General features: G+C 69.1%; 51 protein-coding genes and 2 pseudogenes (2 of these 53 only partly in view). 22 read left to right on the top strand and 31 right to left on the bottom strand.

Annotation, left to right across the window (positions count from 1 at the left end):
* A protein-coding gene (locus AB0H36_RS18195) for a LuxR C-terminal-related transcriptional regulator (protein WP_360523959.1) crosses the window boundary here: on the bottom strand, window positions 1-112 show its 5' end (the start). 2,477 nt of this gene lie to the left of the window's left edge; only the first 112 of its 2,589 coding nucleotides appear in the window; it begins with the start codon at window positions 110-112; its stop codon lies beyond the left edge, outside the window.
* A 112-nt stretch (window positions 113-224) separates the two neighbouring features.
* On the opposite strand from AB0H36_RS18195, the gene AB0H36_RS18200 reads away from it, so the two are divergent.
* Complete coding sequence (locus AB0H36_RS18200) at window positions 225-701, top strand: pyridoxamine 5'-phosphate oxidase family protein (protein ID WP_360523962.1); 477 nt, start codon at window positions 225-227, stop codon at window positions 699-701.
* A gap of 10 nt (window positions 702-711) precedes the next feature.
* Here the strand turns inward: AB0H36_RS18200 and AB0H36_RS18205 are convergent, their stop codons facing one another.
* The 3 genes from AB0H36_RS18205 to AB0H36_RS18215 all read right to left on the bottom strand — a co-directional run bounded on the left by AB0H36_RS18205 (window position 712) and on the right by AB0H36_RS18215 (window position 3,471).
* Window positions 712-1,539 (bottom strand): NAD(P)-dependent oxidoreductase, encoded by an 828-nt coding sequence (locus tag AB0H36_RS18205; protein WP_360523965.1) that lies wholly within the window; start codon window positions 1,537-1,539, stop codon window positions 712-714.
* A 178-nt stretch (window positions 1,540-1,717) separates the two neighbouring features.
* Complete coding sequence (locus AB0H36_RS18210; protein WP_360523968.1) at window positions 1,718-2,674, bottom strand: electron transfer flavoprotein subunit alpha/FixB family protein; 957 nt, start codon at window positions 2,672-2,674, stop codon at window positions 1,718-1,720.
* Between the two features lie 14 nt (window positions 2,675-2,688).
* The gene (locus AB0H36_RS18215; protein ID WP_360523971.1) at window positions 2,689-3,471 is read right to left on the bottom strand and encodes an electron transfer flavoprotein subunit beta/FixA family protein; all 783 of its coding nucleotides are present in this window, start codon (window positions 3,469-3,471) and stop codon (window positions 2,689-2,691) included.
* Between the two features lie 192 nt (window positions 3,472-3,663).
* On the opposite strand from AB0H36_RS18215, the gene AB0H36_RS18220 reads away from it, so the two are divergent.
* Window positions 3,664-4,410, top strand: a complete 747-nt coding sequence (locus AB0H36_RS18220) for a class I SAM-dependent methyltransferase (RefSeq protein ID WP_360523974.1) — start codon at window positions 3,664-3,666, stop codon at window positions 4,408-4,410.
* On the opposite strand, the gene AB0H36_RS18225 is transcribed toward AB0H36_RS18220, so the two are convergent.
* From AB0H36_RS18225 to AB0H36_RS18265, 9 genes are all read right to left on the bottom strand, one after another.
* Window positions 4,385-5,425, bottom strand: coding sequence for a hypothetical protein (locus AB0H36_RS18225; protein ID WP_360523977.1), 1,041 nt, complete (start codon window positions 5,423-5,425; stop codon window positions 4,385-4,387). The genes AB0H36_RS18220 and AB0H36_RS18225 overlap by 26 nt on opposite strands.
* Window positions 5,418-6,278: an acyltransferase gene (locus AB0H36_RS18230; RefSeq protein ID WP_360523980.1), complete on the bottom strand. Its 861-nt coding sequence runs from the start codon at window positions 6,276-6,278 to the stop codon at window positions 5,418-5,420. Before AB0H36_RS18230 ends, AB0H36_RS18225 begins: the two co-directional genes overlap by 8 nt.
* A 9-nt stretch (window positions 6,279-6,287) precedes the next feature.
* Entirely contained in the window at window positions 6,288-7,235 is a 948-nt protein-coding gene (locus AB0H36_RS18235; RefSeq protein WP_360523983.1) for a methyltransferase domain-containing protein, read from the bottom strand.
* Complete coding sequence (locus tag AB0H36_RS18240) at window positions 7,235-8,014, bottom strand: enoyl-CoA hydratase-related protein (RefSeq protein WP_360523986.1); 780 nt, start codon at window positions 8,012-8,014, stop codon at window positions 7,235-7,237. Before AB0H36_RS18240 ends, AB0H36_RS18235 begins: the two co-directional genes overlap by 1 nt.
* 92 nt (window positions 8,015-8,106) lie before the next feature.
* Window positions 8,107-9,144: a Gfo/Idh/MocA family oxidoreductase gene (locus AB0H36_RS18245; protein WP_360523989.1), complete on the bottom strand. Its 1,038-nt coding sequence runs from the start codon at window positions 9,142-9,144 to the stop codon at window positions 8,107-8,109.
* Window positions 9,141-10,163 (bottom strand): Gfo/Idh/MocA family oxidoreductase, encoded by a 1,023-nt coding sequence (locus tag AB0H36_RS18250; RefSeq protein WP_360523992.1) that lies wholly within the window; start codon window positions 10,161-10,163, stop codon window positions 9,141-9,143. The genes AB0H36_RS18245 and AB0H36_RS18250 overlap by 4 nt, the downstream gene beginning before the upstream one ends.
* Before the next feature lie 8 nt (window positions 10,164-10,171).
* Window positions 10,172-11,011, bottom strand: a complete 840-nt coding sequence (locus AB0H36_RS18255) for a carbohydrate ABC transporter permease (RefSeq protein ID WP_360523995.1) — start codon at window positions 11,009-11,011, stop codon at window positions 10,172-10,174.
* Window positions 11,004-11,894: a sugar ABC transporter permease gene (locus AB0H36_RS18260; protein WP_360523998.1), complete on the bottom strand. Its 891-nt coding sequence runs from the start codon at window positions 11,892-11,894 to the stop codon at window positions 11,004-11,006. Before AB0H36_RS18260 ends, AB0H36_RS18255 begins: the two co-directional genes overlap by 8 nt.
* A gap of 53 nt (window positions 11,895-11,947) precedes the next feature.
* Window positions 11,948-13,264 (bottom strand): sugar ABC transporter substrate-binding protein, encoded by a 1,317-nt coding sequence (locus AB0H36_RS18265; RefSeq protein ID WP_360524001.1) that lies wholly within the window; start codon window positions 13,262-13,264, stop codon window positions 11,948-11,950.
* A gap of 248 nt (window positions 13,265-13,512) precedes the next feature.
* On the opposite strand from AB0H36_RS18265, the gene glgX reads away from it, so the two are divergent.
* From glgX to AB0H36_RS18300, 7 genes are all read left to right on the top strand, one after another.
* Window positions 13,513-15,600, top strand: coding sequence for a glycogen debranching protein GlgX (glgX, locus tag AB0H36_RS18270; protein ID WP_360524004.1), 2,088 nt, complete (start codon window positions 13,513-13,515; stop codon window positions 15,598-15,600).
* A 73-nt stretch (window positions 15,601-15,673) separates the two neighbouring features.
* A complete protein-coding gene (locus AB0H36_RS18275; RefSeq protein ID WP_360524008.1) occupies window positions 15,674-16,444 on the top strand; it encodes an SGNH/GDSL hydrolase family protein in 771 nt (256 codons plus the stop codon).
* Between the two features lie 27 nt (window positions 16,445-16,471).
* Window positions 16,472-16,882, top strand: coding sequence for a MarR family transcriptional regulator (locus AB0H36_RS18280; RefSeq protein WP_360524011.1), 411 nt, complete (start codon window positions 16,472-16,474; stop codon window positions 16,880-16,882).
* Window positions 16,879-17,274: a hypothetical protein gene (locus AB0H36_RS18285; protein WP_360524014.1), complete on the top strand. Its 396-nt coding sequence runs from the start codon at window positions 16,879-16,881 to the stop codon at window positions 17,272-17,274. The genes AB0H36_RS18280 and AB0H36_RS18285 overlap by 4 nt, the downstream gene beginning before the upstream one ends.
* Window positions 17,275-17,335: 61 nt before the next feature.
* Window positions 17,336-18,148 (top strand): MerR family transcriptional regulator, encoded by an 813-nt coding sequence (locus tag AB0H36_RS18290; RefSeq protein WP_360524017.1) that lies wholly within the window; start codon window positions 17,336-17,338, stop codon window positions 18,146-18,148.
* 10 nt (window positions 18,149-18,158) lie between these two features.
* A complete protein-coding gene (locus AB0H36_RS18295) occupies window positions 18,159-19,052 on the top strand; it encodes a transglutaminase domain-containing protein (protein ID WP_360524020.1) in 894 nt (297 codons plus the stop codon).
* A 917-nt stretch (window positions 19,053-19,969) separates the two neighbouring features.
* On the top strand, window positions 19,970-20,500 hold the full coding sequence (locus tag AB0H36_RS18300; RefSeq protein WP_360524023.1) for a hypothetical protein: 531 nt from the start codon (window positions 19,970-19,972) through the stop codon (window positions 20,498-20,500).
* A 220-nt stretch (window positions 20,501-20,720) separates the two neighbouring features.
* Here the strand turns inward: AB0H36_RS18300 and glgP are convergent, their stop codons facing one another.
* Window positions 20,721-23,318, bottom strand: a complete 2,598-nt coding sequence (glgP, locus tag AB0H36_RS18305; RefSeq protein WP_360524026.1) for an alpha-glucan family phosphorylase — start codon at window positions 23,316-23,318, stop codon at window positions 20,721-20,723.
* 261 nt (window positions 23,319-23,579) lie between these two features.
* Between glgP and AB0H36_RS18310 the strand changes: the two genes are divergently transcribed.
* Window positions 23,580-25,568 carry an alpha-1,4-glucan--maltose-1-phosphate maltosyltransferase gene (locus AB0H36_RS18310; protein ID WP_360524029.1) on the top strand — a complete coding sequence of 663 codons (1,989 nt, stop codon included), beginning with the start codon at window positions 23,580-23,582 and terminating at the stop codon, window positions 25,566-25,568.
* Between the two features lie 318 nt (window positions 25,569-25,886).
* On the opposite strand, the gene AB0H36_RS18315 is transcribed toward AB0H36_RS18310, so the two are convergent.
* Both AB0H36_RS18315 and AB0H36_RS18320 read right to left on the bottom strand, forming a co-directional pair.
* Complete coding sequence (locus AB0H36_RS18315) at window positions 25,887-27,044, bottom strand: threonine synthase (protein WP_360524032.1); 1,158 nt, start codon at window positions 27,042-27,044, stop codon at window positions 25,887-25,889.
* An 11-nt stretch (window positions 27,045-27,055) separates the two neighbouring features.
* Window positions 27,056-27,661, bottom strand: coding sequence for a winged helix-turn-helix domain-containing protein (locus tag AB0H36_RS18320; protein WP_360524035.1), 606 nt, complete (start codon window positions 27,659-27,661; stop codon window positions 27,056-27,058).
* Window positions 27,662-27,953: 292 nt separating this feature from the next.
* Between AB0H36_RS18320 and AB0H36_RS18325 the strand changes: the two genes are divergently transcribed.
* Window positions 27,954-32,363 (top strand): S8 family serine peptidase, encoded by a 4,410-nt coding sequence (locus tag AB0H36_RS18325; protein WP_360524038.1) that lies wholly within the window; start codon window positions 27,954-27,956, stop codon window positions 32,361-32,363.
* 50 nt (window positions 32,364-32,413) lie between these two features.
* On the opposite strand, the gene AB0H36_RS18330 is transcribed toward AB0H36_RS18325, so the two are convergent.
* The 3 genes and pseudogenes from AB0H36_RS18330 to AB0H36_RS18340 all read right to left on the bottom strand — a co-directional run.
* A complete protein-coding gene (locus tag AB0H36_RS18330) occupies window positions 32,414-32,983 on the bottom strand; it encodes a winged helix-turn-helix domain-containing protein (RefSeq protein ID WP_360524041.1) in 570 nt (189 codons plus the stop codon).
* A 181-nt stretch (window positions 32,984-33,164) separates the two neighbouring features.
* Window positions 33,165-33,569 carry a glycoside hydrolase family 18 protein gene (locus AB0H36_RS18335; RefSeq protein WP_360524145.1) on the bottom strand — a complete coding sequence of 135 codons (405 nt, stop codon included), beginning with the start codon at window positions 33,567-33,569 and terminating at the stop codon, window positions 33,165-33,167.
* A 67-nt stretch (window positions 33,570-33,636) separates the two neighbouring features.
* Window positions 33,637-33,870: pseudogene (locus tag AB0H36_RS18340) on the bottom strand (glycosyl hydrolase family 18 protein); the annotation flags it as partial.
* A 153-nt stretch (window positions 33,871-34,023) separates the two neighbouring features.
* Here AB0H36_RS18340 and AB0H36_RS18345 point away from each other — a divergent pair.
* The 8 genes and pseudogenes from AB0H36_RS18345 to AB0H36_RS18380 all read left to right on the top strand — a co-directional run bounded on the left by AB0H36_RS18345 (window position 34,024) and on the right by AB0H36_RS18380 (window position 43,101).
* Entirely contained in the window at window positions 34,024-35,112 is a 1,089-nt protein-coding gene (locus AB0H36_RS18345; RefSeq protein WP_360524044.1) for an OmpA family protein, read from the top strand.
* A 538-nt stretch (window positions 35,113-35,650) separates the two neighbouring features.
* Window positions 35,651-35,845: pseudogene (rplD, locus tag AB0H36_RS18350) on the top strand (50S ribosomal protein L4); the annotation flags it as partial.
* Entirely contained in the window at window positions 35,842-36,051 is a 210-nt protein-coding gene (locus AB0H36_RS18355) for a hypothetical protein (RefSeq protein WP_360524046.1), read from the top strand. The pseudogene rplD and the gene AB0H36_RS18355, both read left to right, overlap by 4 nt.
* Window positions 36,051-36,431, top strand: coding sequence for a type II toxin-antitoxin system HicA family toxin (locus tag AB0H36_RS18360; RefSeq protein ID WP_360524049.1), 381 nt, complete (start codon window positions 36,051-36,053; stop codon window positions 36,429-36,431). Before AB0H36_RS18355 ends, AB0H36_RS18360 begins: the two co-directional genes overlap by 1 nt.
* Before the next feature lie 298 nt (window positions 36,432-36,729).
* Window positions 36,730-38,430 (top strand): maltose alpha-D-glucosyltransferase, encoded by a 1,701-nt coding sequence (treS, locus tag AB0H36_RS18365; RefSeq protein WP_360524148.1) that lies wholly within the window; start codon window positions 36,730-36,732, stop codon window positions 38,428-38,430.
* Window positions 38,430-39,842, top strand: a complete 1,413-nt coding sequence (locus tag AB0H36_RS18370) for an aminoglycoside phosphotransferase (RefSeq protein ID WP_360524052.1) — start codon at window positions 38,430-38,432, stop codon at window positions 39,840-39,842. Before treS ends, AB0H36_RS18370 begins: the two co-directional genes overlap by 1 nt.
* Before the next feature lie 120 nt (window positions 39,843-39,962).
* Window positions 39,963-42,215, top strand: a complete 2,253-nt coding sequence (glgB, locus tag AB0H36_RS18375; RefSeq protein ID WP_360524055.1) for a 1,4-alpha-glucan branching protein GlgB — start codon at window positions 39,963-39,965, stop codon at window positions 42,213-42,215.
* A gap of 10 nt (window positions 42,216-42,225) precedes the next feature.
* Window positions 42,226-43,101 carry a GNAT family N-acetyltransferase gene (locus AB0H36_RS18380; protein WP_360524058.1) on the top strand — a complete coding sequence of 292 codons (876 nt, stop codon included), beginning with the start codon at window positions 42,226-42,228 and terminating at the stop codon, window positions 43,099-43,101.
* A gap of 7 nt (window positions 43,102-43,108) precedes the next feature.
* On the opposite strand, the gene AB0H36_RS18385 is transcribed toward AB0H36_RS18380, so the two are convergent.
* From AB0H36_RS18385 to AB0H36_RS18395, 3 genes are all read right to left on the bottom strand, one after another.
* Entirely contained in the window at window positions 43,109-43,936 is an 828-nt protein-coding gene (locus AB0H36_RS18385) for an aminoglycoside phosphotransferase family protein (protein WP_360524061.1), read from the bottom strand.
* Between the two features lie 42 nt (window positions 43,937-43,978).
* Window positions 43,979-44,362: a DUF4870 domain-containing protein gene (locus AB0H36_RS18390; RefSeq protein WP_360524064.1), complete on the bottom strand. Its 384-nt coding sequence runs from the start codon at window positions 44,360-44,362 to the stop codon at window positions 43,979-43,981.
* Between the two features lie 274 nt (window positions 44,363-44,636).
* Window positions 44,637-45,614 (bottom strand): MFS transporter, encoded by a 978-nt coding sequence (locus AB0H36_RS18395; RefSeq protein WP_360524067.1) that lies wholly within the window; start codon window positions 45,612-45,614, stop codon window positions 44,637-44,639.
* A 329-nt stretch (window positions 45,615-45,943) separates the two neighbouring features.
* On the opposite strand from AB0H36_RS18395, the gene AB0H36_RS18400 reads away from it, so the two are divergent.
* Window positions 45,944-46,396 carry a MerR family transcriptional regulator gene (locus AB0H36_RS18400; RefSeq protein WP_360524070.1) on the top strand — a complete coding sequence of 151 codons (453 nt, stop codon included), beginning with the start codon at window positions 45,944-45,946 and terminating at the stop codon, window positions 46,394-46,396.
* Here the strand turns inward: AB0H36_RS18400 and AB0H36_RS18405 are convergent.
* The 3 genes from AB0H36_RS18405 to AB0H36_RS18415 form a co-directional block, all read right to left on the bottom strand.
* On the bottom strand, window positions 46,365-47,639 hold the full coding sequence (locus tag AB0H36_RS18405; protein ID WP_360524073.1) for a sigma-70 family RNA polymerase sigma factor: 1,275 nt from the start codon (window positions 47,637-47,639) through the stop codon (window positions 46,365-46,367). The genes AB0H36_RS18400 and AB0H36_RS18405 overlap by 32 nt on opposite strands.
* A 15-nt stretch (window positions 47,640-47,654) precedes the next feature.
* On the bottom strand, window positions 47,655-48,026 hold the full coding sequence (locus tag AB0H36_RS18410) for a YciI family protein (protein WP_360524076.1): 372 nt from the start codon (window positions 48,024-48,026) through the stop codon (window positions 47,655-47,657).
* A 114-nt stretch (window positions 48,027-48,140) separates the two neighbouring features.
* Window positions 48,141-48,533, bottom strand: a complete 393-nt coding sequence (locus AB0H36_RS18415) for an alpha-isopropylmalate synthase regulatory domain-containing protein (protein WP_360524079.1) — start codon at window positions 48,531-48,533, stop codon at window positions 48,141-48,143.
* 88 nt (window positions 48,534-48,621) lie between these two features.
* On the opposite strand from AB0H36_RS18415, the gene AB0H36_RS18420 reads away from it, so the two are divergent.
* Entirely contained in the window at window positions 48,622-50,037 is a 1,416-nt protein-coding gene (locus AB0H36_RS18420; RefSeq protein WP_360524151.1) for an NAD(P)/FAD-dependent oxidoreductase, read from the top strand.
* Here AB0H36_RS18420 and AB0H36_RS18425 read toward each other — a convergent pair.
* On the bottom strand, window positions 50,024-51,169 hold the full coding sequence (locus tag AB0H36_RS18425) for a citrate/2-methylcitrate synthase (protein ID WP_360524082.1): 1,146 nt from the start codon (window positions 51,167-51,169) through the stop codon (window positions 50,024-50,026). The genes AB0H36_RS18420 and AB0H36_RS18425 overlap by 14 nt on opposite strands.
* A gap of 73 nt (window positions 51,170-51,242) precedes the next feature.
* Here AB0H36_RS18425 and AB0H36_RS18430 point away from each other — a divergent pair, with 73 nt between their 5' ends.
* Window positions 51,243-52,421 (top strand): citrate/2-methylcitrate synthase, encoded by a 1,179-nt coding sequence (locus tag AB0H36_RS18430; protein ID WP_360524085.1) that lies wholly within the window; start codon window positions 51,243-51,245, stop codon window positions 52,419-52,421.
* Here the strand turns inward: AB0H36_RS18430 and AB0H36_RS18435 are convergent.
* The 5 genes from AB0H36_RS18435 to AB0H36_RS18455 form a co-directional block, all read right to left on the bottom strand.
* Window positions 52,402-53,775 carry a hypothetical protein gene (locus tag AB0H36_RS18435; RefSeq protein ID WP_360524088.1) on the bottom strand — a complete coding sequence of 458 codons (1,374 nt, stop codon included), beginning with the start codon at window positions 53,773-53,775 and terminating at the stop codon, window positions 52,402-52,404. The genes AB0H36_RS18430 and AB0H36_RS18435 overlap by 20 nt on opposite strands.
* A gap of 31 nt (window positions 53,776-53,806) precedes the next feature.
* Complete coding sequence (locus AB0H36_RS18440) at window positions 53,807-54,691, bottom strand: MurR/RpiR family transcriptional regulator (RefSeq protein WP_360524091.1); 885 nt, start codon at window positions 54,689-54,691, stop codon at window positions 53,807-53,809.
* 119 nt (window positions 54,692-54,810) lie between these two features.
* Window positions 54,811-55,758 (bottom strand): tetratricopeptide repeat protein, encoded by a 948-nt coding sequence (locus tag AB0H36_RS18445; protein ID WP_360524094.1) that lies wholly within the window; start codon window positions 55,756-55,758, stop codon window positions 54,811-54,813.
* 52 nt (window positions 55,759-55,810) lie between these two features.
* Window positions 55,811-57,457, bottom strand: a complete 1,647-nt coding sequence (locus AB0H36_RS18450; RefSeq protein WP_360524097.1) for an NAD-binding protein — start codon at window positions 57,455-57,457, stop codon at window positions 55,811-55,813.
* A gap of 76 nt (window positions 57,458-57,533) precedes the next feature.
* On the bottom strand, window positions 57,534-57,671 hold the final stretch of the coding sequence (locus tag AB0H36_RS18455; RefSeq protein ID WP_360524100.1) for a methylmalonyl-CoA mutase family protein. The gene runs 1,536 nt beyond the window's last position; the window shows 138 of its 1,674 coding nt (coding positions 1,537-1,674); the start codon falls outside the window, past its right edge; it ends in the stop codon at window positions 57,534-57,536.

The raw sequence follows: 57,671 nt of genomic DNA on the forward strand, positions 1-57,671 counted from the left end.
CCGTGCGGACGCTGATGTGGAGCTGCCGCGCGATCTGGGCGTTCGAGCGGCCGCCGGCGAGGGCGGCCAGCACCTCGGCCTCGCGGGCGGACACCTCTGGCGCACCGGTCACGGGCCCATCATGCCCGCTGGCCAGGCCGGTCAGTGGTGGTTCCGTGGCGAGCACGGATGACTTTCGGTGCCGGGGGCTCGCAGGCTGGACGACGTACCCGAAAGGAGCCGACATGGCACAGGAGATCCTCGACCAGCGGGCGACCGCGGTCATCGAGGCGAACAAGTACATGACGCTGGCCACCGTCGACGGCGACGGCCTGCCGTGGGCCACACCGGTCTACTTCACGCCCGATGGGCACGCCGACTTCTACTGGGTCTCGTCACCGGAGGCTGCGCATTCGGTCAACCTCACCCGGACCCCGGACGTCAGCATCGCGATCTTCGACTCCAGCGTCGCCGTCGGCCAGGCCTCGGCCGTCTACCTGCGCGCCCGCGCCGGGCTCGTGCCGGACGACGAGCTCGAACGCTGTGCGGCGTTCTACTCCGCCCGCCTGGCCGGCCTGCGCCACTTCACCGTCGACGAGCTTCGCGCGCCCGCCGACCTCCGCCTCTACCGCGCCCGCGCCACCGAGCACTGGATCCTGGTCCGCGGCCGCGACCCCGAATACGGTACCGGCATCGACTCCCGCCGCCCCGTCTGGACCTGAACCCTGCCAGCTACTCGCGCCAGCGACTGCGGTGCGTCCAGCCGATCACATCGGCGGCCCGGCGGCAGTCGTAGAGGGAGGTGGTGGCGGGGAGGTCGGTGCGGATGTCGGTGTCAGGGAGGTACTGGGCGAGGAGCTCGTTGGTGGGTTGGAGCATGCCGGTGTCCTCGGCTGCGATCAGGAGCGTGGCATAGCGGTCGGACTCCGGCCGTGGGTTGAGGGACAGCACGCAGGCACGGGCCGCCTCGGCGAGGTCGACGTACCCCCAGAGGTTGCGGCGGTTGTCCTCGGGTGGCGCCTCGGTGATGTAGCGGCGTACTTCGCCGGGCGTGAGGATCCAGTGGAAGCGCAAGGCGGTGACCTGCATGCCGCGGCGTGCGTACATCTCGCCGGTCCGCTCCAGGACGTCCTTCGTCAGCGCGTAAGGATCGACGTACCGCAGCGGGGTCTCCTCGTCGATCGGCACCTCTGGTACGGCGAGCTCCTCCGGCGACCAGGCCGTCCCGTAGATCGACCCGCTGGACGCAAGCACCGCGGTCCGAATCCCCTGCTTCCACGCCTCCTCGAGCGCGTTGAACGTCGTCATCGAGTTGATGTGCACGAGGTCCGCCGGCGCAATGTTCTCCGGACTGGGAATCGCAGCACAATGCACAATCGCCTCCACCCCACGCAACGACCCAGCCACCGCCTCCCGATCCAGCAGATCAATCGAGTCCCCGACGCCACCAGGCGCCGAGGAGACGAGGTCGGCCTCAACTACGTCGTGTCCGGCGGCTGACAGTTGGCGGCAGACCTCGCTGCCGAGTTTGCCTCGTGCACCACTCACCCAGATCCGCATCCAGCGGATGCTAGAGGACGCGGCGCCGAGAAATGCGGCGGCCCGGCTCGGGAGGGGACCGGGCCGGGCCGTCGCGGGGGGTCGGAGGTCGAGGGGTTACCTCCGGTGTGACCGGCTCCCAGGAGGAAGGCTCCGGTCGGGGTGGCTGGGTCCCGGGGCGGGGACCCAGCGCGGGGGGTCAGGACTTGCGGGTGGTGATCTCCTGGGTGGCGGCCGGGAGGACCTTGTGGAGATCGCCGACCACGCCGAAGTCGACCAGCTCGAAGATCGGGGCTTCCTCGTCCTTGTTGACGGCGACGATGGTCTTCGAGGTCTGCATGCCGGCCCGGTGCTGGATGGCGCCGGAGATGCCGGCCGCGACGTACAGCTGCGGCGACACCGTCTTGCCGGTCTGGCCGACCTGGTAGGCGTGCGGGTACCAGCCGGAGTCGACGGCGGCGCGGGAGGCGCCGACGGCGGCGCCGAGGGAGTCGGCGAACGCCTCGACCGGGCCGAAGTCACCGCCGGTGCCACGGCCGCCGGACACGATGATCGCGGCCTCGGTCAGCTCCGGGCGGCCGGTCGCCTCGCGCGGCTTGGAGTCGGTGACGCGGGCAGTTTTCGCCACGTCGGAGACCGACACGTCGAACTCCTCCACCTCCGGCGAGGTCTCGGCCGCCTCCGGGGTGGCGGCGTTCGGCTTGACGGTGATGATCGGCGTGCCGTGGGTGACCTTGGCCTGGACCGTGTAGTTGCCGGCGAACACCGACTGCGTGGTGACCGGGCCGCCGTCGCCGGCGGTGACGTCGACGGCGTCGGTGATCAGGCCGGACTCCAGCTTGACCGCCAGCCGGGCGGCGATCTCCTTGCCCTCGGCGTTCGACGAGATCAGGATCGCGGACGGCTCGATCTTGGCCGCGACCTGCTGCAGCGCCTCGGCCTTCGGGGCCACCAGGAACTGGGTCAGCTCCGGGTTGGACAGCGCGATCACCTTGGTCGCGCCGTACTGTCCCAGCGCCGGCAGCGCGTCCTGCACGCCGTCGCCGACGAAGACCGCGACCGGCTCGCCGAGGCGGCGGGCGATGGTGAGGAGCTCAGCGGTGGTCTTGCGGACCTTGCCGGCGGTGTGGTCGACGAGAACCAGAACGTTGGACATGAACTGATCGCCCCTCAGAGGAACTTGTTGGTGGACAGGAACTGGACGAGCTGGGTAGCGCCGCTACCGTCCTCGTCGGTGACGATCGTGCCGGCGGTGCGCGGCGGACGGGCGGTCACCTCGACCACCTCGGTCCACGCCGCGGAGCCGCCCACCTGGTCGGCCGAGAGCTCCAGGTCGGCCAGCGACCAGGTCTGCACCGGCTTCTTCTTCGCGGCCATGATGCCCTTGAACGAGGGGTACCGCGGCTCGTTGGCCTGGTCCGAGACCGAAAGGACCAGCGGCAGCGTGCCCTCGATCGTGTCGCTCGCGGTGTCGCCGTCGCGGCGGATCCGCACGGTCTGACCGTCGACGGTGACCTCGGAGCCCAGCGTCACGGCCGCCAGCCCGAGCCGCTCCGACACCATCGCCGGCACCACACCCATCGAACCGTCGGTCGAGCCCATCCCGAACACGACCAGGTCGGCCTCGAGCTTGGCCAGCGCCTTGGACAGGATCAGCGAGGTGGCCACCGCGTCCGAACCGTGGATCGCGTCGTCGAGCACGTGGACACCGGCGTCGGCGCCCATCTGCAGCCCCTTCTTGACCGCGTCGGCGGCCTGCTCCGGCCCGACGGTCAGCACGGTCACCTCGGCGTCGCCGGCCTCTTTCACGGTCAGCGCGGTCTCGACGGCATATTCGTCCAGCTCGGACAGCAGCCCGTCGACACCGGCGCGGTCCACCGTGTTGTCCTCCGGGCGGAAGCGGCGGTCCGCGGTGGCATCCGGCACGAACTTCGCGCAGACGACGATCTTCATAGCGTGTGGGACCCCTTCTGGTTAACGGTCTCTCCCAAGCCTGCCACGGATGTTACTCACGAGAAACATTCTCCCGTGCGAGTCCCATCACACCGTGCTTATCCGAGCCGCGGGGCACAGGACAAGTGGACACGGGTGTGATGTCGGAACACACACCGAACACCCACCGAACCGCGCACTAGGCTGACTCAGGTGACCGAGACGTTACCGCTCACCGGCGAGAGAACAGCGCCCGGGATCTGGCACGAGAACTACTGGTTCGCGCGCCACGACGCCGCCTACCGCTGGATCACGGCCAACCTGTCATCGAACAGGACCGGCCGCGTCCTCGACGCCGGCTGCGGCGAGGGGTACGGCGCGGAGCTGCTCCGCCTGGCGGGCGCGGACTCCGTGACCGGTCTCGACTATGAAGATACGACCCTTCGGCACGTCCGCCGCGTTTATCCACAGATCAATGTGGTGCAGGGCAACCTCGTCCAGACCGGCTTCGCCGACGCGACCTTCGGCTTCATCACGTCACTGCAGACGATCGAGCACCTGTGGGAGCAGCCGCGGTTCATCGCGGAGTGCGCGCGCATCCTCCAGCCGGACGGCGTCCTGGTGCTCAGTACGCCGAATCGCCTGACGTTCCCGAGCGGGAACTGGTACCACACCCGCGAACTGACGGCCGCAGAGTTCACCGAACTGCTCGAGCCGCACTTCGAGATCACGCACGCGCTCGGACTTCACCACGGCGCCACGTTGCGCGAGTGGGAGCAGCAGCACGGCCCGTGCGTCGACGCGCAACTGGCCACCGAGCACGACGACTGGGCACCGGAGCTGCGGCAACTGGTGACCGGCACGCGGCACGAAGACTTCGAGATTCGCCCAGGAGACCTGGACGAATCTCTCGATCTGATCCTCGTCGCGAACCCTAGGGGCGAACGAACCGTTCGATGATCTTGCCGGCGATCAGGTAGACCAGCGCCGCGATCCCCCAGTTCACCAGCAGAGTGTTCTTCGCGGTCTCGAGCCGGAACAGGTCCTTGAACGGGCCCACCAGGTCGTGCCCGCGCTCCAGCACCCAGCGCACGATCTCGTTGCTCTGGTTCGTCTGGTCCAGGGCCGTGAACAGCGCACCGAGCGCCAGTACGGCGGCCGCCAGCACCGCGACCAGCCAGATCAGTGAGGCGATCAGGTTCCGCAGCCTCCGCACTCCGGAGCCCACCGAGCTCAGCGCCTGCTTGCCCTTACCCGAAGGGGAAGCCGCTTTGTTGCCCGCCGCACCGGTCTTGGCCGGAGCCGAAGCAGACGAAGCGGCGGACGTGGCCGGAACCTTCGTCACCGGCTTGGTCACCGCGGTCTCCGCCGGATCGTTGGCCCCGGCATCCTTCTCGGCGGCGGCCGAGGCCGCGGCCTTCTCCCGGGCCCGCTGCTCGGCGACGATCTCCGCCGCGGTCTTCGGCCGGGCCGGCTTGGTCACCGTCGCGGTCGACCCGCGGCCGCTCGCCTCGCCCGCGTCGCCACTGCTGCCCTTTGCGTCCGCCGGCGGCTTCACCGCCTTCTCCGCGTCCGCTGCCTTCTCGTCGTGCGTACCCACGTCGTCCATCTCCTCAGCCGGGGTCGGTTCCTCGTCCGCCGCCGTCGCGGTCGTGGCCGGCGGTCTCCTGCGCCGGCTGACCGGGACCGGGCGGGGCGACAGCCTGCGCCGGGCGCCCGCGAGCGGTGCCGGTGCCGCCGTCCTGCCGTCCACTGCCTGCACCTCCGGGTCCAGCCTTCGGTTCACGCCCACGTCCCGAACCGCCACCGGCGGCTCGGGGCTCTCAAGCGCTTGTTCCAACGTAGCGCTGCCGGGTTCCGTCACGATCGCCATCGGGTCGACCGCGCGGGTGCGCGCCCGGGTGATCGAGTCGTCGGCGGCCGCCTGGTCGAGCAGCGACGGCGCCGGCTGCCCGCTCCGGGTCTGGTCAGCCACGCTGGATCTCCTCTCCGACGGTCAACCGGTCGGCCTCCGGCCGAACGTGGGGGACATAGTGCCCGACTGGTGAGTAACTTGAGAACCCCTCGTCGTCAACTCCCTCACCAGCCGCACTGTCGCCATCACCCTCAGCTTCCCCCGGTACGCCGTTCCTACTCGGCGGCACCGGATCGCCGCCGGCGAGCAACCGGGCCGCGGTGCGGTCGTTCGCCGCGGCCAGCCCGGCCAGGTAGGCCCGGCGGGCCGCGTCGGCGGCGTACCGGGCGGTGCGGTCGGCGACCACCACGGCCGGCACCCCGGCGGCGACGGCGTACGAAGGAATGTTGCCACGGGCAACGCTGTTCGCGCCGATCACCACGCCGCGGCCGATGTCGGTTCCGCGGGTGACGGTGACCTTCGTGGCCAGCCAGCAGTCCGGGCCGATCCGGACCGGCGACTTCACCAGGCCCTGGTCCTTGATCGGCAGGTGCAGGTCCTCGGTCTTGTGGTCGAAGTCGCAGATGTAGGTCCAGTCCGCGATCAGCGTGGAGGCGCCGATCTCGACGTCCAGGTAGCAGTTCACCGTGACGTCGCGGGCGAACACCACCTTGTCGCCGATCCGCAGCGTGCCCTCGTGCGCGCGCAGCCGGGTCTCGTCACCGAGATGCACCCACTTGCCGAGCACGATCCGGCCGTGCCCGGGCCGCGCCACGATCTCCAGCTTCTTGCCCAGGAAGACGAATCCCTCGGTGATCACGCCGGGGTGACGCAGCTTGAACCAGGCGAACCGCCAGTAGCGCTTCAGGTAGTACGGCGTCCAAGCCCGATGGCGCACCACCCAGCGCAGATTCGCCGCGGTCAGCAACCGCATCAGAACACCCTACTGCGCGACACCTGTGATCGAGACGTTGTAGTACAGCTCGTCGGGCACGACGGCCGACAGCGCCTTGTCCACCTTCGACAGCTGCAGCCACGACTTGTAGGCGAACATCCGCCACCCGAACCCGAGCTTCTGCTCCGGTACGGCGGCCTCGAACGTCCGGATCGGCCACCCGACCCAGGCCGCCAACAGCTCCTCGGTGACCGTTCGTACGTCGGCAGCGCCCGCACGGGTCGCCATCCGGGCCAGCGTGTCCGGGTCGAACGTGTGCAGGTCGACCACAGCCTCCAGCGCGGCGGCCCGGGACGACTCGTCGAGCTCCGACTGCGGCCGGCGCCACTCGGCCAGGGCCGGCAGCTTGGTCAGGTTCGTGGTGGCCCACCAGGTGAAGCGTGACAACCGCCGGGCCACGTAGTCGCCGTACCGGGTGGGTTCACCGCAGATGACGAAGCGGCCGCCGGGCTTGAGCACGCGCAGCATCTCGCGGAAGGCGAGCTCGACGTCAGGGATGTGGTGGATGACCGCGTGCCCGATGACGAGGTCGAAGGTGTCGTCGTCGTACGGCAGCTTCTCGGCGTCGGCGACCTTGCCCTCGATCGCGAACCCGAGCGTCTTCGCGTTCTTCTTGGCCGCCTCGACCATGCCCGGGGACAGGTCGGTGACGTGCGCCTCGTCGAGAACGCCCGCCAGCTTGAGGTTCAGCGTGAAGAAGCCGGTGCCGGCGCCGATCTCGAGGGTCTTGCCGTACGGCCAGCCGTCACGTCCGGCGATCGCGACGAACCGGTCGCGGGCGTAGGTGACACAGCGTTCGTCGTACGAGATCGACCACTTCTCGTCGTACGTCGACGCCTCCCAGTCGTGGTAGAGCACCTGGGCGAGCTTGTTGTCGTTCCAGGCCGCCTCCACCTCTTCGGCGGTGGCGGCGGGCTTCTCAGCGGAGGTGGTCATCAGATTCCCTTGAACTCGGCCTTGCCCGGGCCGTTCTCGACGAAGGACTTCATCCCGATGGCGCGGTCCTCGGTCGCGAACAGCGCGGCGAACTGCTGCCGCTCGATCTCCAGCCCGCTGTGCAGATCGACCCCGAGCCCGGCGTCGATCGCCTCCTTGGCGGCCCGCAGTGCGAGCGCGGCGCCCTTGGCGAACTGCGACGCCCAGGCAACCGCCGCGTCGTACACCTCGGCCGCCGGGACGACCTTGTCGACCAGGCCGATCGACAGCGACTCGGCAGCGTCGACGAACCGGCCGGTGTAGATCAGGTCCTTGGCCTTGGACGCGCCGACCAGCCGGGACAGCCGCTGCGTCCCGCCGGCGCCGGGGATGATGCCGAGCAGGATCTCCGGCTGGCCGAGCTTGGCGTCGTCCGCGGCGATCCGGTAGTCCGCGCACAGCGCCAGCTCGCAGCCACCACCCAGGGCGTACCCGGTGATGGCCGCGACCGTCGGCTTCGGGATCGCGGCGACCGCGGACAGCGAGGACTGCAGCGGACCGGAGCGCTTGACCATGTCGGCGTACGACATGTCGGCCATCTCCTTGATGTCCGCGCCGGCCGCGAACACCCGCTCGCCGCCGTAGATCACCACCGCGCGGACCTCGTCGGAGGCCGTCGCCTCCAGCGCGGCGGCCCGGATCTCCTCCTGGACCTGGACGTTCAGCGCGTTCATCTTCGGCCGGTCCAGCCGGATCGTGCCGACACCGTTACTCACGGTGAGGTTGACGAACTCGCCCATCGTCTCGCTCCTAACAGCCTGAGGGGTCCTACCCGCCGGTCACATCCCCGGAACCGTACCGGACCACCATGCGCACTTGTACTGCGGGGAGGCTACAGATCGACCGGTTGACCCGAGACCGCGGACCGCCGCGCCGCGTCCACGATCTGCAGTGTCCGCAGGCCGACCGCACCATCCGGCTGCGGTACGACGGCCGGCGTCGCACCCCGCACTGCCGGGCCCGACTCGCGGACCGCGTGCAGGAACGTGTGCAGCATCGACTCGTCGAGGTTGCCCCCGATCGCCAGGTACACCTCGCCCGACGCGTCTGTCCCGCCGACATGCGGCAGGAAAGGCTCGATCTCCACCGACCCGTTGGTCCCGGTCACCTGCAACGACACGCCACCCCAGGTCGGACCGTTGTCCGGCACGCTCCAGGAGCAGTCGATGGTTGCCAGCAGCCCGTTGTCGTAGGTGATCGTGACCAGGCCACCGGTCTCCACCTTGACGCCCTTGTCCTGGTGCAGGACGTGGTTCGCAGCCGCATAGACCCGCGTGGCGGAGGCACCACCGGTCAGCCCGTCGATCAGGTCGGCACAGTGCACGGTGTGGTCGACCAGCGCTCCCCCACCGGCCAGCTCGGCGTCGGTGAACCACTGCCGCTGGTCGTACGGGATCTTCCCGTTGTTCGTCCCCAGTACGGCGAACACGTCGCCGAGCCTCCCGGCCTCGACCGAAGCCCGCAGCCGCAGGTACGACGGCGCGAAGCGGACCGGGTAGGCGATCATCAGGATCGCCCCGGCCTCGGCGCACGCGGCCAGCATCGCTTCGCCGTCGGCGACATCGGTGGCCAGTGGCTTCTCGCAGAGCACGTGCGCGCCGACGGCCACGGCCCGCTCGACCAGCTCACGGTGGTAGGCGTTCTCGCTGGTCACCACGACGGCATCGGGTCCCCAGTCGAACAGTTCGTCGTACGAGTCGACGTACGCGACACCGTGCTTCTCGGCGAACTCCGCGCCACGTGCTCCGGCGTCCGGTGCGGACGCGCCGTCCGGGTCCGCCGTCAGTACGTCGACGTCCGGCATCGCGCCGAGCAAGGACGCGTACGACGAGGCGTGCGTGTGCGCGAACGAGGCGATCGCGACCTTCATGCCGCTGCTCCCGAGGGGTCGAAGGTGGTCATGTCGATGGTGCGGCCGGTCGCCATGGACGAGCGGGCCGCCTCGGCCAGATAGACCGCGGTTGCGCCGTCGGACGCGAGCACCCGGGGCTCCGGCCCACCGCGCAGCCCCACCGCGAGCTCACGAAGCTGCGTCAGGTACGGGCTCTCCCCCAGCGTCGACGCGGGGATCAGCAGGTCGCCGCCGACGGCGCCGTCCTGCAGTTCCTCGGCGTACCCGGAGTCGGCGTCCGACGAGTACTTCAGCACGCCGGTCGACCCCGCGACCTGGAAGCCGGACTGGAACTTGGTCCCGGTCGCACCCCAGGTCGCGCGACAGTGGCTGATCGCTCCGCTCTCGTGGGTCAGCGTGACGTGCGCGGCCACGTTGACCGGGCTGATCCCGTCCACGGTCGGCGGGTTCTGTACGGCGTACACGCTGGTGACCTCGCCGCACAGCCAACGGGCCTGGTCGAGGTCGTGGACCATCAGGTCCATGATCACGCCGCCGGAGCGGCCCACGTCGCGGTACCACCCGGCACCGGCGGGCGACGACGCCTGGCGGAAGAACCGGGCCACCGCGACGGCACCGATCCGGCCGGCGCCGATCGCGTCGTACGCCGCGCTGTAGGCCGGGAAGTACCGCACGACGTGGGCCGGGTAGACCTTCACGCCGGCCGCAGCGGCGGCAGCGATCACCTCGTGCGAGTCGGCCGCGGTCAGCGTCAGCGGCTTCTCGCAGATCACGTTCCGGCCCGCCTTGATCGCGGCCATCGCGATCTCCTTGTGCGTCGGCGACGGCGTCACGATGTCGACGAAATCGACCTGCTGCAGCACGCTGTCGAGCGACGGCGCCACCTCCAGCCCGTACTGCTCGGCGAGCTCAGCCGCACCGGCCTCGGAGTGCACCAGGACGCGGGCGCCGAGTGCCTTCCAGGCCGACACGTGCACGTGCGCGATGTTGCCCGCGCCGATCAGGCCGACGGTCAGATCGGCCAACTGTTCCGACATGAGGTCCCTTACTTGAGTCCGGAGAATGCGATGCCTTCGACCACGCGACGCTGCAGCAGCACGAAGATGATCAGGACGGGTGCCATCGCCATCAGCGCCGCTGCCATCATCACACCGGGCGAGATGCTGCCCTGGTAGCCGCTGAGCGTAGCCAGGCCGACCGCGAGCGGCATCTCCTCGGGCGCGGAGGTGACCACCAGCGGCCAGAGCAGATCCGCCCACGAGGTCAGCACGGTGATGATCGCCAGTGAGATCAGCCCCGGCTTGGCGACCGGCAGCACGACCTTCCAGAAGGTCTGCCATGGGTTGCAGCCGTCCAGCCGGGCGGCTTCCTCGAGCTCGACCGGGATCGACCGGAAGAACTGCATCATCAGGAACGTGCCGAACGCGCTGAAGATGCCGGGGGCAACGATGCCGTGGATGCTGTTCAGCCAGCCGAGCTGCTGGATGATCTGGTACTGCGGGATCAGGTAGACCTGGCTGGGCACCATCAGGATGGACAGGATCAGCGCCAGCAGCACGCCCTTGCCCGGGAACCGCATCCGGGCGAACGCGTACCCGGCCATCGAGCACAGCACCAGCTGCCCGACGGTCCGGCCGACGGTGACCGCCACCGACACCCAGAACTGGTCCAGGAACGGTAGCCGCTGGAACACCTCGGTGAAGTTGCGCCACTCCAGGCCCTTCGGCAGCAGGTCCGGCGGGATCGCCTGGATCTCGGCCTGCGTGGAGACGGCCATCTTGAGCTGCCACAGGAACGGGAACATCATCACCAGGCTGCCCAGCGCCAGCAGCACGTGCGCGACCTTGTTGTTGCCCAGCCGCTCGTCCTTCACACCCTTAGTCATAGTTCACCCACCGGCGCTGCAGTCGGAACTGGACGACGGTCAGCAGGCCGACGATCGCGAGGATCAGGATCGCGATGGCGGCGCCGTACCCGCGCTCGTTGTCGACGAACGCGGCGTCGTAGAACAGGAAGACCAGCGACTGCGTCTTCGGCATCACCGGGTTCGTCGGGCCGAGCAGCGCGTACAACTGGTCGAACAGCTGGAACCCGGCGATCGTGGTGATCACCGACAGGAAGAAGATCGACGGCGTCAGCAGCGGCACGGTGATCGAGCGGAACTGCTGCACCGAGCCGGCTCCGTCCAGCGACGCCGCCTCGTACAGCTCGCCGGGGATGCCCTTCAGACCGGCCGACAGCACGATCATGTTGAAGCCGATCGACATCCACAGGCCGAGCAGCGCCACCGCGACCAGCGCGAACCACGGCTCGGTGATCCACGACGGGCCGTCGATCCCGATCACGCCGAGCGCCTGGTTCAGGACGCCGTAGTCCTTGTTGTAGATCAGCCGCCAGACCAGCGAGATCGCGGTCGGCATCGCGACGTACGGCAGGAAGAACAGCGTCCGGTAGACCATCGCGCCGCGCAAGCCGGGGCGGTTCAGCAGGCTGGCGAACAGCACCGCGAGCGGGATGCCGAGCAGCACGATCGCGGTGTAGACGACGGTGTTCAGGATCGCCCGGTAGACGTCGCCGTCCCCGACCAGGGTGCTGTAGTTCTCCGCGCCGACCCAGGTGCTGCCACCGAACGGGCCGGTCTCGGTGAAGCTGTCGTACAGCGTCTTCACCAGCGGCCACAGGTAGAAGACCAGCACACCGAGGAACGTCGGCAGCACGAACACCCAGGGCCAGCCACCCTCACCCGACCGGCGCCGCCGCGGGCTCACCGCCGGCTCGGGACTCCTGGTCCCGGGCCGGCGGTCCGTTGTGGTCGCCGAGCTCACTGCTCTTTGCCCAGCGCCTCGTCCATCTTGGTCGCGACGTCCTTGGCGACGTCCGCGATCGGTTTGTCACCGCCGATCGCCGGGGTGAGCTCGTTGATCTCGAGGTTGTTCCAGACCGCGGTGTCCTTGGACACCGGGTACGGCTCGGAGTACTGCTCGGCCGCCTCGATGTAGGTCTTCAGGTTGTACTGCGGCGCCGAGTTCACGAAGTCGGTCTGGGTGCCGGTGAAGGCCGGGTTGGCCGCCCCGAGCTTGGCCTGGACCAGCGCTGCGTCCTTGGTGCCGAGGAAGGCCAGGAACGCGGCCGCCGCCTGCGGGTTCTTCGACTTCGCGCTCATCACGTTGCCGATGCCGTGGATCACCGTCTTGCGCTCGCCGGTCGGCGCCTTCGGGATCGGCACCACAGTGAAGTCGTTCTTGTACGGCGACTTCAGCGCCGCCGACACCACCCAGTTGCCGTTCCACATCATCGCGGCCTTGCCGTCGAAGAACCGGTCCTGGCTCTTGGTCTCGGCGTTCTGCGCGGCCGTCGGGGTGTAGCCGTTCTTCACCATGTCGGACCAGAACTGCAGCGCCTCGACCGACTTCGGGTCGCCGTACCCGGACTTGCCGTCCTTGACCACGAAGCCGCCGTTGCTGAGCATCGCCGGGTAGAAGTCGGCCTGGGTGCCGAGGGTGTCGCCGCTGGCCCAGATGTTCTTCGGGCCGAGCGCGGCCTTCAGCTTGACCGCGGCGGCCTTGTAGTCGTCCCAGGTCCAGTCCGCGGTCGGCGGGGCCACCTTGGCCTCGGCGAACAGGCGCTTGTTGTACCACAGCGCGATCGTGTCGAAGTCCTTCGGAATCCCGTACTGCTTGCCGTCCAGCGAGTACAGCTCGTTCAGCGCCTTCGGGTAGTTGGCCGGGTCGACCTGCTTGGCCCCGTCTTTGTCAGAGGTCAGGCCCTCCAGGGTCGCAAGCTGCTTGTTGGCGGCGAACAGCTGGAAGTTCGGGCCGTTCATCCAGAACACGTCGGGCAGGTTGTCCGAGGAGCCCTGCGTCTTCAGCTTGGTGAAGTACTGGTCGAAGGTGGCCAGCGAGATCGAGACCTTGACGTTCGGGTACTTCTGGTTGAACGCCTTGACGATCTCCTGCATCGCGGGTTGCTGGTTGACGTCCCAGATCGCGTAGGTGATGTCCCCCTTCACCTGCGCCGGGTCGTCGGGGACTTTCGCGTCGGACCCGCCACCGGATCCTCCGTTGTCCCCACAGGCGGCCAGCGAGATGGCCAGTACGGCAGCGGCCAGCACACCGGCCAGCCTGGACGAAAATCGCATTCGGGTGTCTCTCCTCGGCTCCGGCTCGAGAGCGGGAACATGTCGGGGGCAACGACGCCGGCCAGGAGTTGGGCCGGCCACCGAGTCACCTGCAGGGGGTGGGTTCAGGTAACTTAATAACGGTTCGTGCGTTTGTATCATTGCGCAGAGTCGTTCGCAACTACCCTCTCATGAGCACAACCAACATTGTTATCGATAACTCACCCCACACCCGCGCCGTTTTGAGAGGTCTTGTGCAGAATGTGCCGGTGACCGAAGCGACCGCCGCCCCGAGTGCTCTCGACACCGGGCTCCACCTGGGGGCAGTGGTCCAGACCGATGGCACGACCTTCACGCTGTGGGCTCCCGCCGCGGAGCGCGTCGAGCTGGCGCTGATCGCCGACGACGGCAGCCAGCGGAACCTTGATCTGGCCCATACCGGTGAGTTCTGGACCGGCTTCGCGCCCGGAGTGGGCCATGGGCAACGGTACGGCTACCGCGTGCACGGACCGTTCGATCCGTCCCACGGCCTGCGGTTCAACCCGTCCAAGCTGCTGCTCGACCCGTACGCGCGAGCCATCGACGGATCGCTCGACTACTCCAGTCCGCTGATCTACGACTCCTCCGACGGAGACTCCGCCGGCCACGTCCCGGTCGGCGTGGTCGTCGCCGAGTCGGAGCCGCCGCCCCCGATCAGCCGCCCGGTGCACTGGGGCGAGACGGTCATCTACGAACTGCACACCAAGGGGTTCACCAAGCGGCATCCCGACGTACCCGAGCACCAACGCGGGACGTATGCCGGACTCGCGCATCCGTCCGTGATCGCGTACCTCACCGACCTCGGGGTCACCTCGGTCGAGTTGTTGCCGATCCACCACTTCCTCACCGAGCCGGCGATCGCGGCTCGCGGACTGCCGAACTACTGGGGTTACAACAGCCTGGGGTACTTCGCGCCGCACGCGCCGTACGCGTCGTCGGGCTCCCGCGGTGAGCAGGTCGCGGAGTTCAAGGCGATGGTGGCCGCGTTCCATGCCGCGGGCATCGAAGTGATCCTGGACGTGGTCTACAACCACACCGCCGAGGGCGGCTTCGACGGGCCGACGCTGAGCTTCCGCGGGATCGACAACCGGGCGTACTACCGGTTGGGGCACGGCGGGACGACGTACGACGTGACCGGCACCGGCAACTCGGTCGACACCTCGCACCCGCAGGTCCGGCGGCTGATGATGGACTCGCTGCGGTACTGGGTCGAGGAGATGGGCGTCGACGGGTTCCGGTTCGACCTGGCGGTGACCCTGATCCGCAACGAGCGGCACGAGGTGGACACCATCGACCACCCGTTTCTGGCCGAGGTCGCGGCGGATCCGGTGCTCGGCCGGGTCAAGCTGATCTCCGAGCCGTGGGACATCGGACCGTTCGGCTACCAGGTCGGCAACTTCGGCACCCCGTGGTCGGAGTGGAACGGCAAGTTCCGCGACAGCGTGCGCGACGTCTGGCGGAACACCTCCGACGGCGTGAAGGACCTCGCCTACCGGCTGTCCGGGTCCAGCGACCTGTACGGCGACGACGGGCGCTACCCGTACGCGTCGATCAACTTCGTCACCGCCCACGACGGGTTCACGCTGCGCGACCTGGTCAGCTACGACCACAAGCACAACGAGGCCAACCACGAGGACAACCGGGACGGCACCGACGACAACCGGTCCTGGAACTGTGGCGTCGAGGGCGAGACCGCCGACCCGGCCGTGATCGCGTTGCGGAAACGGCAGATGGCGAACCTGATGTCTACGCTGATCCTGTCGACCGGCGTGCCGATGCTCACCGCCGGCGACGAGTGCGGCCGGACGCAGCACGGCAACAACAACGCGTACTGCCAGGACAACGAGCTCTCCTGGTTCGACTGGTCGTTGCCCGAGGCCTGGTCGGACCATCTCGAGCTGACGAAGAAGCTGATCGCGTTGCGGGCGGCGCACCCGGTGCTGCGGCAGTGGCACTACTTCTCCGGGCAGCCGGTGATGGAAGGCGGCGGCCGCAAGGACCTGTCCTGGATCGCACCGCACGGCGGCGAGATGACCGAGGCCGACTGGTACGACGGCAACCTCCGGACGATCGGGATGTTCCTGGCCGGTGATGCCCTCCGCGCCACCGACGCCGCCGGCAACGCGCTGACCGACAGCTCGTTCCTCCTCGCCCTGAACGCGACCCCGGAGACCCGTCAGGTCGTCGTACCGGACGCCTCCTGGGCCCCGGCGTACGAGGTGGTCCTCGACACCAGCAACTCGATGGTGACCGAGGTCGAAGCCGGCGCCACCGTCCCGCTCGCCCCTCGCTGCCTGGTGCTGCTGCGCGCGCTCTAGTACGGGCGCTCAGGTCGTTAACCTTCCTCCAGTACATTCGTTGGTCACCTTCTGTTCATGTCTGGGGGGACCGATGTTTTTTCTGCGACGTGGGCCGGTTCGCGAACGGACGACGCCGATCGGCGTGCTGCACCGAGCCGTGACCCGGTGGGGTGAGGCGGAGCGGACTCGCTCGCGTTATGCGTTTCAGAAGTGGGTCGACGGGGTGGCGCTGCTTGATGTGCAGGCGCGGACCTACGCGGACTTCTGGCGGCGGCAGAACGAGCAGGCGCTCGCGGCCGAAGGGCCGCTCTGGGTCGTGCTTGGGGACTCGACTGCGCAGGGGCTCGGGGCGTCGTCGCCTTTACATGGGTACGTCGGGCAGGTGCTGAACGCACTGCGTCGGACGGGCAGTCCGTGGCGGGTCGTCAATCTGTCGCGGTCGGGTGCGCAGACTCGGCATGTGCTGGAAGACCAACTGCCGCTGATCGAAGGACTCCGGGCCGATCTGGTCACGTGTGGGATCGGGAACAACGACATCCTCGCCACGCCGCCGCGACGCTTCCGGACGCATCTGCGGTCGGTGATCGACCGGCTGCCGTCGTCGTCGGTGATGATGGACCTGACGGTGCCGGACCGGTTCTGGCGGGTGGGTGGCGTCTGCAGCCCGTACGTCACCGGTATCAACCAGTTCATCAGCACGACCGCAACCGGCCGCGGGCTGACCGTTGCGGAGGTGTCCCGGCATGCTCGTCCGCCGTGGCGCGGCATGCTTGCCCCGGACAGCTTCCACCCCAACAACCTCGGCTACCGCCGGCACGCCGACGCCTTGCTCGCTGCTCTGCCGGCAAACACGCTTGGCTGATACTACGGATCCGGATAATCTGGATCCGTGGAAGATGAGTTGTTGCTGGTCTTGCTGCAGCGGGCCACGCATGTGACGTTGCAGGTGCTGGGGACGGAGCTGGCCGACCTGGGGCTGACGGCTTCCGAGACGAACGTGCTGGCGAACCTGGCCGACGGTCGCGGGCGGACCGTGACGGAGCTGGGGGCTGCGGCGGGCGTGCGGCCGACGACGCTGACCGGCGTACTGGATCGGCTGGAGCAGAAGGGGCAGATCAGGCGAGCGCCGCGGCCGGGTGATCGGCGGGCGGTGGAGATCTCGCTGACCCGGGTTGGTGTGGAGAGCGCGGGGCGGGTGCAGCAGGCCTCCGCGGAGTTGGAAGAGCGGGCGCTGGCTGGGGTTCCGGCTGGTTCGGTGAAGCAGGCACGACGGGTGCTGACGGCGTTGGGGGCGGTATGAGCGAGTTCGACGAGTTGATGGGTGAGGTGATGGCCCGCGCGGACCGGTTCGGTCACCGGGAGCACGTGCAGCTGACGTGGCTCGCCGTACGGCGGTGTGGGACTGCTGCCGCGGTCTCGCTGATCAGCGACGGGATCCAGCGGACGGCGCGGTACGCCGGGGCGCCGCAGAAGTACAACGCGACAGTCAGCCGCGCTTGGGTCGAGCTCACGGCGTACCACATGGGCGAGTCCCCCGGTGAGTCCTTCGACGAGTTGTTGACCCGCAACCCGGGGTTACTCGACAAACGCCTCCTGACCCGCTTCTACAACTCCCGCACGCTCGCCTCCCCCGCTGCCCGACACGGCTGGGTAGAGCCGGACCTGCACGCCTTCCCCACCAGACCGCACTAGCCCCATCCCCACGGGTGGGATTTCTTTACTTTGCCCCTGGGGCAGGGGGTTTGATGGGCGCGTGTTGACGATCAGCGAGTTCGGCCGCCGTACCGGGCTGTCTCACAAGGCCTTGCGGTTGTACGACGTGTCCGGGCTGCTGCCACCCGCGCAGGTCGACCCGACCAACGGGTACCGGCTGTACGGCGAGGAGCAGCTCGAGCGGGCGCGCCGGATCAGCGTGTTGCGGCAGCTGGACATGCCACTCACCACGATCGCCGAAGTACTCGCGGGATCGGACGAGGAAGGTCTCATCCGCCTGGACCGGTGGTGGGCGGCCGAGGAGGCGACCACCGCGGCCCGGCGGGCGACGCTCAAGTACCTCCGGGACCGCCTCTCGCGATCGGGTACGCCCGGTCTGTCACCCCGGCCGGTGCTGACACGCGCCGTACCGGAGACGAAGATCGCGACGATCCGGGACGACACCGACCAGCAGTCGCTGATCGGCGTGATCGTGACCTCGACCGACACCATCCGCCGGTACCTCACCGACGCCGGCGCGACGCTGACCGGCGAGTCGTGGGTGATCTACCACGGCCCGGTAACGCCGGAGTCCGAGGCGACCGTCGAGGTGTGCGTGCCGTTCGAGGGGCTGGTGGATCCGTCCGGGCCGATCGCGATCCGGGTCGAGCCGGCGCACCGGGAGGCGTACTGCACGATCACGATGGACGAGTGCGCGTACCCCCGGATCATGCTCGCCTACGACCTGGTCACCGACTGGGTCCGTACGTCGCGCGCCGCAACCGCCGGCCCACCGCGTGAGGTCTATCGGCCCGACTGTCACCTGATTCCACGCGACCAGCCGGCCGTCGACATCGCCCAACCCATTCTCTGAGGGAGCTTTGATGGACTACGCCGTACAGACCCCGTACAGCGACCCGGGTGCGCACGCGCACCTGTACGACGCCTTGCCGGACGACGTCGCCGGGATCGCCGCTGTGGTCCGCAACCTGGTGATCCACTACCGCGGCGGCGGGATCGAGTTCACCGGCGAGCGGCTCGCCGAGATCGACCACCGGTGGGTCTCGTCGATGCTGACCACCGACCAGAACCGCAACGGCACCGCGCTCGCCGAACCCCGCGAACCGTTCGACCGGATCGTCGGCTGCTGCCGCGACTTCACCCTGCTGACCGTGTCGGCCCTTCGGCACAAGGGGATTCCGGCCCGCAGCCGGATCGGGTTCGGCGACTACTTCCGCGACGGCTACCACCACGACCACGTCGTCGCCGAGTACTGGATCGGCGACCGCTGGGTGATGATCGACGCCCAGCTCGACCCGTCCGGCGACCACAAGTTCGACCTGCAGGACATGCCGCGCGGCCCGTTCCTGAAGGCGCCACGCGGGCCGTTCCTGTCGGCGGCAGAGGTCTGGCTCGGGGTGCGCTCCGGCGACCTCGACGAGTCCCTGTTCGGCATCGGGCCCGAGTCGCCGATCGGCGGCGGCTGGTTCATCCGCAACTACGTCCACTACCAACTCGCCCACCTCCAAGGCGACGAGCTCCTGCTCTGGGACAACTGGGGCACGATGACCGACACCCTCGACGGCGCCGACATCCCCCTCACCGACCAGATCGCCACCCTCTTGATTGCCTCCGACAACGAAGACGAAACCGCCACCAAGGAACTGGCCGAGCGCTACCGATCCAACCCGGACCTGCACCCCACCGGCCGCTCCTACATAACCTCCCCCACCGGTGCCCCCCACACGTGGGTAGACCTAGTACGCCCAGCGGCGTAGTCCACACTCGCGACCGCCGAGCGCGGCATGCTCGGCGACCGCCAGGGTCGGGCACTCCGACCACCGGGGCGGCGCACTCCGACCGACCGCACGGGACGGCGCACTCCCACCACCGGCGCCACGCACTCCGGCCAACCGCACGAGACGGCGCACTCGGCCGACCGCACGGGGCGGCGTACTGCGGCGACCACCGGGGGCCGACGTGCCGGGGCCAACGTGGTCCGGGGACGACGTGCTCCAGGGCGGGCCGGAGTGGTGTGCTCGGACCACGGCCGGAGTGGTGTGCTCGGCCCGCAGCCGGGGGTGTGAACACCTTCTGGGGAGCTGGAACAGATGGTGACCTGTTCAAACACCCCAGTTGGTGTTCAATCCCACGCCTGATGGCTGCAACTCCTTCGGCGGTACGACGTCCGTCGTACTGCGGCGACCGTTGGGGTCAACTGCTCCGGCGACTGCCGGAGCGGTGTGCTCGGACCACGGCGGGAGTGGTGTGCTCGGGCGACGGCTGGGAGTGTGCTCGGCCGACGGCCGGGGGTGTGAACACCTCTTCGGGACCTGGAACAGCTGGTGAGTTGTTCAAACACCCCAGTAGGTGTTCAACCCCACGCCCGATGGCTGCAACTCCTTCGGCCGTACGACGTCCGTCGTACTGCGGCGACTGTTGGGGCCAACTGCTCCGGCGACCGCCGGAACGGTGTGCTCGGGCGACGGCCGGGGGTGTGAACACCTTCTGGGGAGCTGGAACAGATGGTGACCTGTTCAAACACTCCGGTTGGTGTTCAATCCCACGTCTGATGACTGCAAGTCTTCGGCAGTACTACGTCCGTCGTACGGCGGGTGTCTCCGTCGGGCCGACGCGTGGGGTGGGCCCGTCGCTCAGGATCTAGGTAAGTGATCCGAGCTGACGGGAGAGGGAGATGAGTAGCGCGGCAATGCAGGGCTCGACCACGGCGGCGCAGCCGTGGCGGCTGGGCGGCAGGACCCGGAAGGCCGTGCTGGTACTGCACATCGCGTCCGTCGGCTCCTGGCTGGGCATCGATGTGGTGATGGCAGTCCTGACCTTCACCGCCCTCGGTACCGACAGCGAGAGCACGAAGATCCTGTGCTTCCGGGTGCTGGAACTGGTGACGGTCTGGCCGATGACGGTGTCCGGCATGACCTGCCTCGTGACCGGGGTGCTGCTGGCAGTTGGCGGCAAGTACGGCCTGACGAAGTATTGGTGGGTCGTGGTGAAGCTGTTCCTCAACCTGCTCCTGAGCAGCCTGGTCCTGCTCTCACTCCGCCCAGGCGTAGCTGAGATCGCCGACCGCGCCGAAGCAGGAGACGTCGGCATCCCCCTCGGCGACATGATCTATCCCCCGATCGTCTCGCCGACGTTGCTGATGTTCGCAATAGTCCTCTCGGTCTTCAAACCCTGGGGCCTACTACGCAAGAAGAACCGCCGGTAACGAGCACACCTAGTACGACGACGGCCCCGAAGCAAACGGCTTCGGGGCCGTGCCTCCTTTGCGACGTACGCGGACGAGCCGGTCCCCCAAGCCGCGCGCCTGCTCGTCACAGTGCAGCAGGCGCGAGCACGCGACGTAGGAGCGGGCGTAGCGGCGCCTGGGAAGGACGTGCGTGGGAAAGTAGTAGGCCCCGCCTGGTGAGGCAGGCGGGGCCTGGGTGTTAGAACTCGGAGCCGGCAGGCAGGTCCGGGGTGGACGGGTCCTCCGGGTCGGAGGGGCCGGCGGCGAGGCCAAGTTCGGCCGGGCTGGCCAGTCCCTTGTGCTTCGGGACGACGCGGACGGTGTAGCCGAAGGGGCCGGTGCGGTCGAGCTTCAGCTCGCCTTCGTAGCGGTGCCGGTTGCCGTCGTACGTCTCCGCCAGCGACAGCGACGCCCGGACCGGCTCCTTGATCTCGTCGTTGGAGTCGACGCGACCGTGCATCACCTCGACGTCGATGTCCGCCGGCGCGAGGTCGCCCAGCGCCGCGAAGGCGCGGATCCCGACGGTCGTTCCAAGCTGCGGTACGTCGCCCAGGCCCTGCAGCTCCACGTGGTCGACGCGGATCTGCGGCCAGGCCGCCCGGACCTTCTTCTTCCACGCGGCCAGCTCGCGCGCACCGTCGTACGTCGCGTTGAGAGAGCGCGAGGACAGCGCGGACGGGACGTACAGCCGCTCGACGTAGTCGCGGACCATCCGGGTGGCGAGCACCTTCGGGCCGAGCTCCTTGATCGTGTGCCGCAGCATCTCGATCCAGCGGCTCGGCACGTCGCCGTCGTAGAACCGCGGCGCGACCTGCTTCTCGATCAGGTCGTACAGCGCGTGCGCCTCGAGGTCGTCACGCCGGTCGGTGTCCTCGATGCCCTCGGCGGACGGGATCGCCCAGCCGAACTCGTCGTCGTACCACTCGTCCCACCACCCGTCGCGAATGGACAGGTTGAGCGCGCCGTTCAGCGCGGCCTTCATGCCGGACGTGCCGCACGCCTCGTACGGGCGGAGCGGGTTGTTCAGCCAGACGTCGCAGCCCGGGTACATCGGCTGCGCCAGCGCGATGTCGTAGTCGGGGACGAACACGATCCGGTGCCGGACCTCCGGGTCGTCGGCGAACCGGACCATCTCCTGGATGAGCTTCTTGCCGCCCTCGTCGTGCGGGTGCGCCTTGCCCGCGATGACGATCTGGATCGGCCGCTCGGGGTGCGTCAGCAGCGCCTTCAGCCGGGCCGGGTCGCTCAGCATCAGCGTCAGCCGCTTGTACGACGGAACGCGCCGGGCGAACCCGACGGTCAGGACGTCCGGGTCGAGGATCGAGTCGACCCAGCCGAGCTCGGCCTCGGAGGCGCCACGGTTCAGCCAGGACTGCCGGACCCGGGCCCGGGTGTCGTCGATGAACCGCTGCCGCAGCAGCCGCTTGGTCTCCCAGATCTGCGCGTCGGTGGTCTTGTCCAGACCGGCGAAGATCCCGTCGGTGTCCGCGGTGTCGGTGGTCGCCAGCGTGAGGTCATTGATCTCCCGCGCCACCCACGTCGGCGCGTGCACGCCGTTCGTGATCGAGGTGATCGGTACGTCGGACGCGTCGAAGCTCGGCCACAGTCCGGCGAACATCCCCCGGCTGACCACGCCGTGGAGCTTGGACACGCCGTTGGCGCGCTGGGCGAGCCGCAGACCCATGATCGCCATGTTGAAGACGCCGGAGTCGCCGCCCTCGAAGTCCTCGGCCCCGAGCTCGAGGATCCGCTCGATCGGGACCCCTTCGCCGAACGCGTCCGGCGAGAAGTGCTGCTGGATCAGCTCGACCGGGAACCTGTCGATCCCGGCCGGCACCGGGGTGTGGGTGGTGAACACGGTGCCGCCGCGGGCCACCTCGAGCGCGGTGTCGAAGTCGAGGCCCTCGTTGGCGGCGAGCTCGCGGATCCGCTCGATGCCGAGGAAGCCGGCGTGGCCCTCGTTGGTGTGGAACACCTCGGGCGCCGGGTGGCCGGAGATCCGGCAGAAGGTGCGGACGGCGCGGACACCGCCGACGCCGAGGAGCAGCTCCTGGAGCAGCCGGTGCTCGGTCGTGCCCCCGTACAGCCGGTCGGTCACCTCGCGCTCGGCGGGCTCGTTCTCCTCCATGTCGGAGTCGAGCATCAGCAGCGGCACGCGGCCGACCTGGGCGACCCAGATCTGCGCGCGGAGCTCACGGTTGCCGGGCAGCGTCAGGGTGACGGTGGCCGGTGCGTCGCCGTCGCGGAGCAGGCTGATCGGCAGCCCGTCCGGGTCGACCAGCGGGTACCGCTCCTGCTGCCAGCCCTCGCGGTTCAGCGACTGGGCGAAGTACCCGTGCCGGTACAGGAGGCCGACACCGATCAGCGGTACGGCGAGGTCGCTGGCCGCCTTGAGGTGGTCACCGGCCAGGATGCCGAGACCGCCGGAGTACTGCGGCAGCACGTGGGTGATGCCGAACTCCGGGGAGAAGTAGGCCACCGAGCTGACCGGGGAGCCGGCTTCGGTCTGGAACCAGCGGTCGTCGGTCACGTAGCCGTTCAGGTCGGCTACGGCCAGCTCCAGCCGGCGCAGGAAGGCGTGGTCGTTGGCCAGCTCGTCGAGCCGGGCCGCCGGGACCTCACCGAGAAGCTTGACCGGGTCACCGCCGGTGCTCCGCCACAGCTGCGGGTCGACGGCCTCGAAGACGTCCTGCGTCTCCGGGTGCCAGGCCCAGCGGAGGTTGTTCACCAGGGTGCCCAACCCGGTCAGCGGCTCGGGCAGGACAGGGCGGACGGAGAATCGTCGTATCGCTCGCACCGGGACACCGTACCGGCCCTTGCGGTGCGAGGCACCCTCGGGATGCATCGATCTTGCAACGCAGGCAAGATTTTGCAGAGACTTTTCCAGCCCTCGGTCACCTGGGGTCCACGCTGTGGACCGAACCGTGACCACGACATGTAACCAGTCGTCGGTGGGAACCGCTAACGTCAGTCCTGAAGTTGTCCAGATATCGTCCGCATCCGCCGAATCCGCAATCCGGCGGATCTTGATTTGAGCCAGGGAAGGTTCGTCTACGCCATGACTGGGCGCATCCCGATCACCGACGTCACCCCGACCGTCGACGCCGGAGCGTATCCGGCCAAGGCAGCGGTCGGCGAGACCTTCACCATCGCGGCAACGGTCTTCCGCGAAGGCCATGACGCGGTGAACGCGAACGTCGTGCTGACCTCGCCGGGTGGGCAGACCAGACGGATGCTGATGACCCCGGTCGGTCAGGGCAGCGACCGCTGGACCGTCGACGTGACGCTGCAGGAGCAGGGCGCGTGGACGTTCGCGGTCGAGGGCTGGAGCGACCCGTACGGGACCTGGCGGCACAACGCCGAGATCAAGGTGCCGGCCGGCCTGGACGTCGACCTGATGTTCGCCGAGGGCGCCGCGTTCTTCGACCGCGCGGCCGCCGGCGTGCCCCCCGCCGTACGTGCCGACCGGGCCACGCTGGGCGACGCCGCGCAGGCGCTGGCCAACGGCGCGTTGCCGCCCGAGGCGCGGCTGGCCGCGGGCATCTCGCCGCAGGTCCGGTCCGCGCTCGGGCGCTACCCGGTGCGTGAGCTGATCACCTCGTCGGAGACTTTCCCGGTGTGGGTCGACCGGCAGCGCGCGCTCTTCGGCAGCTGGTACGAGTTCTTCCCGCGGTCGGAGGGAGCGTCGTACGACGAGGAGACCGGGCAGTGGAAGTCCGGCACGTTCCGGACCGCCGCCAAGCGGTTGGACGCGGTCGCGGGGATGGGCTTCGACATCCTCTACGTGCCGCCGATCCACCCGATCGGCCACTCGTTCCGCAAGGGCCCGAACAACACCCTCGACCCGAAGCCGGGTGACCCCGGCTCGCCGTGGGCGATCGGCTCCGAGGACGGCGGCCACGACGCGATCCACCCCGAGCTCGGCACCTTCGAGGACTTCGCGTACTTCGTCGGCCGGGCCCGCGAGGTCGGGCTCGAGGTCGCCATCGACCTGGCACTGCAGGCGTCACCGGACCACCCGTGGGTGAAGGAGCACCCGAAGTGGTTCAGCGTCCGCGCGGACGGCTCGATCGCGTACGCCGAGAACCCGCCGAAGAAGTACCAGGACATCTACCCGATCAACTTCGACAACGACCCCGAGGGCATCTACGCCGAGGTGCTGCGGATCGTCAAGCTGTGGATCTCGCACGGGGTGACCGTGTTCCGGGTCGACAACCCGCACACCAAGCCGGTCAACTTCTGGGAGTACCTGCTCGGTGAGATCCGCAAGACCGACCCGGACGTGGTGTTCCTGTCCGAGGCGTTCACCCGGCGGCCGATGATGCGCGAGCTGGCCAAGGTCGGCTTCCACCAGTCCTACACCTACTTCACCTGGCGCAACGAGAAGTGGGAGCTGGAGGAGTACCTGCAGGAGCTGACCCAGGAGACCGCGCACTTCCTGCGGCCGAACTTCTTCGTCAACACGCCCGACATCCTCACCGCCTACCTGCAGTACGGCGGCCCGGGCGCGTTCAAGATCCGGGCGGCGATCGCGGCGACCTCGTCACCGACCTGGGGTGTGTACGCCGGGTACGAGCTGTTCGAGCACGTCGCGCTGCGGCCGGGCTCGGAGGAGTACTTGGACACCGAGAAGTTCCAGCTCCGCCCGCGGGACTGGGACGCCGCTGCCGCCGAGGGGCGCACGCTGGCGCCGTACCTGACCCTGCTGAACAACATCCGCCGGCGCCACCCCGCCCTGCAGCAGCTGCGCAACCTGTCGCTGCACACGGTCGAGGACGAGGCGATCATGTGCTACTCGAAGCGGATCACCGCGCCGGACGGGCACAGCGACACACTCATCGTCGTGGTGAACACCGACCCGCACTCGGTCCGCGAGTCGATGGTCCACCTCGACATGGCCGCACTCGGCATGCGCCCCGAGGACACCTTCACCGTGTACGACGAGATCAGCGGAGCCACCTGGCGCTGGGGCCAGCAGAACTACATCAAACTCGACCCCAACGGCGAACCAGCCCACATCCTCGCCGTCCGCCGCGGCCAGGCCTGACCCACGCGGCGAGTTGCGAGCTGTCGCTCGCGCTCGACGGCGCGGCCGGCGCCTTCGCCGAGTCAACTGAACTGACGGGCGCATGGGACTGCGGTGTGCCGCGAGCCGACCTCCCCGCGAGAGCCGACGGACTGCGGAATGAACAGAGGCGCGGCGCGGATCCCAACCTGACCCGCGGCGTGAGATCCTCGCCCCCACAACAAGGGGGCGAGGATGTCGGTTCTGGATCGGATACCCGCGGAGACCCGCCGGAGGACGGGGTGGATCCTGCTCCGGCTCACGCCGGGACGTGGGACCGACCACATGCGCGGGGCTGGATCAGAGCGGGACGGTTTCTGGGTATTTGAGGCCGAGGCCGGTGTTGAGGGCGACTACCTGGTCGTCGGGGTGGATCCAGTTGGAGTCGCGGAGGCGGCGTACGGCGGCGAAGGTGGCAGCGCCTTCGGGGCAGATGAAGGTGCCTTCCAGGCGGGCGAGCAGGTGTTGTTCGGCCAGGATGGATTCGTCGTCGACGGCAACGGCGCAGCCGTCGGTGTCCGCGATCGCTTGCAGGACGAGGAAATCGCCGAGCGCCTTCGGGACCGTGATGCCGAAGGCAATGGTTTGGGCGTCCGGCCACGGCTCGCTCTCGGGCAGGCCCTTCTCGTACGCCTGCACGATCGGCGCACAGCCGGTCGACTGTACGGCGACCAGTCGCGGCAACGGCCCGTCGACCCAGCCGAGCTCGCGAAGCTCGACCAGCGCCTTCCAGATCCCGATGATGCCGACCCCGCCACCGGTCGGGTAAAGGATCACGTCGGGCATCCGCCAGCCGAGCTGCTCGGCGATCTCGAGGCCCATCGTCTTCTTGCCCTCGATCCGGTAGGGCTCCTTCAGCGTCGAGACGTCGAAGTACCCCTCCTGCTCGCGGATGTACGCCGCCGCGTCGCCGATCAGCCCGTCGACCAGGTGCAGCCGCGCGCCGACCACCTTCACCTCGCGCCGGCAGATCTCCGGAGCCGCGACCGGCATCGCGATCAACGCCTCCATCCCGGCGCGGGCGGCGTACGCGGCCCACGACGACCCCGCGTTCCCGTTGGTCGGCATCGCGATCCGCCGTACGCCGACCTCGTACGCGCGAGACACGCCGACCGCCGCGCCACGGGCCTTGAAGGTGCCGGTCGGGATCAGTCCCTCGTCCTTCATCAGCAGCCGGTCGACCCCGACCTCGCGCCCGTACCGCGGCAGCGGCAGCAGCGGCGTCATCCCCTCCCCCAGGGTCACCACGTTCTCCGGCGCCCGCACCGGCAACAGTTCGTGGTACCGCCACAGATCCGGCGGCCGCGCGGCCAGCTCGTCCTTGGTCAGCGTCACCGCACGTACGTCGTACCGCGCCAGCAACGGTGATCCGCACGGGCACAGCCCGATCACCTGATCGGCGTCGCGCACGGTCCCGCACCGCGGGCATTCGAGGTGGCTCAGCGCTGAGAACGTCACAGCTGCTGAAACTACCCCGCCCGCAGGTTGGTGATCGCCGGCCGTTGGTGATCGGTGAGCCGGAACCCGATCCCGCGGACCGCGTCGATGGTGACCGTGGTGCCGAGGTCGTCGAGTTTGCGGCGCAGCCGCTTCACCACCGAGTGGATGTCGGCGGTGCCGCGCAGGTGGCGGTTTCGCCAGACGGTCTGGTGCAGGGCGTCGTACGTCCAGACCCGTAGCGGCGCCGACATCAGCCGGCTGAGCAGGTCGTGCTCGAGCTCGGTGAGCTGGACCTCGCGGTCGCGCCACTGGGCGACCGCGCGCAGCCGGTCGATGGTCAGCACGTCGGCGTCGGGGTCGCCGTCGGTCGCCTTCGCGGACGTCGCGTCGACCTCGACGGGCTCGGGCGGCTCGGGCTGTTCGGGGGCGGGCGGTGGTTGCCGGCCGGGGACCAGCAGCCGGCGCAGTTCGTCCAGGCTGGACACGAGGAGCAGCGGCGCGACGTCGTCGACACGTTCGGCGAGCCGGACACGGTCTTCCGGTGAGGCCGCCACCGCGATCAGCAGTGGGAAAGCCTTCCGGTCGGACGTGGTCAGATCGACGTCCGCTGGGGCGGGGACACGGGCGGTGACCATCTGATCACGATGTCAACCTCTGCCTTGGATCGTCAACGAACTGCCAACCTTTGACTACTTTGCCTGGATCGGTGCGACGGTTAGTCACATCTTGCTTACGAAGTGTGCTTGTTACCACGTTGTTCTGACACATAAGGTCCACGTCAGGCTCGCGGTGTCACATGCCGCGACCTGGGGGGCACGCAGCGTTCGCGCCACGGACCAACCGCCCGTGCGGACCGCGGCCTGCACCTCTGCACCAGATGACTCGGGGGAGTCGACTCGGGGTCGTTACGAGTGAGGGGCTGCAGAGATGTCACATCAACGAAGAAGGGGCCTGGCCAGATCCCTGGTCGGCGCCCTGGCGACGGTGGCCGTCGTCGCGACCGGGATGGCCGCCGCCGGCCAGGCCCAGGCCGCACCGCCCACCAAGCCCGAGCAGGCGGCGAGCAAGATCAAGCCGGACCTGATGGCCAAGCTGGACGGCAAGGACGCGAAGGCCGCGACCGACTACTGGGTCCGGTTCGCCGCCAAGGCCGACCTGACCGCCGCCAGCCGGATCACCGACTGGAACGAGCGCGGCACCGCAGTCGCGGCGGCGCTGAGGAAGACCGCGGCCGACAGCCAGGTCAAGGTGCGCGCCGAACTGGACGCGCAGAAGGTCAAGTACCAGGCGTTCTGGGGCACCAACGCGATCCGGATCAACAGCGGCACGCTCGAGCTGGCCCAGAAGCTGGCCGGCCACGCCGAGGTCGAGGGGCTGTACAACCCGGTCGCGATCGAGGTGCCGCCGGTCACGCCGGGCGAGCAGAACCACGAGATCAACGCGCTCGAGTGGGGTATCGCCAACATCAACGCCGACGACGTCTGGTCGCAGTACGGCGACAAGGGCGCGGGCATCGTCATCGCCAACATCGACACCGGGGTGCAGTACGACCACCCGGCGCTGGTGAACAGCTACCGCGGCAAGAACGCCGACGGGACGTTCGACCACAACTACAACTGGTTCGACGCGGCCGGCACCTCGCCGACCGCACCGTCCGACGGCAACGGCCACGGCACCCACACGATGGGCACCATGGTCGGCGACGACGGCGCGGGCAACCAGATCGGCGTCGCGCCGGCGGTCAAGTGGATCGCCGCGAACGGCTGCTGCCCGAGCGACGCGGCCCTGATCAACTCCGGTCAGTGGATGCTCGAGCCGACCGACCTCAACGGGCAGAACCCGGACGCCAGCAAGCGGCCGGACATCATCAACAACTCGTGGGGTTCGCAGCTGCCCTCCAACGACCCGTTCATGGAGGACATCACCAATGCCTGGAAGGCGTCCGGCATCTTCGGCGCGTGGGCGAACGGCAACAGCGGTTCGCTCGGCTGCCAGAGCAGCGGGTCACCGGGCTCCCTGGCCAGCAACTACTCGGTCGGGGCCTACGACATCAACAACAACATCGCGTCGTTCTCCGGCCGTGGTGTCGGCCAGAACAACACGATCAAGCCGAACATCTCGGCCCCGGGTGTGAACGTCCGGTCCAGCCTGCCGGGCAGCACCTACGGCAACTTCAACGGCACGTCGATGGCCACCCCGCACCTCGCGGGCGCCGTCGCGCTGCTGTGGTCGGCCGCGCCGGCGCTGAAGAGTGACGTCGACGCGACCCGCGCGCTGCTGAACAGCACCGCGATCGACAAGGCCGACGCCCAGTGCGGTGGTACGGCGGAGAACAACAACGTCTACGGCCAGGGCCGTCTGGACGCGCTGGCTCTGCTGAACGGCGCTCCGATCGGTGACACCGGCACCCTGGCCGGCACGGTGACCGCGGCGACCGGCGGCTCCCCGCTGGCCGGCGCGAGCGTGACGGTGAAGGCCGACGGCCAGCCCGACCGCGTCCTCACCACCAGCAGCACCGGCGCCTTCTCGTCGGTCCTGCCGGCCGGCAGCTACAACCTGACCGTGGCGTCGTTCGGGTACGTGACCCAGACCGACACCGCCACGATCACCACCGGCGCCACCACCACGAAGAACTACGCCCTCGCGAGCGCTCCGCAGGTCAACGTCGGCGGCACCATCTCGGACGGCTCCGGCCACGGCTGGCCGCTGTACGCGAAGGTGAGCGTCGAGGGTCCGGGCGGCGTGTTCGACTACACCACCCCGACCAACGGCCGGTTCAGCCTGCAGGTGCCGTCCAGCGCGGCGTACACGCTGAAGGTCGTGGCGCAGTACCCGGGGTACCAGACGGTCAGTGAGCCGATCACGGTCGGCACCGGCAACCTGACCAAGAACATCGCGGTCCCGGTCCGCACCGACGCCTGCAGCACGGCGCCCGGCTACAGGTACGGCTCCGACGGCGTCTACGAGAGGTTCGAGTCCGGCGCCGCGCCGAGTGGCTGGACCGTCGTCGACAACAAGGGCAACGGCCAGGTCTGGAAGTTCGACGACCCGGGCAACCGGGGCAACCTGTCCGGCGGTGGCGGCAAGTTCGCGATCATCGACAGCGACGAGTACGGCGGTGGTGGCCAGCAGGACACCTCGCTGGTCAGCCCGGTCGTGGACCTGACCTCGGTCACCGCTCCGGTGATCCGGTTCAACCAGGACCTGAACTACCTCGGTGGCGAGAAGGCCGACGTCGACCTGTCGATCGACGGCGGCGCCACCTGGACCACCGTGCTCGCGCAGGCCGCGGACGTCCGCGGTGTCAAGGAGATCGCGATCCCGCAGGCGGCCGGCCAGTCCGCCGTACAGGTCCGGTTCCACTACTACAACGCGCAGTACGAGTGGTGGTGGATCGTCGACAACGTGCTGATCGGCAGCCAGGTCACCTGTGAGCCGACCGGCGGCGGCATCGTCGTCGGCAACGTGAAGGACGCCAACACCAACGGCGCCGTGAACGGTGCGGTCGTCACCCGCGACGGCAACGCCGCGGAGACCGCCACCACCGTGGCGACGCCGGAGGACACCGGCCTGGCCGACGGCTTCTACTGGCTGTACTCCTCGGAGTCCGGCGCGCAGGGCTTCACCGCGAAGGCCGGCAACTACGTCAGCTCGCAGCAGAGCGTGAACGTGGAGGCCGACTGGACCACGGCAGCCGACTACACGTTGGCGGCCGGCAAGCTGTCCGTCACCCCGGGCAGCGTCTCCGGCAACCTGAAGCTGCCCACCGGCAAGGTGACCAAGTCGTTCACCGTGACCAACACCGGCGGTGCGCCGGTCGAGGTGAAGTTCGGTGAGCGTGACGGCGGCTTCGTGCTGCAGAACGCGAACGGCACCACCACCAGCAAGACCCAGGTGCTGACCAGCACCGGTGCCCCGCTGCAGCGGCTCGAGGTCCCGACCTCGTTCGGCAGCAAGCTGTCGGGCAAGATGGCCGGCTCGCCGGCCGTCGCGAAGCCGCTCGCGGCTCCGTGGACCGACATCGCCGACTACCCGTCGACCGTGATGGACAACCGGGTGGTCAACCTCGAGGGCAAGATCTACTCGATTGCCGGTGGCAACGGTAGTGCGTCGACCGGGAACAGCTACGTGTACGACCCGGCCACGCTCGCCTGGACCGCGATCGCCCCGCTCCCGGGGGCTCGCAACGCCATCACCGTCGGCGTCGTGGGCGGCAAGATCATCGCCAGCTCCGGCTGGGGCGCCTCCGGTCCGGCCGCGGACACCTGGTCGTACGACCCGGCCGCCAACGCCTGGACCGCAGTTGCCCCGAACCCGGCTCCGCGGGCTGCGGCCGGTCAGGCTGTCGTCGACGGCAAGCTGTACGCCGTCGGTGGCTGCACGACCTCCAGCTGCCTCCCGATGAGCAACAGCGTCGTGCGGTACGACGCGACGGCGAACAGCTGGGAGACGCTGCCGAACTACCCGAAGTCGGTCGCCTTCGCGTCCTGCGGCGCCATCGACGGCAAGCTGTACTGCGCCGGTGGCAACGACGGCTCGACCTCGGAGAAGTCGGCGTACGTCTACGACCCGGGCACCAACGCCTGGTCCCCGATCGCCCAGGCCCCGGCTGACCACTGGGCGGCGTCGTACGCCGTCGCCGGTGGCAAGCTGCTGGTCGTCGGCGGTGTCCAGGCCGGCGCGGTGACCAACGCCGGTATGGCGTACGACCCGGCGGCCGACGCCTGGTCGGCGCTGCCGAACGCCAACCTGCCGCGGTACCGCGGTGGCGCGGCCTGCGGCTTCTACAAGGTCGGCGGTTCCTCCGGTGGCTTCACCGCCACGGTGGACAGCGAGGCCCTGCCGGGTCTCGAGGACTGCGCCGAGTCGTCGGCGGACGTGAGCTGGCTGTCCATCGACAAGACCGAGGCCACGCTGGCCCCGGGCGCGTCGACGACGGTCAAGGTCACGCTCACCGCGAGCGTGGACCAGCCGGGTACCTACAGCGGCTCGGTCACGATCGGCGAGAACACGCCGTACCAGGTCGCCCCGGTGGGCGTGACGATGAACGTCACCCCGCCGACCACCTGGAGCAAGCTGCAGGGCACCGTCACGGGCGTCAGCTCGACCGGTGTCACGGCTCCGCTCCCGGGGGCGATCGTGCAGGTCGACTCGTGGGCCCAGTCCTACACCTTCATCACCGATGACGACGGCAAGTACGCCTACTGGCTGGACCGTCGCAACAACCCGCTCACCCTGATCGCCGCCAAGGACGGCTACAAGCCCCAAACCCGCACCACCCGCCTGCTCGTAGGCGAGCCGGTCACCGAGGACTTCGCACTGAAGTCCATCAGGTAGCCGACGGACCAAGGGCCGGCCCCACTCGGATCTTCCGGGTGGGGCCGGTTCTACGCGGTCGGGAGAAGGTGGAAGCCGACGCCGCGGACGGCGTGGATGGTCACTGTGGCGCCCAGGTTGGCCAGCTTCTGGCGGAGGCGCTTCACGACCGAGTGGATGTGGGAGCCGTGGCCGAGGTGCTCGTTGCCCCAGACGGCGTGGTGCAGGCGCTGGTAGGTCCAGACCCGGCCGGGCTCCTCGACCAGGCAGTGCAGGAAGTCGTGCTCCAGCCGGGTCAGTGGCACCTCGCGGTCCTTCCAGCGCACGACCCGCCGGTCCACGTCCAGGTAGAGCTCGGCGTCGGCCGCCGGCGGGCGCGCTGCCTCGATCTGGGCAAGGGAGGCAGTCACGGTCACCGACTCGGCACCAAGATGCTCAGCACCGGGCAGCACGGCGGGCGTCAGTACGACGGGTCCAGCGGGCGAATCCAGCGCGGTCAGCTCGAGGAACGCCCGCGCCTGGTCCGCGCTGGACACCAGCAACAACGCCTCCGCACCCCCGAGCAGCCGGACGAGTTGCACCCGCTCGGCCGTGGACGTGGCCACCCCGATGATCAACGACGAGTCCGACGACCTCTCCATCAGAGTCCCCTCCTGGTCAAACGCCAGGCACAAGTACCTTTTACGACGCGAAGTAAGTCAAGAGATTCCCCGCACCCTGGGCTGGCACAAATGCGACCTGTCCGAGACAGGACAAACGCAAGAGTGCGCCCGGGCCGCCGCGGGGAACGGCGCGGCGGACCCGGACGCAGTACCGGGAGGGTCAGCCGACGGTCTTGACCGCGGTGATCAGGGTGCCGTTGGATGTGTCACCGGACAGCTCCCAGAAGAAGGCTCCGCCCAGTCCCTGCTGGTTCGCGTACGTCATCTTGCTGCGGATCGTGGCGGGGGTGTCGTAGCCCCACCACTGTCCGTTGCAGAACGCGTACGCCGTACCGCCGACTGTCCCGGTCGACGGGCAGCGGGTCGAGATCAGCTTGTAGTCCTCGATGCCGGCCTCGTACTTCCCCGGCGCCGCGCCGGTCGCCCGGCCGCCCGGCGCCGCCTGGGTGACCCCGGTCCAACCGCGGCCGTAGAACCCGATCCCGAGCAGCAGCTTCGAGGCCGGGATGCCCTTCGACTTCAGCTTCTGGATCGCCGCGTCGCTGTGGAACCCGGCGGTCGGGATCCCGCTGGTCGATCCCGTCGAACACGTCGGCCCAGCGCGGGTCCTCGACCAGGCTGAAGCAGGAGTTCGCGAATGCGGTCGGGTTCTTGGCCGCCTCGGTGAAGCCGCCGGACCAGGTCCAGCCGCCGAACGACCAGACCACCTTGATGTTCGGGAACTCGCGCTTCAGCTTGCGCAGCTGGTTGAAGTTGCCGCGCAGCGCGCCGGTGTCCCAGGTGTCGGCCACGCCGTCGACCGACGACGCCGCGTCGTAGAACATGTGCGTGCCTCCATGGGGGCGGAAGAGGAACTGTCCGCACACTATCGAGCACGTCAGGTTAAGAAAAGAATAAACCTGAATAAAAATGATCCCGTGATCATCGCGACGCTCCCTGGACCAGGCGTGCAGACTGCGCGCCGCGCGGAGTAGTGTCCTCGCGCACGGTCACTCTTGACCGCATCCGACGGAGGAACAGTGCCCGGACTCGTTCGGCGGCCGATCGTCGTCTGGCTGCTCGCGGCCCTCGCCGTACCCGTGTTGCTCACGGCTGTGCTCATTCCGGCCCAGGCGGGCACCACCGAGGACGACCTCCGGGACCGGTCGATCGCGGCGCTGCAGGCGCGCGGGATCAACGGCGCCGAGGTCGACGTGGACGGTCGGGACGCGACCGTCGCCGTACCGGCCGGGGTCGATCCGGCGCTGGTCGAGGAAGTGGTCGCCGGCGTCGAGGGCGTTCGCGCCGTCCGGGTCGAGGGCAGTACGCCGTCCCCCACAGCCACTGAGGCTCCGGCCGAGGAGGCTGCGGTCGCGGCGTTCGAGGTCGGCCGGACCGACAACTCGATCCGGGTCCGGGCCGCGGTCAAGAACCAGGCCGTCAAGGACGCGATCGCCGCGCAGGTCGACAAGGTGCTCGGCGAGGACCGCGAGTTCGACGACCGGACCACGATCGACCCGGCGACCGGCCTGGCCGACGCGACCGCGCTCGGGGCGCTCATCCACGCGCTCGCGATCGGGAACGGCGACGCGTCCGTGCGCTACGACGGCACCACGATCACGCTGACCGGGAAGGTTCCGGACCAGGCCACCAAAGCGACCGTCGCGCGGGCGGCGGCGAAGGCGGTCCCCGGTGCGGTGATCGCGGACCAACTGCAGACGCCGGCGCCGCCGAAGAGCGAGCTCAGCGAGGCGTGCCGGACGTTCCAGAGCCGGCTGTCGGAGTTCGGCCGGCAGCACACGATCATCTTCCTGTCCGGGACGTCGATCGTGAACAGTGCCTCCAGGCCGACCGTGGTCAAGGCCGCGGCGCTGCTGAAGTCGTGCCCGATGGCACGGGTCGAGATCGCCGGACACACCGACAACCTCGGCTCCCCCGCCAGCAGCCTGCCGCTGTCCGAGCGGCGCGCGGCCGCGCTCAAGGCGATGCTCGTGCGGCTGGGGGTAGCCCAGAGCCGGCTGCTCGCGCACGGGTACGGCGAGGCCTTCCCGGTCGCCTCCAACAGCACCCCGGCCGGCCGAATCGCCAACCGCCGGGCCGAGCTACGAGCCTTGCAAGGGACCTCATGAGTTGGCTGATCGCACAGACCTGGATTCTGTTGCTGGGGGCGTTCGTGCTCGGCAGCGCGAGCGCGTGGGTGCTGCACCGCCTGGTCTCGAGAGGGGCGCGCTGATGAGTTGGCTGCTGCGCCACAACTGGCTGTGGTCCCTGCTCGCCTTCCTGCTCGGCGCGGTGATCACCTGGTTCCTGCTGGCACGGCGTGAGCAGGCCCCGCCGGCCGTGGCCGAGGAGCCGGTGCAGGAGAGGGAAGAGGTTCTCGTCGGCGCAAGCGTCGGCGCGGACAGCACGTCGGACACCCGGTCGGATATCAGGCCGGAGACTAGGCCGGACACCAGGCCGGACACCAGGGCGGCTCCGGTGACCGAGGGACGGCGAGAACCGGAGCCCACGTTCAGTCGGCGGATGGACGCCGAGCGGGTGGCCGAGCCGACCCTGTTCGACGACGCGCCCGCGGACGACACAGGCGCGACCGAGCCGCAGGTGCAGGACGTAGTACCTCCCGGACGGTACGGTGAGGGCTCGGCCGACGCGGTGCCGCACCAAGGTCCGCCGGACGGGTTCACCATCAAGGGCAACGCCCAGTCGATGCTGTTCCACACCCCCGACTCGCCGTACTACGGCCGGACCAAACCCGAGGTCTGGTTCCGCTCCGAGTCCGACGCCGAACGCGCCGGCTTCACCAAGTACACCCGCCGCCCCCGCAAGTCGGCGGACCCGCGCCCCAGGAGTAGGCCACAGTGAAGCGCCAGATCCACGTTCCGTACACCGTCGAGCAGGACGAGACCGGAGGCTGGAGCGCAGCAGCGGCCCTGACCCCGGACGCGTTCGCCAACGGCGAGGGCGACACCCGGGAGGAGGCGATCGAGGACCTGCGCGAAGCCGTCGCCGTCCTGGTCGAGGAGGTCGGCGTACCGGAAGAGCTGGTCGTCACCGTCGAGGTGGACTGATGCCGGACGGCTGGAAGCCGAAGCCGTACCGGGAGGTCGCCAAGGACCTCCAGAACGTCGGCTTCGATCCGGTCAGGCAGAAGGGCAGCCACGTGGTGTTCCGCCGGGACCGCCGGACGGTTGTCGTTCCGAACCACGGCGGCAAGGACCTGAAGCCGGGAACGATGCGCAGTATCGCCAAACAAGCCGGCGTCAGCCCCGAGGACCTGTTCGGGACCGGGAAGTCGGGGAAGCGGCTCGAGTTGACGCCGGAGCAGGTGAACGAAGGGGTCGCCAACGCGCAGGGCGCAGTCAGCCCGTTCAAGGCGGGCGGGCGCTCCGGCGGACGCCGCGGGACGAGTCGCCGCGGCCGGGATCGCGACGAGCGATCACGCCGCTGACCGCTCCCCCGGCGGCACCCGGCGATAGGGCGATGAGGCCCCTATTTGCTTGTATTGGTGGGCGGGCGTCACACTGTGCGCAACGCCTGGCCGGACGCCGCCCACCCCATGGCGTCACCACATCACCTGGACGATCAACCGGACATATCGTGCGGTCTTCTTTTACGAACCCCGAGACGGGGTATGGGAGACGAGTGCACGCCCGGGAAAGTCCACCCACGCTGCCGCCACGATCCGTGGCGGCAGGCCGTAGTACCGCTAGGTTTGGAGACACCCGATGGAGGTGAGCGTGACCGACATGCTGCCGGAGCAGCACCACGGACTGACGAAGAGTGACCCGCTGTGGTTCAAGCGGGCCGTCTTCTACGAGGTCCTCGTGCGGTCCTTCAAGGACTCGAACGCCGACGGCATCGGCGACCTGCAGGGCCTGACCGAGAAACTCGACTACCTCGAGTGGCTCGGGGTGGACTGTCTCTGGTTACCCCCGTTCTACCCGTCGCCGCTGCGGGACGGCGGCTACGACATCTCCGACTACACCGGAGTGATGCCCGAGGTCGGCACGATCGCCGACTTCGCCGCGTTCATGGAGGCCGCGCACGCGCGCGGGATCCGGATCATCGTCGACTTCGTGATGAACCACACCTCCGACCAGCACCCCTGGTTCCAGGCGTCCCGGGAGGACCCGGACGGCCCGTACGGCGACTTCTACGTGTGGTCCGACACCGACGACAAGTACTCCGACGCCCGGATCATCTTCGTCGACACCGAGTCGTCGAACTGGACCTGGGACCCGGTCCGCGGCCAGTACTTCTGGCACCGGTTCTACTCCAACCAGCCCGACCTGAACTTCGAGAACCCGGCCGTCGGCGACGCGATGATCGAGGCGCTGAAGTTCTGGCTCGACCTCGGCGTGGACGGTTTCCGGCTGGACGCGGTGCCGTACCTGTTCGAGACCGAGGGCACCAACTGCGAGAACCTGCCGCGCACCCACGAGTTCCTCAAACGGGTCCGCAAGGAGGTGGACGCGAACTACACCGACCGCGTCCTGCTCTGCGAGGCGAACCAGTGGCCGGCCGACGTGGTGGAGTACTTCGGTGACCGGTCGTCCGGCGGTGACGAGTGCCAGATGGCGTTCCACTTCCCGGTGATGCCGCGCATCTTCATGGGAGTGCGGCGCGAGTCGCGGTTCCCGATCTCGGAGATCCTGGCCCAGACCCCGGAGATCCCGGACACCTGCCAGTGGGGCATCTTCCTGCGCAACCACGACGAGCTCACGCTCGAGATGGTCAGCGACGAGGACCGCGACTACATGTGGGGCGAGTACGCGCAGGACCCGCGGATGAAGGCCAACATCGGCATCCGCCGGCGGCTGGCCCCGCTGCTGGACAACGACGTGAACAAGATGGAGCTGTTCACCGCGCTGCTGCTCAGCCTGCCCGGCTCGCCGATCCTGTACTACGGCGACGAGATCGGGATGGGCGACAACATCTGGCTCGGCGACCGCGACGGCGTCCGGACCCCGATGCAGTGGTCGCCGGACCGCAACGCGTCGTTCTCCACCGCGACACCGGGCAAGCTCAGCCTGCCGGTCATCATGGACCCGGTCTACGGCTACCAGGCGGTGAACGTCGAGGCCGAGATGGAGAACGCCTCGTCGCTGCTGCACTGGACCCGGCGGATGATCCAGACCCGCAAGCAGCACCCGTGTTTCGGCATGGGTACCTTCACAGACCTGGGGGGCTCCAACCCCAGCGTGCTGTCGTACGTCCGCGAGTTCGGTGACGACGTGGTGCTGTGCGTGAACAACCTGTCGAGGTTCCCGCAGCCGATCGAGCTGGACCTGCGCCAGTGGCAGGGCGTGGAGCCGGTCGAGCTGCTCGGTGGTGTGCACTTCCCGACCATCGGCGAGTTGCCCTACCTTTTGACGCTCGGAGCGCACGGTTTCTACTGGTTCCGGCTGCCGGTGCACAAGCCGGCTGACCACGAGGAGAGCATGTAGTGACTTCCCATCTGGACCAGGTCCAGTCCTTCTGCGCGAGCCAGCGGTGGTTCGGTGAGAAGGGACACGACGTCCATGTCGACGCGATGGCCGCCTCCGTGTGGCTGTCCGGCGCGGACGCCTGGCCCGCGGTCCGGATCGGATTCGTCTACTGTTCCGGTCCGCCCGGGTCGGACATCCCGATCCGGGTGTACCAGCTGCCGCTCAGCTACCACCGCGAACCGGTCGAGAACCTCGGCCACGCGCTGGTCGGCGAGTGGGTCGAGCAGGACCTCGGCGACACCGAGGTCTGGGTGTACGACGCCCTGCACGACAAGGAGGCCACGCCGTACTGGCTGGACGGCCTCACGCACGGACGGCAGCTGGACGGGCTGGAGTTCCATCCCGTCCACGCTCCGGAGCACGCGACCGTCGTACCGGAGGACTCGCGGTCGCTGGTGCTGACGGTGGAGCAGAGCAACACGTCGCTGGTGTTCGGCGACGTGGCGCTGCTGAAGGTGTTCCGCCGGCTCGAGCCGGGCAGCAACCCCGGCGTCGAGATCGAGTCGGCGCTCACCGAGTCGGGGTCGGAGCTCGTCCCGGAGGTGCTCGGCTCGGCGCGCGGCAGCTGGCCGCGCGCGGGCGGCGGGACCGACTCCGGTGAGTTGGCGATGATGACGGCGTTCCAGAAGAACGCGACCGACGGGTGGTCGTTCGCGATGTCGTCGGTGCGGGACCTGTACGCCGAGGCGGACCTGCACGCCGAGGAGGTCGGCGGTGACTTCGCGGCCGAGTCGCACCGGCTCGGCGCGAGCACGGCGCAGGTGCACTCGGAGCTGGCCAAGGCGCTCGGCACCGACGTCTGGGAGCCCTCCAAGCTGGTCGAGCACGCTGCGGCGATGCGGCGCCGGCTGGACGCGGCGGCCGCGGCGATCCCCCAGCTGGCGCCGTACGCGCCCGGTCTGACCCGGGCGTTCGACGCGCTCGCGGCGTACGACCAGCCGGTCACGGTGCAGCGGATCCACGGTGACTTCCACCTGGGCCAGGTACTGCGCACGATCGACGGCTGGAAGCTGATCGACTTCGAGGGTGAGCCGGCCAAGTCGCTGGTCGAGCGGCGGGCGCTGGACACCCCGATCAAGGACATCTCCGGGATGCTGCGGTCGTTCGACTACGCGGCCCGGTCGCTGCTGGCCGACCACCTGGGCGACCAGCAGATCGCCTACCGGGCAGCCGAGTGGGCGAGCCGGAACCAGCAGGCCTTCTGCGACGGGTACGCCGAGGTCGCGGGCACGGACCCGCGGCAGCAAGGGGTGCTGCTGAGCGCGTTCCTGGCCGACAAACTCGTGTACGAGACGCTGTACGAGGCCCGCAACCGGCCGTCCTGGCTGCCGATCCCGCTGGCCGCGGCCGCGCAGTTGGCCGAACAGTAATCCCCCCAAAATCTGCGCCCCACCGTCCGGACAGCGCTCGCGGGCTGACTGTGTGTACGTCGGGCATCGACGGGTACGGGGGTTCGGTAGATGGCCGAGTGATCGGGCAGGATGGGGTTCATGGGATCGAGTGAGCGGGATGCCGGGCCGGCGGTGGAGGCTTTCGAGCAGCCGGTGGTCGCGGCGGACAAGCCTGTGGTGACAGCGGTTCCGGTCGATCGGACCGCGCTGGAGCGACTGGTCGGCGGGACGTTCCACGATCCTCACCAGGTGCTCGGGCCGCATCTCGGCGAGAGCGGTGTCACGGTCCGGGTGCTGCGCCCGTTCGCTCAGTCCGTGTCGGTGCTGTACGACGACCAGCGGCTGGAGCTCCGGCACGAGTTCGAAGGCGTCTGGGTCGGCGTGCTCGACCTCGACAAGGTGCCCGACTACCGCCTCGAGGTGCGCTACACCGACGGACCGGCGATCGAGCTGGACGACCCGTACCGCTACCTGCCGTCGCTCGGCGAGGTCGACCTGCACCTGATCGGCGAAGGCCGGCACGAGCAGCTGTGGACCGTGCTCGGCGCGCACGTCCGCCGGTACGACGGCCCGTCCGGGACAGTCACCGGGACGTCGTTCGCCGTCTGGGCGCCGAATGCGCAAGGCATCCGGCTCACCGCGGACTTCAACTTCTGGGACGGCCGGGCGCATCCGCTGCGGTCGCTGGGTTCCTCCGGCGTGTGGGAGCTGTTCGTGCCGGGCGTCGGCGCGGGCACGCGGTACAAGTTCGACATCTGCGGGCGCGACGGCGTCTGGCGGCAGAAGGCCGACCCGATGGCGAACCTGGCCGAGACTCCACCGGCGAACGCGTCCGTCGTGCACGAGTCGTCGTACGAGTGGGACGACGCCGCGTGGCTGGAGCGCCGTACGGCATCACACGCCTACGCCGAGCCGATGAGCGTGTACGAGGTGCACCTCGGCTCCTGGCGCAAGGGCAGGTCCTACCGGGAGCTGGCCGACGAGCTCGTTGCCTACGTCAACGACATGGGGTTCACCCACGTCGAGCTGATGCCGGTGATGGAGCACCCGTTCGGCGGTTCGTGGGGCTATCAGGTGACGTCGTACTTCGCCCCGACGTCGCGGTTCGGCGACCCGGACGAGTTCCGCCACCTGGTCGACAAGCTGCACCAGGCCGGGATCGGCGTGATCGTCGACTGGGTGCCGGCACACTTCCCGAAGGACGCCTGGGCGCTGGCGCGCTTCGACGGCACGCCGCTGTACGAACACCCGGACCCGCGGCGCGGCGAGCAGCCGGACTGGGGCACGCTGGTGTTCGACTTCGGCCGGCCGCAGGTGCGCAACTTCCTGGTCGCGAACGCGATCTACTGGGCCGAGGAGTTCCACATCGACGGCCTCCGGGTGGACGCGGTCGCGTCGATGCTCTACCTCGACTACTCCCGCAACGAGGGCGAGTGGGTGCCGAACCAGTACGGCGGCCGCGAGAACCTGGAGGCGGTGTCGTTCCTCCAGGAGATGAACGCGACGCTCTACAAGCGGGTTCCCGGCGTGATCACCGTCGCCGAGGAGTCCACCTCGTGGCCCGGCGTCACCCGGGCGACGCACCTGGGCGGGCTCGGCTTCGGGTTCAAGTGGAACATGGGCTGGATGAACGACTCGCTGCGCTACCTGGAGCACGAGCCGGTCCACCGGCAGTACCACCACCACGAGCTGACGTTCTCGATGATGTACGCCTACTCGGAGAACTTCGTGCTCCCGCTGTCGCACGACGAGGTTGTGCACGGCAAGGGTTCGCTGCTGCGGAAGATGCCCGGCGACCGCTGGCAGCAGCTGGCGAACCTGCGCGCGTACCTGGCGATGATGTGGGCGCACCCGGGCAAGCAGCTGCTGTTCATGGGCTGCGAGTTCGGCCAGGAGTCGGAGTGGTCCGAGAAGGGCGAGCTCGACTGGTGGCTGCTGGACCACGCCGACCACCGCGGCCTGCAGCAGCTGGTCCGCGACCTGAACGGCGTCTACCGCGAGACCGCGGCGCTGTGGCGGACCGACCACGCGCCGGAGAAGTTCACCTGGATCGACGCCAACGACGCCGGCAACAACGTGTTCTCCTTCGTCCGGTACGGCGACGAGGGCGAACCGACGATCGCGTGCATCACGAACCTCTCCGCCATACCGCACTACGGCTACCGCCTGGGTCTCCCGTATGGCGGCCAGTGGCAGGAGGCGGTGAACACCGACGCCGACACGTACGGCGGTTCCGGGGTCGGCAACTTCGGCAGCGTCACCGCCGACGGCCCGAGCTGGCACGGCATGGAGACCAGCACCGAGCTGACCGTCCCACCCCTGGCAACGGTGTACTTGCGCCACACCGGGTAGCGTTCACGGGGTGACCGCCGTTTCCCCGCTGACCGATGGTGAGTTGACGCTGCGCGTGGCGCGGCAGGATCAGCAGGCGGTGACCTTCGACGTCGAGCGCGACGGCCCGGTGGGCACTGTCGAGGTACGGCGGACTACTCCGGGTGTCGGCCTGGTCACCTGGGCGATGGACGGCGGCCCGGAGACCGCGCAACGAGCGGTCCGGCTGGTGTCCGAGTACGCCTTCGACGAGCTCGGCCTGGAGCGGCTGCAGGTCGAGGTGGACCCCGAGATCCACGCGTCGGCCCGGGTCGCGATCCGGTCCGGCTACCGGCGCGAGGGGATCCTGCGTGGCGCCGCCCTGGTCGAGGACGAGCGCCGGGACGTGGCCATCTACGGGATGCGCAGGGACGACCCGCGCCCGGACACGCTGACCGGCTGGACGGCTCTGATGGACTCCGCGCTGCCGAAGAAGCGGGTCATCGCGCACGTCGTCGTACGGGACACCGGTGGCCGGGTGCTGCTGTGCCAGGTCAGCTACAAGAAGGACCTGGAGCTGCCCGGCGGCGTGGTCGAGCCGGACGAGGATCCGGCGGCCGGGGCGTCCCGGGAGATGGAAGAGGAGATCGGGGTCGCCTTGCCGCTGGTCGGCGTACTCGCGATCGACTGGTTGCCGCGGTGGGAGGGCTGGGGCGACGCCGTCGAGATCCTGTACGACGGCGGTGTCCACGACCCGTCGCTGATCGACACCCTGCAGCCGGACGGCTTCGAGATCCGCAGCGTGGCCTGGCACGAGCCGGACGCTCTCGCCGGGCTGGTGTCGCCGCTGAACGCGCGTCGGCTGCCGTCGGTCCTCGCCAAGCCGACGATCCTGCACAACCTGCGCGACGGACTGCCGATCAGCTAGACACGGCCTACGCCAGCCGGTTGAGGTTGCCGACGCACCAGGCGTAGTGACCGTCGCCTGCGTCGGCGTCGTAGATGGTCGCGGTCGTGATGGCGTAGGCCGCCCGGTACAGGTACATCCGCTCGCGGTCGTGCCCGAGCGTCTCGAAGCGGTCGAGCAGCAGGTTGTCGAGGCGCTGCGCGTCCGGGCCGTACATGTCGAAGAAACCGGCGGCCAGCGCGGCGTCGAAGGTGTTGTCACCGGCTGTCGTGTAGAAGCCCCAGTCCAGTACGGCGGCAGTCCGCGGTCCGTCCATCAGCAGGTTCGGCGGGCAGATGTCACCGTGGACGACGCTCAGCCGATCCGGCTCGATCGTCGCCAGGCGGGTGGTCACACTTTCGAGGCGCTCGTCGAAGTCGGGGACGTCGCGCTTGAGGTGATGGTGGGACTCGGCGCCGCGACGCCGTACCAGGGCTGCCAGCGCCTCGCCCCAGGACAGGTCATCGCGCCAGAACGGCTGGTTGAGCACGGGCAGCGCCTTGCTCGCGGGACCGGCTGTCGTCGTGCCGAGCGCCTCGACCACGGCAACGAACGCATCGAGCGCCTGCTCCTCGGTCAGTCCGGCGTCATGGAGCGCCGTACCGGTCAGCTTGTCCTCGACGCTGACGGCCAGGCCCTCGCCGTCCGCGCTGATCTCGCGGATCCGCGGCGTACGGAACGGGAGCGGCGGCAACTCGTCGAGGAACGCCTGCAGCGGGCGTACGTCGTCCGGCCGCCGGTCGAACCAGGTCTTGCGCACCCGGCCGTCACCGAGGTCGTAGACGGCGCCTTCCATCCCCTGGCCGATCAGCTCCACCCGGGGAACTCTGCCAAACCCGGTCCGCCCGGGCCAACCGGATTAGCGCACCAGGCGGATGGTCAGCGGGTAGCGGTACTCGCGGCCGCTGGACGCGGCCATCGTGGCCAGGACGATCACCACCAGCGCCGCGATCGCGCCGATCAGCACCAGCGGGATGATGATCAGCACGCCGAGGCCGAACGTGATCAGGATCAGGATCACCGCCACCGCGGTGTAGATCAGCAACGACAGCTGGAAGTTCAGCGACTCCAGCGCGTGCCGCCGGACGAAGTCGGACCGGTAGCGGTACACCAGCCAGATCACCAGCGGGCACAGGAACCCCATCGCGAACCAGGCCGCGACCAACACCCCGACGTGGGCCACCATCCCCCACGTCCGCTCTTCCGAGGCCGACAACGGCGGCCCGGCTCCAGGCGCACTCATCGGTTTGATGGCGTGGAACCCCGTCCTTCACGGCGGGGAGGAAACGCCATCTCCCTCCCTTCAGGTTTTGTCGGTTCAGCCAGGTAATGTCTCCACCGGTTGCGATAGCCAAGCAACCGGTACTTGCAGGACCAGTAGCAACCGCGGCCGGGCGGGCCGTGGCAGCGCGGGGAGCCTTCTTGCGCAGTAAGGCAGGGCTGTGAACCGCGAACCTCAACCCACAAGGGTTGGAATCCCCCTGCCTTCCAGGTGGTGGGAGGACGTCAAACTCCAGTCAAGCACGCCCAGCACGCCCCGTCACCGATTCCTTTTCGGCGGCGGGGCAGGTTGCATGCCTGAGGAGGGCCAGGGCGAGGATTGCGAGCCCTAGGCCGACGATCGGCCACCAGACTCGGTGCTCGGCCGTCGTGAACGCTCGCGGGCCGGCCGACACGGTGGATCCGATGATCGCGCCGGCGACGGCTACGCCGACGGTGGTGCCGGTCTGGCGGGCCGCCGAGGCGACGGAGGCGGCCAGGCCGGCCATCGAGGTGGGCATGCCGGAGACCGCCGAGTTGGTGATCGGCGGGTTGACCGTGCCGAGGAAGATGCCGAAGAGCAGGTAAACCGCGAGCACGATCGGCAGCGGAGTGGTCGCGTCGATCCAGAGTGATGCGCCGGCTCCCAGGGCGAGCGCCGTACCGGCCACTGCCAGTGGAAGCCGCGGACCTCGGCTGCCAACGATGCGGCCGGTGAAGGGGGAGAGGACCATGATCAGAGCGCCGACCGGAAGCAGGCAGAGCCCGGCGGTGAGTGCCTGCAGGCCGCGGATGTTCTGCAGGTAGAGCGTGGTGACGAACAGGAACGCGCCGAAACCGCACAGCGCGAAGAGCGCGATCAGGATCGCCGAACTGAAGGGGATGCTGCGGAACAGGTGCAACTCCAGCAACGGATCCGCTCGACGCGGTTCGTAGACGAGCAGGCCCACTGCCGCGAGTACGGCGAGGAGCAGCAGGCCGACGATCGCCGGGGACGTCCAGCCCAGACTGCCCGCCTCGATGATCGCGTAGACGACGCTGCCGAGGAGCAGGATCACCAACAGTTGACCGATCGGGTCGACTCGACGTCCGCGGGCAGCCCGGGACTCCGGCACGAACAGAGCCGTGCAGACGATCGCTGCCGCGACGATCGGCAGGTTCACCCAGAACACCGCCCGCCACCCGAACCCGTCGACCAGCGCACCACCCAGAATCGGCCCCAGCGCCAATGCCAACGGACATCGCACCGAACACCCCGATCGCGCGCGCCCGTTCCGCCCGATCCGTGAACGTCGTGGCCACGATCGCCATCGCCACCGGATTCAGCATCGTGCCGCCGACCGCCTGCAGCGCCCGCGCCCCACTCCAGCCCGGAGATCGAGGCGTCGAGGTCACTCCGGATCGACGGCAACGCCACGTTGACGATGGAGATGTCCATCACCACCACGACGATGCTGGCGCAGCAAATCGCCAGCACCCCCTGCCGACGCCGTCGACTCAGCTCACCGGACGCAGCCACTGGGACCGCTGGAGCACTCATGACCACGACGCTAGGATTTAGAGCGTGCTCGAAGTCAACCAACCTGTTCCTGAGGCCGGCGTGAGCATTGCCGAGGCGGCTCGGCGGACCGGGGTGAGCGTGCACACCCTGCGGTACTACGAGCGCGCCGGGCTGGTGGTCACCACGGTGGACCGAACGGCCGGCAACCGCCGTCGCTACCGGCAACTCGACCTGGACTGGATCAACGTCTGCACCCGCCTCCGCGCGACCGGCATGCCGATCCGGACCATCCGTGCGTACGCCGACCTCGTGTCCGCCGGCCGGGGCAACGAGAAGGACCGCCTGGAGCTCCTCGAGACCCACCGCGCCGAGGTCCTCGCGAAACTCGCCGAACTCCAGGACAACCTCGAACTCATCGACCACAAGATCGACGTCTACCGGGGCCGTCTCCAAGCCGGCACCGCCGACAGCCTCTGGGCAGGCGTCAGTCCGGCAGACCAGTCAAGCGATGGCTGAGGAAGCGCCGTTCGGTCTCGTTCGCCGTCAACGTGATCGCCAGGCGGTACGCGTCAGCTGCTTCGGCCGCCCGGCCGAGCCGAGCCAGAACATCGGCGCGGGCCGCGGGCAGGTAGGCGTAGGACTTGAGTGCAGGCTCGTTGCTGAGGGCATCTAGCTCTACCAGGACGCGATCAAGGTCGGCGCCTGGCACGAGACTGCGCGCGGCGGCCCGGTTGAGCGCGACGATGGGCGTCGGCCAGCTGATCATCATCGCGTCGTACATCCGCACGACCTGACCCCAGTCGGTCTTCTCCCACGACGGCGCGGTCACGTGCAGACCTGCCACGGCTGCCTGCAGCGCGAACCTCCCCTGTCCCCGCTCCAGCGCGGCCGTCGCCCGCGACACACCTTCCGCCAGCAGCCGGATGTCCCACCGCGACCGGTCCTGGTCCGCGAGCAGCACCAACTCCCCGTCCTCGCTCACCCGCGCGTCCCCCCGCGCCTCCGTCATCAACAGCAACCCCAGCAACGCCTGCGGCTCTGCCTCGTCCGGCATCAACCGGACCAGCATCCGCGCCAACTCCACAGCCCGCCCGGTCAGATCCGTCCGCGTCAACTCGGACCCGGCCGCCACATGCCCAGCCGTGTAGACCAGATGCACCACCGTCAGTACGGCGTCCAGCCGCGCCGGCAGCTCCTCGTCGGCCGGGATCCGGTACGGGATCGAGGCCGCCGCGATCTTCTTCTTCGCCCGGGTGATCCGCGCCGCCGCCGTCGGCTCGCTGATCAGCAGGACCGCCGCCACCTCACGCGTGGTCAGGCCGCAGATCAGCCGCAACGTCAACGCCACCTGCGAGTCCCGGACCAGTGCCGGGTGGCAGCAGGTGAAGACCAGCCGGAGCGGATCCGTCGGCTGCTCCACGTCGTCCGGCGCGACCGGATCCTCGACCAGCAACGGAAGCTTCCGCCGCAGGTTCGTCTCCCGCCGCATCCGGTCGAGGGCGAGCCGCCGCGCGACTGTGGTCAGCCAGCCACCCGGGTTGGCGGGGATGCCGTCCGGCCAGGTCCGCAACGCCTGGACGAACGCGTCCTGTGTGCAGTCCTCGGCCAGGTCCAGATCCCGCGTCAGCCGCACCACCGACACCAGCACCGTGGACCAGCTCTCCCGGTGCGCCCGGTCCACCACCCGGGCCACCTCGACCGGCGCAGGCGGGTACGCCGACGGCGGGATGTCCGTCGGGGTACCCGGCTGCAGCGCCATGTCGATCCGGCGGTGTCAGGCCGGCGGCTGGGCGTCGCCCGACGTGGGCATCACGGGGCGGACCTCGACGTTCCCCGACGGGCAGATCTTGGCCAGCTCGAGCGCCTGGTCCAGGTCGCGGGCCTCGATCACGTAGAAGCCGCCGAGCGCCTCCTTGGTCTCGATGAACGGCCCGTCGGTGACCAGCGGCTCGGCACCCTCGCGCTGCCGCACCGTGCTCGCGGTGCTCGACCGTTCCAGCGCCTCCCCTCCCAGGATCCGCGCTCCGGCCTTCTCCACGGCCTCGGTGAACGCGCCGTGCAGCTTCATCGACTGCTGCCACTCCTCCGGCGTGATGTTGTCGTACCACTCTTCGCTGTCGAACAGCAGGAACACGTACTGCGCCATCTCCGGCTCCCTCGTGTAGGGCTTGTACTGAACATCTTGCTGACGATCGACAACCAGCGGAATCGACAACACCGGGACAGAACTTTCCCAGCAGATCCCGCTGTCCGGCTGGGCTCAGCCCCGTGGCGGCAGCTCTGCGTTGTACTGGTTCAGGGCCGCGACCAGCGCCAGCCCTGCGGCCTCCACGACATCGGTGGACGACGCCCGGACCGCAACCCTGCGGCGCGGCAGCTCCACCTCGAGCTCGACCTCTCCGACCGCCTCGCTGCCCGGGCCGACCGAGTACGCCCGGAACGCGACTACCCGGGCCTCCACGCCAGTTGCCTGCGAGATCGAACTGCATACCGCGTCGATCAGCCCGGTACCCGCCCCCTCGGCATGCACCGGTTCTCCGGACCGGGAGAGCTGCACGGTGGCGCGCGGCCCGTCCTGCGTGCCCCCGGAGTACGTGATGGCGTCGAGCCGCCAGCTGTTGGACGTCATGCGATCCCCCTCGATGTCCAGCAACGCCAGGGTACTCCTTCCCGTACTGTTGACCAGGTACTCAACACCGCGACTCGGGAGGCTTTTCGTGGAGCACTTGGACGTGCTTGTCGTGGGGGCCGGGTTGTCAGGGATCGGGGCTGGGTATCGGCTTCAGACGCAGAGTCCGGGGCGGTCGTACGCGATTCTGGAGGCTCGGGACAGCATCGGGGGGACCTGGGATCTGTTTCGGTATCCGGGGGTGCGGTCGGACTCGGACATGTTCACGCTCGGATTTCCGTTCCATCCGTGGAAGGCGGCCAAGGCGATCGCGGACGGGCCGGCGATTCTGGAGTATCTGCACGAGACCGCTGCCACCTACGGCATCGACGAGCACATCCGGTTCGGCGAGCGCGTCGTACGGGCGTCGTGGTCGTCGGCGGATGCGCGGTGGACCGTGGAGACGACCAAGGCGTCGTACACGTGCTCGTTCCTCTACGTGTGCAGCGGGTACTACGACTACGAGTCGGGCTATGTGGTCGACTTCCCGGGGCAGAGTGAGTTCCAGGGCCAGGTGGTGCATCCGCAGCACTGGCCGGAGGACCTGGACTACTCGGGCAAGCGAGTGGTGGTGATCGGCAGCGGCGCAACGGCTGTGACGCTCGTGCCGGCCATGGCGAGTACGGCGGAGCACGTGACGATGCTGCAGCGCTCACCGAGCTACATCGCGTCGAGACCGGCCCACGACGCGTTGTCCGACCGGCTGCGCGCCGTACTGCCGGAGAAGCTTGCGCACCGGCTGATCCGGGGCAAGAACGTTGCCTTCAGCTCCGCGGTCTACAGCGCGTTCCGGCGGTGGCCGGAGCATGCCGCGCGGTTCCTGAACAGCACAGTGGCCAAGCAACTGCCGGACTCGATCCCTGCGGACCCACACTTCACCCCGCGCTACAAGCCCTGGGACCAGCGGCTGTGCCTGGTCCCGGACGCCGACCTGTTCAAGGTACTGCGCAAGGGCTCGGCCACTGTGGTCACCGACGAGATCGAGACCTTCACGCCGACCGGTCTGCGGCTGCGGTCCGGCCAGGAGCTGGCGGCCGACGTGGTCGTCACCGCGACCGGACTGCGCATGGTTGCACTGGGCAAGATCCAGATGACGATCGACGGGCGGGCGGTGGACCCACACGACACGTTCGTCTACAAGGGCATGATGCTGAGCGGCGTGCCGAACCTTGCTTGGTGCATCGGCTACACCAACAACTCCTGGACCCTTCGCTCGGACCTGACGTCGCAGTACGTCTGCCGCCTGCTCAACCACCTGACCGCCACCGGCACGAGCATCTGCGTGCCCGAGATCGACCAGTCCGAGTACGACGCCCCACGCCGCCCGGTCGTCGACCTGTCCTCCGGCTACATCCAGCGCGCCGCGTCCATCCTCCCCCGCCAAGGCAGCCACGGCCCGTGGCGCCTCCACCAGAACTATCCCCGCGACCTGGTCCTGCTGCGCTTCGGCCCGATCACCGACGACGCCATCCAGTTCAAGCCTGCATGACTGGGACCGGCGGCTGGGGGCCGACATACGTCGCGATGGGACGGATGATCTTTGGGTCGCTGGACTGCTCGAGGATGTTGGCGGACCAGCCGATGACGCGGCTGACGGCGAAGGTGGGGGTGAACATCGCGCGCGGCAGACCGCAGAGCTCCATCACCACACCGGCGTAGAACTCCACGTTGGCGTAGAGGTTGCGGCCGGGCTTGAGCTCGGCGAGTACGTCGACGATGTGCTGCTCGACCGTGGTGGCGAAGTCCACCAGGTCCCCGCCCAGGCCGCGGGCGATGTCGCGCAGCATCAGCGAGCGCGGGTCCTCGGTCCGGTAGACCGCGTGCCCGAAGCCCATGATCCGGTCCCCCGCCGACACCTTCGCGCGCACCCACGCGTCGATCCGGTCCGGAGTGCCGATCTCGTCCAGGCTGGCCAGCGCCCGGTCCGGTGCGCCGCCGTGCAGCGGACCGGAGAAGGCCCCGATCGCCCCGGCGATCGCGGACACCACGTCGGCACCGGTCGACGCGATCACCCGGGCAGTGAACGTCGACGCGTTGAACCCGTGGTCAACGGTGGCCACGAGGTAGTGCTCGATCGCAGCAGCCTGTACGGCGGTCGGCTCGACACCGCTCACCAGGTAGAGCCAGTTCGCCGCGGCATTCAGGTCGGCGCGCGGCTCCAGCGGCTCCTGTCCCTCCCGGAGGCGGTACAGCGCGGCCAGGATCGTCGGCGTCACTGCGCAGACCAGCATCGCGTCGGCCTTCCGACGTACCGGATCCGCGTCCCACAGCGGCGGGAGACGCCGTACAGCGGCCAAGAGCGACAGGACGGTGCGGAGACCGGCCAGCGGGTTGAACACCGGGCCGGCGGACGCGATCGCGGGCAGTACGGCGCGGACCTCGTCCGGGAGCACCCGCAGTGGCGCCAACTCGGTGACGAAGCGGTCGCGCTCGGCCGCGGTCGGGAGGCGGCCCTCGAACATCAGGAACCAGACGTCTTCGAGCGTCTTCGACTTGGCGAGGTCGATCGCCGAGTACTGGCGGTAGTGGTAGAACCCCTCATCACCGCGGACGTCGCCGAGGGTCGTCTCGGTGACGACGACGTTGCGTAGGCCGGGCGGAACATTGATCGTGGTTGACATATCTTCAGAGTTGACAGGTGATCAATGATTGTCAATATTGATCCAGTCAATGTGAAGCTCGGAGGAGCGCTGGATGGGCCCGCAGAGTGACGAGAATTACCTGACGACGGCGGAGGTCGCCCGGCGGCTGAAGGTGAAGCCGGAGACGATCTATGCGTACGTGAGCCGCGGGGTGCTGACGAGTGTGCGGGCTCGGGGGCGGCGCGGCAGCTTGTTCGCGGCGGCAGACGTCGAGCGGCTGGCGAGCAGGTCGGTGGAGCACTCCGGGGTGGTCGAGCAGATCGAGACTGAGCTGACTTTGTTGAAGGACGACGAGCTGTACTACCGCGGGCATTCGGCGCGCGAGCTCGCAACCAGCCAGACGGTGGAGGCGGTGGCGCACCTGCTGTGGACCGGTGAGCTGACCGATCGGCCGCCGTTCTCCGTGTCGCGGGACTCGGTGCTGCTGGCCAGGTCCGCGATGAACGTGTTGCCGGACTCAGCGCGGCTGACGGACCGGTTGCGGGTCGCGGTCGCCGCGCTGGGGGCTGCTGATCCCCTGCGGTTTGACCTGGCACCACAGTCGGTGGTTGGGGCCGCGGAGCAGCTGATCGGCGTCCTGGTCGCCGCACTCCCTGGGCCAGTCGTAGCCGAGCGCTCGCTCGGCGGCCGGCTATGGCCAAAGCTGTCCCGGCAACCCCCGCCGTCTCCGGAAGGGCCGAAGGTGCTGGACGCTGCGTTGATTTTGCTGGCTGATCATGGGCTGGCGGTGTCGACGGTTGCGGCTCGGGTGGCGGCTAGTGCTCGGGCGAATCTGTATGCCGTGGTGTCGGCTGGGCTCGGTGCGTTGGACGGGCAGTACCACGGTGCGGCGCCGACGTTGGCGTACGAGTTCCTCGCGAAGGCGCAGCGGGATCCGCTGCGGGCGTTGTCCGACCAACTCCGGTCGGGTGAGCCGGTGCCCGGCTTCGGGCACCGGATCTACCAGGACCGCGATCCGCGCGCCGAGGTGTTGCTGACCCTGCTCGGCGACCACCCGATCGTGGAGACGATCCAGGTGCTCAGCGCGCGGCTGCCGGCGTTCCCGAACAGCGATCTGGCCATCGCCGCGATGATGCACGCCTTCGGGTTGCGGGCAGATGCCGGCGACGCGTTGTTCGCGCTCGCGCGGATCGTCGGTTGGACCGCGCACGCGCTGGAGGAGTACGCGGCGCCGGCTCTGCGGTTCCGGGCTCTCGGCGTCTACACCGGGGTCAGCGGGCTTGAAGCTTGAGCAGGGTGGCCGCGCCGGGCGCCAGCTTGAGCGGGATCGGCTTGACGCTGCGCGGGGCATAGGTCTGGGTGCGGGGGTCGAAGACTCCGACCGAAGCGACGCCACCCACGTTCGGCGTGACCGTGGTCCGAGCTTCGAGAGTGTGCGAGCGGTTGGCGACCAGCACCCACCGATCGGCCGAGCCGTCCCGCGCCGCGAACGTCCCCAGCACCGCAGCTGATCCGGAGACCTCGGAGATCAACCCGGTTGGCGTGAACCCGACCGTCCCGTTCGGCAGCGGCGTCTCGTTGGCGTGCACGACGGACTCCGACACGAGCGGCTTGAGCTCCCGCCCGACCTGATGGAGCCAGGTGGTGTTGATCGTGCGCGCAGCGGCGTACCGGGGTGTTCGGCGACCGTCGACGGTGATCAGCGCCGGCCCGAATCCTTCGCCACGCGCCGCCTCCGGAGTCCAGTAGGTGAAGTACTGGATGCCCTTCGCGCCGTAGGCCAGGCTGATGTTGACCTGCCAGAGCAGCTCGGCCGCGGTCGGCTCCCGATGGTTGTCGTAGGCAAGGGTCTGGATGAACACCCAGGACGGGATGTCGCCGTGCAGGGCGGCGTCGCGGACGATCGCCCAGTTGTGGAAGTAGTTCCCGTCCTCGCGCCCCCCGGACAGCAGCGGGTACCGGTCGAACGAGATCAGCGACGGCTTGACCACGTCGACGAAGCTGCGGTAGTACGCCGGGTCGTCGGATGGGAAGAGGTTGATGTACGGCAGCAGCTGCGGAGCCAGCTCACGGGACACCGCGACCGCGCGCGCCAGCGTGCCGAACCAGCCGGCGCCCGGCTCGTCGTACAGGTTGAAACCGGCCAGCGACGAGAACGGGCCGTAGGCGTCCCGGGCGCGGATGTAGAGCGCCTGCGCCTCCGCCGGGGTGACGCTGAGGAAGTCGGCCGGGTTGTCCGAGATCGAGAACCAGCGGGACATGTTCCGGATCTGGATGTCGTCCGAGATCAGCATCTGCAGCCCGGCGGTGCGGGCCAGGCCGAGCTGGTACTGGAAGATGTTGCCGTCGCCGGCGTAGTTGCCGGAGATGACGAAGTCGAAGCCGGCCGCCTTGATCTCGGCGTACCGCTCGGCGGTGCTCGCGTACGGGTGCGGCGGCCAGAACAAGCCGATCGGGAACTCCGGCCCACCGGTCAGCGGCAGGTCGCCGGGCGAAGGAATCGCAGCAACGGCAGCGGCCGCGCCACCAGCGGCGGTGCCGGCAGCTGAAGCGGCGGATGAGGTGGCGGCGGTCAGGGCGCTGGCTCCGGCGCCGAGCAGCAAGGCGCGACGGCTGGGACCAAGGATGCGATGGGGGCTCTGCATGGTTCTCCTCACGGGCGGGTGGGACGAAAGCTCAGGGCCGTTTGCGATGCGACGCGACCGCCTCGGCCGTCGCGTCGAAGGCCTGTTCGGCCAGCGGGTAGTCGCGTTGCGCAACCCCGAGATAGAGGGCGTCGAGCACGAGCATCTGGACATGGCGGGCCGACATCCCGCCGGTCCGGAACGTGACGTCACGAGCAGCAGTCAGCAGTACGACGTCCGCGCACAACGCCAGCGGCGACCGCGGATAGTTGGTCACGGCAACAGTCGTCGCACCGCCACGCCCGGCGCGCTGCAACGGCTCCAGCACCTCGACCGTCTCGCCGCTGTGCGAGATGCCGATCGCGACATCCCCGGGTCCGAGCAGGGCCGCACTCGTCAACGCGTTGTGCACGTCGCTCCACGTGCTGGCCGCGCGGTCGATCCGGTGCAGCCGCAACCGCAGGTCCTCGGCGACCGACGCCGACCCCGACACGGCGTACATGTCGATCCGCCGCGCGTCCGAGATCGCCTGCACCGCCCGGCCGAGCGCGCCCACGTCGATCGACGCGACCGTGTCCTCGAGCGCGCGGGTGTCGGCCTGCAGCAGGGTGCGCAGTACGTCGTCCAGCGAGTCGTCCGGCCCGACCTCGGCGCCGGTCCCCCGCTCCCAGCTGCTGCTCGTCCGTCCGGTCTCGGCCGCGAGGGCCAGCCGGAGCTCGGCGTACCCGGACAGCCCGAGCGCGAGGCAGAACCGGGTCACGCTCGGCAGCGACGTCCCACAGCGGGCGGCGAGCTGGCCGATCGTGGACGACGCGACGCCGGCCGGGTCACGCAGGACCTCGGTCGCGATCCGGGCCTGGGCCGGGCTGAGCGCCGGCAGCAACCCGTTGATCCGGGCTTCCAGGCGGGGCGACGCGACCGCAACGCTGATGCTCATGTGAATAATTCTCAAACCGGGGGAACGAGAATTGCAAGAGTTCACACCCGGCCGGGACCGGACACACGAAAGACCCCCTCGGCCACCGATGCCGAGGGGGTCGATCGCAAGCCCGAACGTCAGAACAAGGCAGCCATCAACCGCCGGCGAGCCTTGACCACGCGCTCGTCGTCGGCGCCGACGACCTCGAAGAGCTCCAGCAGGTGCAGCCGGACGGCGTTGCGCTCGTCGCCGGCGGTCACCTGGATGGTCTTGATCAGCCGGTTGAAGGCGTCCTCGACGTGACCGCCCATGAGGTCGACATCGGCGACGAGCTGCTGCGCCTCGACGTCCTCGGGGTTGTCGGCCGCGCGGGTCCGGACGTCCGCCGGGACGTCCTGAGTGCGCTTGACCAGCTGGACCCGGGCCAGGCCGGACTTCGCCTCGGCGTCGTTCGGGGTCTCCTTCAGCAGCTCCTCGTACGCCGCGATCGCGCCGTCCAGGTCACCTGCGCCGACCGCGTTCTCCGCGGCCTCGTACCGCGGGTTCGGCGCCGGCTCGTCCTCCTCCGGCGCTTCCGCGGCCGGGCCGACCGGCTCGGCGCGGCCGGTGATGCCGTTCGCGACCGCCACCTGGAGCAGCTGGTCGAAGTACTGCCGCACCTCCGCCTCCGCGGGCGCGCCCTGGAACAGCGGGACCACCTGACCCCGCAGTACGGCGATCACCAGCGGAACCGACTGCACACCGACCGCCTGGGCCAGCTGCGGGTTCGCGTCGATGTCGATCCGCGCCAACAGGAACTTGCCGGCGTACTCGGTGGCGAGCCGGGCCAGCATCTGGCTGAGCGCGGTCGACGCCTGGGACCGCGGCGACCAGAACTCGACCACCACCGGGACCTGGAGCGACTGCTCGATCACGTCGGCCTGGAAGGTCGGCTCGCTCACGTTCAGCACGTACGAGCCCGCGGGGCCGCCAGCGGGCGGCGCACCGGCCGGAGCACCCGGCGCGGCGGGACCACCCGGCGCCGGAGGCCTGCGCAGGGACGACAGATCGATCGCCCCGGGACGGGAGAAGTTCGACTGACTCACGACTGCCCTCGCATTCCGTTCACGTTCACGGGTCCATCCTCCCCGACGCGGTCTAGGCGTGCTGCGCCCGGGTCGCCAGGAGCAGGCGAGCCAGGCCGCTGCGGGTGCCTGCGACGGCGATCCGGTCGCCCGGGCGGAGCACCTTGCCCTTCACCGAAGGGGACCAGTCCCAGGTGATCCCGTCCTGGCGGGCCAGCACCCGCAGGCCACCCGCCTCGTCCAGCTCTCCCAGCCGCAGCCCGCCCGCGACCGAGCCCGGCTCCACGGTGACCTCGGTGAGCAGCAGGACGCGGCGACCGGCCGGCACGGTGACCTGGCTGCGCCGGTTCGCCACCGCCGCCGCGATCGCCGGCGCGACCAGCATCGACACCGACCGGCTGTGCCCGAGTCCGAGTCGTCGCTCGACCCGCTGGGCCAGGTCGTGGTCGAACATCCGCATCGTGATCCGCGCCTCCGGGTTCAGGTCGCGGACGACCATCGCGGACTCCAGGTTGGTAATGTCGCCGTTGGTGATCGCCAGCACGGACTGAGCCCGCTGGGCGCCGGCCGACCGCAGCGTCTCTTCGTTGCTGCTGTCCCCGATCACGACCGGGATCCGCAACCGGTGGGCCGTCTGTACGCCGGGCGCGTCCTCGTCGTGCTCGACCCCGACCACCGCGACACCACGCTCGGCCAGGATCTCGAGCACGCGCGCACCGACCGTACCGAGACCGCAGACGACGACATGGTTGCGCGGCCGGCCGCGCACGCCGCCGATCACCCGCGACAGCCTGGCCCCGATCAACGAGTCGACGACCACCGCGGTCAGCAGCGCCATCAGCACGATGCCGGTCAGCTGCACCAGGACCGCGGCCACCTTGGCCCACGGCTGCGCGCTGGAGAACGCGTCGTCCTCGATCCCGGCCGACGTCACGGCGCCGGCGGCCAGGTAGAGCGCCCGCCACCAGTCGATGTTCGGGTTCGCGATGTAGTGGGTCAGCACCGTCCCGCTGACCACGAGGAACGCCATCACCGCGGCGATCCGCCGTACCCGGCGGTCGAAGACGTCGCGCATCGCCATCAGCCAGCCGGCCCGCCGTACGTCCTTGGTCCGCCAGACGCTGCGGACGCCGGTGCCGAGCACGATGTCGCCGGTCGGGTCGTCGCTGAAGGCAGGCAACAACTCCGGGGTCGCCGACGATGTGGTGTCGGCGAGTACGGCGAGATGCGGATCGCGGATCAGATCCGCCTGACCCGCGACCAATCGGCGACCGCCGAGGTCGAGCCAGGTCAGCTCGTCGTCCTCCAACGCATCCGACACGAACGCCGGCGCCGCGAGCGACGGCCCCGAGATCACCACGCAGTCCCCGAGCAGGCTGTGCAACTGCGCACCCAGCCGAGGATTGACCATCTGTACGACGATGCGCAGGTCCGGATCCATGTCCCGCGCAGTCAGCGCAGTGTGGACGTTGTGCACGTCGTCGTTGTCCAGCAGCACCAGGGCGCGCGCGGTCGACGGCTTGCCGTCCTTCGCGTCGACACCGGCCCGCCGCAGCAACGCCTCGCTGATCACGCGGACGCCGAGCACGTTCGCGCCGAGCTCACCGATCCGTTCGTAGTGCCGGGACGCCGGGTTGACGATCGCGGTGACCTGCTCGCCGGAGCCGACCAACTCGGTGACGACCCGCAGCATCGTGCGGTCCGAACCGCAGACGACCACGCTCCGCTCGTCGAGCGACGCGGTGGCCGTTGCGGTGGTGGGCCGAGTGTCGGTGGTGGATTCTGCCGGCGCCTCCTCAGAAGCGGGCGGGCTCTCGGTACTCGCCCCAGAGTTCCCGAAGAACGTGACAGATTTCCCCCATCGTGGCCTCCGCACGCGCCGCCTCCAGCATGGGTTCGATGAGGTTGCCGGTCCCTCTGGCCGCCTCGACCAG

The organism is Kribbella sp. NPDC050820 (assembly GCF_040653975.1).
In the GTDB taxonomy this organism is placed as follows: Bacteria; Actinomycetota; Actinomycetes; order Propionibacteriales; family Kribbellaceae; genus Kribbella.

Excerpts from the sequence above, each read along its gene's own strand:
- AB0H36_RS18300 (WP_360524023.1), top strand. The coding sequence starts at position 19,970 with ATGAGTAGCGCGGCAATGCAGGGCTCGACCACGGCGGCGCAGCCGTGG.
- AB0H36_RS18320 (WP_360524035.1), bottom strand. The coding sequence starts at position 27,661 with ATGGTCACCGCCCGTGTCCCCGCCCCAGCGGACGTCGATCTGACCACG.
- AB0H36_RS18390 (WP_360524064.1), bottom strand. The coding sequence starts at position 44,362 with ATGAGTGCGCCTGGAGCCGGGCCGCCGTTGTCGGCCTCGGAAGAGCGG.
- AB0H36_RS18430 (WP_360524085.1), top strand. The coding sequence starts at position 51,243 with ATGGGCCCGCAGAGTGACGAGAATTACCTGACGACGGCGGAGGTCGCC.
- AB0H36_RS18410 (WP_360524076.1), bottom strand. The coding sequence starts at position 48,026 with ATGGCGCAGTACGTGTTCCTGCTGTTCGACAGCGAAGAGTGGTACGAC.
- glgB (WP_360524055.1), top strand. The coding sequence starts at position 39,963 with ATGGGATCGAGTGAGCGGGATGCCGGGCCGGCGGTGGAGGCTTTCGAG.
- AB0H36_RS18425 (WP_360524082.1), bottom strand. The coding sequence starts at position 51,169 with ATGTCAACCACGATCAATGTTCCGCCCGGCCTACGCAACGTCGTCGTC.
- AB0H36_RS18435 (WP_360524088.1), bottom strand. The coding sequence starts at position 53,775 with ATGCAGAGCCCCCATCGCATCCTTGGTCCCAGCCGTCGCGCCTTGCTG.
- treS (WP_360524148.1), top strand. The coding sequence starts at position 36,730 with ATGCTGCCGGAGCAGCACCACGGACTGACGAAGAGTGACCCGCTGTGG.
- AB0H36_RS18275 (WP_360524008.1), top strand. The coding sequence starts at position 15,674 with ATGTTTTTTCTGCGACGTGGGCCGGTTCGCGAACGGACGACGCCGATC.
- AB0H36_RS18255 (WP_360523995.1), bottom strand. The coding sequence starts at position 11,011 with ATGACTAAGGGTGTGAAGGACGAGCGGCTGGGCAACAACAAGGTCGCG.
- AB0H36_RS18200 (WP_360523962.1), top strand. The coding sequence starts at position 225 with ATGGCACAGGAGATCCTCGACCAGCGGGCGACCGCGGTCATCGAGGCG.
- AB0H36_RS18215 (WP_360523971.1), bottom strand. The coding sequence starts at position 3,471 with ATGAAGATCGTCGTCTGCGCGAAGTTCGTGCCGGATGCCACCGCGGAC.
- AB0H36_RS18360 (WP_360524049.1), top strand. The coding sequence starts at position 36,051 with ATGCCGGACGGCTGGAAGCCGAAGCCGTACCGGGAGGTCGCCAAGGAC.
- AB0H36_RS18405 (WP_360524073.1), bottom strand. The coding sequence starts at position 47,639 with ATGGCGCTGCAGCCGGGTACCCCGACGGACATCCCGCCGTCGGCGTAC.
- AB0H36_RS18295 (WP_360524020.1), top strand. The coding sequence starts at position 18,159 with ATGGACTACGCCGTACAGACCCCGTACAGCGACCCGGGTGCGCACGCG.
- AB0H36_RS18310 (WP_360524029.1), top strand. The coding sequence starts at position 23,580 with ATGACTGGGCGCATCCCGATCACCGACGTCACCCCGACCGTCGACGCC.
- AB0H36_RS18235 (WP_360523983.1), bottom strand. The coding sequence starts at position 7,235 with ATGACCACCTCCGCTGAGAAGCCCGCCGCCACCGCCGAAGAGGTGGAG.
- AB0H36_RS18285 (WP_360524014.1), top strand. The coding sequence starts at position 16,879 with ATGAGCGAGTTCGACGAGTTGATGGGTGAGGTGATGGCCCGCGCGGAC.
- AB0H36_RS18230 (WP_360523980.1), bottom strand. The coding sequence starts at position 6,278 with ATGCGGTTGCTGACCGCGGCGAATCTGCGCTGGGTGGTGCGCCATCGG.
- AB0H36_RS18245 (WP_360523989.1), bottom strand. The coding sequence starts at position 9,144 with ATGAAGGTCGCGATCGCCTCGTTCGCGCACACGCACGCCTCGTCGTAC.
- AB0H36_RS18440 (WP_360524091.1), bottom strand. The coding sequence starts at position 54,691 with ATGAGCATCAGCGTTGCGGTCGCGTCGCCCCGCCTGGAAGCCCGGATC.
- AB0H36_RS18265 (WP_360524001.1), bottom strand. The coding sequence starts at position 13,264 with ATGCGATTTTCGTCCAGGCTGGCCGGTGTGCTGGCCGCTGCCGTACTG.
- AB0H36_RS18250 (WP_360523992.1), bottom strand. The coding sequence starts at position 10,163 with ATGTCGGAACAGTTGGCCGATCTGACCGTCGGCCTGATCGGCGCGGGC.
- AB0H36_RS18325 (WP_360524038.1), top strand. The coding sequence starts at position 27,954 with ATGTCACATCAACGAAGAAGGGGCCTGGCCAGATCCCTGGTCGGCGCC.
- AB0H36_RS18205 (WP_360523965.1), bottom strand. The coding sequence starts at position 1,539 with ATGCGGATCTGGGTGAGTGGTGCACGAGGCAAACTCGGCAGCGAGGTC.
- AB0H36_RS18210 (WP_360523968.1), bottom strand. The coding sequence starts at position 2,674 with ATGTCCAACGTTCTGGTTCTCGTCGACCACACCGCCGGCAAGGTCCGC.
- AB0H36_RS18240 (WP_360523986.1), bottom strand. The coding sequence starts at position 8,014 with ATGGGCGAGTTCGTCAACCTCACCGTGAGTAACGGTGTCGGCACGATC.
- AB0H36_RS18330 (WP_360524041.1), bottom strand. The coding sequence starts at position 32,983 with ATGGAGAGGTCGTCGGACTCGTCGTTGATCATCGGGGTGGCCACGTCC.